Annotated in this window: 51 protein-coding genes, 1 tRNA gene and 1 pseudogene (2 of these 53 only partly in view); 18 read left to right on the forward strand and 35 right to left on the reverse strand. The window is 71.5% G+C overall.

All coding sequences use genetic code 11. The annotated features are described in order from the left end of the window. Window positions 1-32: the start of a S8/S53 family peptidase gene (locus tag EHO50_RS41255; RefSeq protein ID WP_128436998.1), read on the reverse strand. It extends 1405 nt beyond the left edge of the window; only the first 32 of its 1437 coding nucleotides appear in the window; its start codon is at window positions 30-32; its stop codon lies off the left edge, out of view. Window positions 33-180: 148 nt separating this feature from the next. Here EHO50_RS41255 and EHO50_RS41260 point away from each other — a divergent pair, with 148 nt between their 5' ends. Further along, on the forward strand, window positions 181-2748 hold the full coding sequence (locus EHO50_RS41260; RefSeq protein WP_128437053.1) for a CHAT domain-containing protein: 2568 nt from the start codon (window positions 181-183) through the stop codon (window positions 2746-2748). Window positions 2749-2772: 24 nt separating this feature from the next. Here the strand turns inward: EHO50_RS41260 and EHO50_RS41265 are convergent, their stop codons facing one another. Further along, window positions 2773-4620 carry a LuxR family transcriptional regulator AbsR2 gene (locus EHO50_RS41265; RefSeq protein ID WP_128436999.1) on the reverse strand — a complete coding sequence of 616 codons (1848 nt, stop codon included), beginning with the start codon at window positions 4618-4620 and terminating at the stop codon, window positions 2773-2775. 98 nt (window positions 4621-4718) lie between these two features. On the opposite strand from EHO50_RS41265, the gene absR1 reads away from it, so the two are divergent. Further along, window positions 4719-5804, forward strand: coding sequence for a beta-glucuronidase AbsR1 (gene absR1, locus EHO50_RS41270; protein WP_128437000.1), 1086 nt, complete (start codon window positions 4719-4721; stop codon window positions 5802-5804). Between the two features lie 114 nt (window positions 5805-5918). On the opposite strand, the gene EHO50_RS41275 is transcribed toward absR1, so the two are convergent. Further along, the gene (locus EHO50_RS41275) at window positions 5919-6881 is read right to left on the reverse strand and encodes a helix-turn-helix transcriptional regulator (RefSeq protein WP_128437001.1); all 963 of its coding nucleotides are present in this window, start codon (window positions 6879-6881) and stop codon (window positions 5919-5921) included. A gap of 107 nt (window positions 6882-6988) precedes the next feature. On the opposite strand from EHO50_RS41275, the gene EHO50_RS41280 reads away from it, so the two are divergent. Next, the gene (locus tag EHO50_RS41280; protein WP_128437002.1) at window positions 6989-7360 is read left to right on the forward strand and encodes a hypothetical protein; all 372 of its coding nucleotides are present in this window, start codon (window positions 6989-6991) and stop codon (window positions 7358-7360) included. A 7-nt stretch (window positions 7361-7367) separates the two neighbouring features. Here the strand turns inward: EHO50_RS41280 and EHO50_RS41285 are convergent, their stop codons facing one another. Further along, entirely contained in the window at window positions 7368-8969 is a 1602-nt protein-coding gene (locus tag EHO50_RS41285) for an FAD-binding oxidoreductase (RefSeq protein ID WP_128437003.1), read from the reverse strand. Between the two features lie 178 nt (window positions 8970-9147). Between EHO50_RS41285 and EHO50_RS41290 the strand changes: the two genes are divergently transcribed. Beyond that, on the forward strand, window positions 9148-9900 hold the full coding sequence (locus EHO50_RS41290) for a class I SAM-dependent DNA methyltransferase (protein WP_128437004.1): 753 nt from the start codon (window positions 9148-9150) through the stop codon (window positions 9898-9900). Here EHO50_RS41290 and EHO50_RS41295 read toward each other — a convergent pair. From EHO50_RS41295 to EHO50_RS46220, 10 genes are all read right to left on the reverse strand, one after another. Beyond that, window positions 9836-10744, reverse strand: coding sequence for a glutathione S-transferase C-terminal domain-containing protein (locus EHO50_RS41295; protein ID WP_128437005.1), 909 nt, complete (start codon window positions 10742-10744; stop codon window positions 9836-9838). The genes EHO50_RS41290 and EHO50_RS41295 overlap by 65 nt on opposite strands. A 99-nt stretch (window positions 10745-10843) precedes the next feature. Then, window positions 10844-10999, reverse strand: a complete 156-nt coding sequence (locus EHO50_RS44365) for a hypothetical protein (RefSeq protein ID WP_164905101.1) — start codon at window positions 10997-10999, stop codon at window positions 10844-10846. 119 nt (window positions 11000-11118) lie between these two features. Then, on the reverse strand, window positions 11119-11577 hold the full coding sequence (locus EHO50_RS41300) for an RrF2 family transcriptional regulator (RefSeq protein WP_128437054.1): 459 nt from the start codon (window positions 11575-11577) through the stop codon (window positions 11119-11121). Between the two features lie 52 nt (window positions 11578-11629). Further along, a complete protein-coding gene (locus EHO50_RS41305) occupies window positions 11630-12859 on the reverse strand; it encodes an acyl-CoA dehydrogenase family protein (RefSeq protein ID WP_128437006.1) in 1230 nt (409 codons plus the stop codon). Between the two features lie 149 nt (window positions 12860-13008). Then, window positions 13009-14160, reverse strand: coding sequence for an LLM class flavin-dependent oxidoreductase (locus EHO50_RS41310; RefSeq protein ID WP_128437007.1), 1152 nt, complete (start codon window positions 14158-14160; stop codon window positions 13009-13011). Window positions 14161-14218: 58 nt separating this feature from the next. Then, on the reverse strand, window positions 14219-15415 hold the full coding sequence (locus EHO50_RS41315) for an SfnB family sulfur acquisition oxidoreductase (protein WP_128437008.1): 1197 nt from the start codon (window positions 15413-15415) through the stop codon (window positions 14219-14221). After that, on the reverse strand, window positions 15412-15969 hold the full coding sequence (gene ssuE / locus EHO50_RS41320) for an NADPH-dependent FMN reductase (protein WP_128437009.1): 558 nt from the start codon (window positions 15967-15969) through the stop codon (window positions 15412-15414). Before ssuE ends, EHO50_RS41315 begins: the two co-directional genes overlap by 4 nt. 15 nt (window positions 15970-15984) lie before the next feature. Next, window positions 15985-17202 (reverse strand): acyl-CoA dehydrogenase family protein, encoded by a 1218-nt coding sequence (locus EHO50_RS41325; RefSeq protein ID WP_128437010.1) that lies wholly within the window; start codon window positions 17200-17202, stop codon window positions 15985-15987. A 37-nt stretch (window positions 17203-17239) separates the two neighbouring features. Then, a complete protein-coding gene (gene sfnG / locus EHO50_RS41330; protein ID WP_128437011.1) occupies window positions 17240-18370 on the reverse strand; it encodes a dimethylsulfone monooxygenase SfnG in 1131 nt (376 codons plus the stop codon). Window positions 18371-18569: 199 nt separating this feature from the next. Further along, on the reverse strand, window positions 18570-18650 hold the full coding sequence (locus tag EHO50_RS46220; RefSeq protein WP_383455484.1) for a putative leader peptide: 81 nt from the start codon (window positions 18648-18650) through the stop codon (window positions 18570-18572). 137 nt (window positions 18651-18787) lie between these two features. Here EHO50_RS46220 and EHO50_RS41335 point away from each other — a divergent pair, with 137 nt between their 5' ends. Further along, window positions 18788-19696 carry a LysR family transcriptional regulator gene (locus EHO50_RS41335; protein WP_128437012.1) on the forward strand — a complete coding sequence of 303 codons (909 nt, stop codon included), beginning with the start codon at window positions 18788-18790 and terminating at the stop codon, window positions 19694-19696. Window positions 19697-19722: 26 nt separating this feature from the next. Here the strand turns inward: EHO50_RS41335 and EHO50_RS41340 are convergent, their stop codons facing one another. The 9 genes from EHO50_RS41340 to EHO50_RS41380 are packed head-to-tail and all read right to left on the reverse strand — an operon-like array spanning window position 19723 to window position 28065. Next, a complete protein-coding gene (locus EHO50_RS41340) occupies window positions 19723-20226 on the reverse strand; it encodes a P-loop nucleotide/nucleoside kinase family protein (protein ID WP_128437013.1) in 504 nt (167 codons plus the stop codon). A 3-nt stretch (window positions 20227-20229) separates the two neighbouring features. Then, complete coding sequence (locus EHO50_RS41345; protein WP_246101828.1) at window positions 20230-21576, reverse strand: NtaA/DmoA family FMN-dependent monooxygenase; 1347 nt, start codon at window positions 21574-21576, stop codon at window positions 20230-20232. 47 nt (window positions 21577-21623) lie between these two features. After that, complete coding sequence (locus EHO50_RS41350; protein WP_128437015.1) at window positions 21624-22703, reverse strand: LLM class flavin-dependent oxidoreductase; 1080 nt, start codon at window positions 22701-22703, stop codon at window positions 21624-21626. A 27-nt stretch (window positions 22704-22730) separates the two neighbouring features. Beyond that, on the reverse strand, window positions 22731-23717 hold the full coding sequence (locus tag EHO50_RS41355; RefSeq protein ID WP_128437016.1) for an ABC transporter substrate-binding protein: 987 nt from the start codon (window positions 23715-23717) through the stop codon (window positions 22731-22733). Window positions 23718-23769: 52 nt separating this feature from the next. Continuing rightward, the gene (locus tag EHO50_RS41360) at window positions 23770-24534 is read right to left on the reverse strand and encodes an amino acid ABC transporter ATP-binding protein (protein WP_128437017.1); all 765 of its coding nucleotides are present in this window, start codon (window positions 24532-24534) and stop codon (window positions 23770-23772) included. Further along, window positions 24531-25466 (reverse strand): amino acid ABC transporter permease, encoded by a 936-nt coding sequence (locus tag EHO50_RS41365; protein WP_128437018.1) that lies wholly within the window; start codon window positions 25464-25466, stop codon window positions 24531-24533. Before EHO50_RS41365 ends, EHO50_RS41360 begins: the two co-directional genes overlap by 4 nt. A 3-nt stretch (window positions 25467-25469) precedes the next feature. Beyond that, window positions 25470-26417, reverse strand: coding sequence for an ABC transporter substrate-binding protein (locus tag EHO50_RS41370; protein WP_128437019.1), 948 nt, complete (start codon window positions 26415-26417; stop codon window positions 25470-25472). 8 nt (window positions 26418-26425) lie between these two features. After that, the gene (locus EHO50_RS41375) at window positions 26426-26941 is read right to left on the reverse strand and encodes a GNAT family N-acetyltransferase (RefSeq protein ID WP_128437020.1); all 516 of its coding nucleotides are present in this window, start codon (window positions 26939-26941) and stop codon (window positions 26426-26428) included. After that, window positions 26938-28065 carry an LLM class flavin-dependent oxidoreductase gene (locus EHO50_RS41380; RefSeq protein WP_128437021.1) on the reverse strand — a complete coding sequence of 376 codons (1128 nt, stop codon included), beginning with the start codon at window positions 28063-28065 and terminating at the stop codon, window positions 26938-26940. The genes EHO50_RS41375 and EHO50_RS41380 overlap by 4 nt, the downstream gene beginning before the upstream one ends. A 575-nt stretch (window positions 28066-28640) precedes the next feature. Here EHO50_RS41380 and EHO50_RS41385 point away from each other — a divergent pair. The 6 genes from EHO50_RS41385 (at window position 28641) to EHO50_RS41405 (ending at window position 34839) form a co-directional block, all read left to right on the forward strand. Continuing rightward, on the forward strand, window positions 28641-29639 hold the full coding sequence (locus tag EHO50_RS41385) for an amino acid ABC transporter permease (protein WP_128437022.1): 999 nt from the start codon (window positions 28641-28643) through the stop codon (window positions 29637-29639). Then, window positions 29636-31612 (forward strand): FAD/NAD(P)-binding protein, encoded by a 1977-nt coding sequence (locus EHO50_RS41390; RefSeq protein WP_128437023.1) that lies wholly within the window; start codon window positions 29636-29638, stop codon window positions 31610-31612. The genes EHO50_RS41385 and EHO50_RS41390 overlap by 4 nt, the downstream gene beginning before the upstream one ends. Before the next feature lie 86 nt (window positions 31613-31698). Further along, window positions 31699-31800 (forward strand): putative leader peptide, encoded by a 102-nt coding sequence (locus tag EHO50_RS45940; protein ID WP_342787057.1) that lies wholly within the window; start codon window positions 31699-31701, stop codon window positions 31798-31800. 161 nt (window positions 31801-31961) lie between these two features. Further along, the gene (locus tag EHO50_RS41395) at window positions 31962-33068 is read left to right on the forward strand and encodes an ABC transporter substrate-binding protein (RefSeq protein WP_128437024.1); all 1107 of its coding nucleotides are present in this window, start codon (window positions 31962-31964) and stop codon (window positions 33066-33068) included. Between the two features lie 15 nt (window positions 33069-33083). Further along, window positions 33084-33914 carry an ABC transporter ATP-binding protein gene (locus EHO50_RS41400; protein WP_164905102.1) on the forward strand — a complete coding sequence of 277 codons (831 nt, stop codon included), beginning with the start codon at window positions 33084-33086 and terminating at the stop codon, window positions 33912-33914. Continuing rightward, window positions 33901-34839, forward strand: coding sequence for an ABC transporter permease (locus EHO50_RS41405; RefSeq protein ID WP_128437025.1), 939 nt, complete (start codon window positions 33901-33903; stop codon window positions 34837-34839). Before EHO50_RS41400 ends, EHO50_RS41405 begins: the two co-directional genes overlap by 14 nt. An 858-nt stretch (window positions 34840-35697) precedes the next feature. Here the strand turns inward: EHO50_RS41405 and EHO50_RS41410 are convergent. Continuing rightward, complete coding sequence (locus tag EHO50_RS41410) at window positions 35698-36480, reverse strand: polysaccharide lyase family 7 protein (protein ID WP_128437026.1); 783 nt, start codon at window positions 36478-36480, stop codon at window positions 35698-35700. A 234-nt stretch (window positions 36481-36714) separates the two neighbouring features. Between EHO50_RS41410 and EHO50_RS41415 the strand changes: the two genes are divergently transcribed. Beyond that, complete coding sequence (locus EHO50_RS41415) at window positions 36715-38646, forward strand: serine/threonine-protein kinase (protein WP_128437027.1); 1932 nt, start codon at window positions 36715-36717, stop codon at window positions 38644-38646. 36 nt (window positions 38647-38682) lie between these two features. Here the strand turns inward: EHO50_RS41415 and EHO50_RS41420 are convergent, their stop codons facing one another. Continuing rightward, window positions 38683-39471, reverse strand: a complete 789-nt coding sequence (locus tag EHO50_RS41420) for an FHA domain-containing protein (RefSeq protein WP_128437028.1) — start codon at window positions 39469-39471, stop codon at window positions 38683-38685. Window positions 39472-39869: 398 nt separating this feature from the next. Here EHO50_RS41420 and EHO50_RS41425 point away from each other — a divergent pair, with 398 nt between their 5' ends. Both EHO50_RS41425 and EHO50_RS41430 read left to right on the forward strand, forming a co-directional pair. Next, window positions 39870-41060 (forward strand): P-loop NTPase family protein, encoded by a 1191-nt coding sequence (locus tag EHO50_RS41425; RefSeq protein WP_246101829.1) that lies wholly within the window; start codon window positions 39870-39872, stop codon window positions 41058-41060. Then, window positions 41057-42790, forward strand: a complete 1734-nt coding sequence (locus EHO50_RS41430; protein ID WP_128437029.1) for an ATP-binding cassette domain-containing protein — start codon at window positions 41057-41059, stop codon at window positions 42788-42790. The genes EHO50_RS41425 and EHO50_RS41430 overlap by 4 nt, the downstream gene beginning before the upstream one ends. 56 nt (window positions 42791-42846) lie before the next feature. Here EHO50_RS41430 and EHO50_RS41435 read toward each other — a convergent pair. Further along, window positions 42847-42920: transfer RNA gene (locus EHO50_RS41435), tRNA-Pro, on the reverse strand. Window positions 42921-43092: 172 nt separating this feature from the next. On the opposite strand from EHO50_RS41435, the gene EHO50_RS41440 reads away from it, so the two are divergent. Next, entirely contained in the window at window positions 43093-44034 is a 942-nt protein-coding gene (locus EHO50_RS41440) for an alpha/beta hydrolase (protein WP_128437030.1), read from the forward strand. 625 nt (window positions 44035-44659) lie between these two features. On the opposite strand, the gene EHO50_RS41445 is transcribed toward EHO50_RS41440, so the two are convergent. From EHO50_RS41445 to EHO50_RS41470, 6 genes are all read right to left on the reverse strand, one after another. After that, a complete protein-coding gene (locus tag EHO50_RS41445; RefSeq protein WP_128437031.1) occupies window positions 44660-45988 on the reverse strand; it encodes an MFS transporter in 1329 nt (442 codons plus the stop codon). 154 nt (window positions 45989-46142) lie between these two features. Next, window positions 46143-47093 carry a catechol 2,3-dioxygenase gene (locus tag EHO50_RS41450; protein ID WP_128437032.1) on the reverse strand — a complete coding sequence of 317 codons (951 nt, stop codon included), beginning with the start codon at window positions 47091-47093 and terminating at the stop codon, window positions 46143-46145. Further along, complete coding sequence (locus EHO50_RS41455; RefSeq protein WP_128437033.1) at window positions 47090-48199, reverse strand: 4-oxalomesaconate tautomerase; 1110 nt, start codon at window positions 48197-48199, stop codon at window positions 47090-47092. Before EHO50_RS41455 ends, EHO50_RS41450 begins: the two co-directional genes overlap by 4 nt. Beyond that, window positions 48196-48906: a 4-carboxy-4-hydroxy-2-oxoadipate aldolase/oxaloacetate decarboxylase gene (locus EHO50_RS41460; RefSeq protein ID WP_128437034.1), complete on the reverse strand. Its 711-nt coding sequence runs from the start codon at window positions 48904-48906 to the stop codon at window positions 48196-48198. The genes EHO50_RS41455 and EHO50_RS41460 overlap by 4 nt, the downstream gene beginning before the upstream one ends. Then, complete coding sequence (locus EHO50_RS41465) at window positions 48903-49691, reverse strand: PIG-L deacetylase family protein (RefSeq protein ID WP_128437035.1); 789 nt, start codon at window positions 49689-49691, stop codon at window positions 48903-48905. Before EHO50_RS41465 ends, EHO50_RS41460 begins: the two co-directional genes overlap by 4 nt. Window positions 49692-49741: 50 nt before the next feature. Next, the gene (locus tag EHO50_RS41470) at window positions 49742-50392 is read right to left on the reverse strand and encodes a GntR family transcriptional regulator (protein WP_128437036.1); all 651 of its coding nucleotides are present in this window, start codon (window positions 50390-50392) and stop codon (window positions 49742-49744) included. A gap of 113 nt (window positions 50393-50505) precedes the next feature. Here EHO50_RS41470 and EHO50_RS45505 point away from each other — a divergent pair. Then, window positions 50506-50660 (forward strand): annotated as a pseudogene (locus EHO50_RS45505) (cupin domain-containing protein); the annotation flags it as partial. On the opposite strand, the gene EHO50_RS41480 reads toward EHO50_RS45505, so the two are convergent. Then, window positions 50650-51654 carry a LacI family DNA-binding transcriptional regulator gene (locus tag EHO50_RS41480; protein ID WP_128437037.1) on the reverse strand — a complete coding sequence of 335 codons (1005 nt, stop codon included), beginning with the start codon at window positions 51652-51654 and terminating at the stop codon, window positions 50650-50652. The pseudogene EHO50_RS45505 and the gene EHO50_RS41480 sit on opposite strands and share 11 nt — an antisense overlap. 112 nt (window positions 51655-51766) lie before the next feature. Here EHO50_RS41480 and EHO50_RS41485 point away from each other — a divergent pair, with 112 nt between their 5' ends. Then, the gene (locus tag EHO50_RS41485) at window positions 51767-52930 is read left to right on the forward strand and encodes a Gfo/Idh/MocA family protein (protein ID WP_128437038.1); all 1164 of its coding nucleotides are present in this window, start codon (window positions 51767-51769) and stop codon (window positions 52928-52930) included. A gap of 9 nt (window positions 52931-52939) precedes the next feature. On the opposite strand, the gene EHO50_RS41490 is transcribed toward EHO50_RS41485, so the two are convergent. Beyond that, window positions 52940-53551, reverse strand: a complete 612-nt coding sequence (locus tag EHO50_RS41490) for a TMEM175 family protein (RefSeq protein WP_181449794.1) — start codon at window positions 53549-53551, stop codon at window positions 52940-52942. Between the two features lie 66 nt (window positions 53552-53617). Next, window positions 53618-54646, reverse strand: coding sequence for a LacI family DNA-binding transcriptional regulator (locus EHO50_RS41495; RefSeq protein ID WP_128437039.1), 1029 nt, complete (start codon window positions 54644-54646; stop codon window positions 53618-53620). A 107-nt stretch (window positions 54647-54753) separates the two neighbouring features. On the opposite strand from EHO50_RS41495, the gene EHO50_RS41500 reads away from it, so the two are divergent. Next, window positions 54754-55681, forward strand: partial view of a phytanoyl-CoA dioxygenase family protein gene (locus EHO50_RS41500; protein WP_128437040.1) — the 5' portion only. It continues 239 nt past the right edge of the window; the window shows 928 of its 1167 coding nt (coding positions 1-928); it begins with the start codon at window positions 54754-54756; its stop codon lies beyond the right edge, outside the window.

Raw genomic sequence — 55681 nt, forward strand, 5'->3', positions numbered from 1 at the left:
TCGAACTGCTCGTGGAATCGCTGTGGTGCCATGGCGGGTCCTCCCCCTGAGGCGACGTTCGTCAGTCAGAGCCTGACGGTCGCTCATTGATACAGCGCCAAACCGGTGTGGCACGGTTCCGTGGCAACTACCATCCGTGGAGTGACAGCGGGAAGCGACTCGGTTCTCGAACTGCTGCCGATGGTGTTCGCCGCCCCGAACGACGCGCTGGCGAGGGCGGAAGGGGTGCTCGACGCCGATCCGTCGCCGTGGCACGCCTCCGTCGCCCACCAGGTGATCGGCATCTGGCAGCGGGACTGGGGCGACATGCGCATCGCCCTGTACCACCTGCGGCGTGCCCGGGATCTCGCGGCACGCGCGGATTCGGCCGACCGGGAGGCGGACGCCCTGGCGGCGCTCGGGGTCGCGTTGGTGCATGCGGGGCGCACTCAGCAGGGGCTGGCCGCGCTGGAGCGCGGGGTCGCGCGCGGCAGCGGACACACACGCGCGCGCGTGCTGTTCCGTCGGGCCTACGCACGCTGGGTCCTGGGTCATCACCGGGAGGCACTGGAGGACGTACGCAAGGCGATCCCCGTGCTGCGGCAGGCGGAGGACGTCATCTGGACGGCGCGGGCGCTGACCCTGCGCGCGACCGTGCATCTGGCGCTCGGCGCGATGGACCGTGCGGATGCCGACTTCACGGCGGCCGAGGCGCTGTGGGACACCACGGGCCAGGAGCACGACAAGGCCGACGCGGTGGAGAGCCGGGGTCTCGCGGCGTTCCGGTCGGGCGACATCCCGGCGGCGCTGCGGCTGCTCGACGAGGCGGAGGAGCGGTACGCCAAGCTAGGCACGCCGACGTTCATGCTGAACATCCGCCGCTGCGAGGTGCTGATGGCGGCCGGGCTGGCCCCGGAGGCGCTGGCCGAGGCGGACGCGGCGATCTCCGTGCTCGACGGGATAGGCGGCCAGTCCACCCGCAAGGCGGAGCTGCTGCTGGCCGCCGCGCGTGCCGCCCGGCTGGCGGGCGAGGCGCACACGGCGATCGCGCGCGCCGACATGGCCGTACGGCTGTTCGCCGGGCAGCGGCGCATGTGGTGGGAGACGCACGCCCGGCTGGTGCTGATCGAGGCGCGGGTGGCCGCCGGGCGCAGCTCGGGCCGACTGGTGGCCGACACGGCGGCGGTCGCCGAACGGCTGGCCTCCTTCGGCGCGCCGGCCGCGCCGGAGGCGTCGCTGCTCGCGGGCCGGATGGCGCTCGCCCTGGGCTGGCGGGCCGACGCCGAGCAGCATCTGGCCGTCGCCGCCCGCAGCAGGCGCAGCGGGCCGCCGCTGGCGCGGATGACGGGCTGGGCGGCGCAGGCGCTGCGGGCGCAGGCGGCCGGGTCGGGGCGCGGCGTCCTGGAGGCCTGCCGGCGTGGCCTGGACGTGCTCGACGCCCACCGGATGACGCTGGGCGCCTCGGAGCTCAGGGCCCGGGCCACCGCGCAGGGCGCCGAGCTCGCCGCGCTGGCCCAGCAGGCCAGCCTCGACTCCGGCAGCCCGCGCCGGCTGTTGGTGTGGAGCGAGCGCTGGCGGGCCACCGCGCTGTCGACGCCGCCGACCCGGCCGCCGGCCGATCCGGAGCTGCAGAGCGACCTGACGGCGTTCCGGGAGATCGCGGCGCGCGCCGAGGAGGCCCGCAGTGAGGCCCGTCCCCTTCCGGTGCTGGAGCGTGAACAGCGGCGTCTGGAGCGGGAGATACGTGCCCGGACGCTGCACATGCGCGGCGACACGCCCGGCGACGGCTACCGCTTCGACCCGGGCCGGCTGCTTCAGCGGCTAGGCGACGAGGTGCGGCTGGTCGAACTCGCCGTGCTGGACGGGCGGGTTCAGGTGCTGTTGTGCGGGCGGGGGCGGGTGCGCCGGTACAAGGGCGGGCTGCTGGCCGAGGCGGAGACCGAGGCCGAGCACGTCCAGGCCGGGCTGCGGCGGCTGGCGCACCCGGGTGCGGAGGGTCGGCTGCCGGTGGTGGAGGCGGCGGGGCGGCGACTGGAGGAGCTGCTGCTCGGTCCGGCCGTGGCGCATCTGGGCGAGGGCCCCGTCGTGGTCGTACCGCCGGCCCGGCTGCACCGTGTGCCGTGGGCGCTGCTGCCGTCGCTGCGGGACCGGGTGCTCAGTGTGTCGCCGTCGGCGAGCAGTTGGCTGCGTGCCCGGGAGACCGAGCCGCCGCCGGGCGGCCGCCCTGTGCTGGTGCGCGGGCCTGGGCTGGCGACCGGCGGCGCGGAGGTGCCGCACCTGGCCGGCCGGTACGGCGGTGCGGTCGTCCTGGAGCACGCCGACGCGCGCGTGCCGCGCGTACTGGAGGAGCTCGACGGGGCCGCGCTGGCCCACATCGCCGCCCATGGCGCGTTCCGTACGGACAGCCCCCTGTTCTCGTCGCTGCGGATGGCCGACGGGCCACTCATCGTGCACGACTTCGAGCGCCTGGACCGCAGCCCGTACCGGATCATCCTCTCCTGCTGCGACACCGCCCGGTTCGCCTCCGTCGGCGCCGACGAACTGCTCGGCCTGGTCACCGCGCTGCTGCCGCTGGGCACGGCCGGGGTGGTGGCGTGCACGGCCCCCGTCAACGACGCCGCGGTGGTGCCGCTGATGCTCGCGCTGCACAAGGGACTCAGCGAGGGGCTCTCTCTGGCGGAGGCCCTGCGCGACGCCCGGGCGGCACTCCCGGGCGACGCGCTGCACCAGGCGACCGGGTGGGCGTTCTCGGCGTTCGGTGCGGCCTGATCGACGGAGGAGGTACCGACTCCCCTACGCCGGCTGCGCGTCCGGCAGTTCCACCAGCCACGGCAGTGCGCCGCGGTCGCTGGCACCGAGGCGGGCGTAGGCGCTGTAGAGGTGGTTGCCGACGGTGCGGACGGACAGGGTGAGCTTCTCGGCGATCTGCCGGTTGCTCATCCCCGTGGCCGCCAGGGTGACGATCTGCCGTTGCCGGGCGGTCAGTTCGCCGAGGACGAGGCCGGACAGTGCCGGGGTGCGGGCGCCCTGGCAGCGGCGGGCCAGGGCGACGGCACGCGTGCGTGCGGTGCGGGCGGCGCGCGGGTCGCGGTGGGCCCGTACGGCCTGGGCGTGCGCCTCGGCCGCGAACAGCAGGAAGCCGCGCTCCGCCAGCTCTTCGGCCACCTGGTCGAGCGCGAGGCCGTCGCCGCGGGCGAGCGCGTCGGCGTGTGCGGCGAAGACCCCGGTCAGGCGGCCCACGGCACGCTCGGGGGCGCCGAGGCGGACGGCGTCGTACGCATCGCCGGCGAGCGCCTCGACACTCCCGTCGGCGTCGCCGGCGAGCGCCTCGACAGGCCCGTCGGCATCGCCGCGGGCCGTTGCCGGCCGGGTGACCGCCCCACCCCCGTGGGGGCGGCCACCCAGGATCTTGTGCGCGGCCGGGGCGTCGCCCGACTGCGCTGCGGCGAGGGCGAGTTCGAGGCGGCAGGACGGATCGTCAGCGCCGTGCCGCAGCCCCTCCCGCGCCCATGCCGCGGCCTCGCGCAGCTCCCCGCGCAGCCGCGCGAACCGGGCGCGTACGGCCGCGTACCCGGCCGGCACCGGCGCGCCCTCCGCGACCAGCCACTCCCCCACGGGCGTCGGCATCGCCCGTACGTCCGTCCGCTCGATGCGGCCGGTCAGCGCGGCCCGCTCGACGTCGAGGGCGGCGCCGCACTGCTCGGGCGTACGGGACAGCCGCCTCGCCCGCAGCCGGCCGGCCGCGGCCCGCAGCACCGGGCCGTGCAGGGGGTGGGCGAGGCGGACGGCGCCCTGGTCGTCGACGTGGACCAGGGAGTCGGCCTCAAGGTGTTCCAGGGCAAGGAGGTGGAGTTCGTCCAGGTCCAAGGGCAACGGCTCGGCGAAGGCGAGGCGTTCGAGGGTCTCGCGCTCTTCGGGGCAGGTGCGGTCGAGGACGTGCGCGGTACGTTCCCGTACGGTCGCGGTGACCGGCAGCGGGCCGCGCCACGCCCACTCGTCCGAGTCGGCGACCCGGCTGAGCAGCCCGCGTTCGCGGACCGCGCCCACCAGGTCGCGCAGCAGCCGCAGGTCCCCCTGGCACAGGCGGTGCAGCCGGTTCACGGTGAGCGGCTCCAGGCGACCGCCCCCGGCTCCGCCCGCCAGCAGTTCGGCGGTCTCCTCGCGGGGCAGCGGCTCCAGGGTGAGACGGGGCAGGAGTTCACCGGTCCACAGCCGGGAGATCGCGCCCGGGGCCGGGGCGCCGTCGGTGGTGACGACCAGGAGACGGGTGCGTCCGTGCACGGCCAGCTGGTGGACGAGGGCGGCCGAGGCGTCGTCGAGCAGGTGCGCATCGTCGACCAGGAGCTGTCGTACGCCGGACAGGTGCTGGAACGCGCCGTGCAGGGAGGCCGTCTCGGGCACGAGGTGTGCGAACGCGGCCAAGCGGATGCGGCGGGTCTCGGGGGTGCCGGCCACCCTGACGCAGTCGGTGCCGCGGACGGCCTCGGTGACCAGCCGGGTCTTGCCGCAGCCCGCCGGGCCGGTGATCACGATGCCGTGCCGACCGGCGGTCAAGGACCCTCGGACCAGTTCGAGTTCGTTCTCCCGGCCGGTGAACGGCCAGGGCAGTTCCAGGGTCTTCGCGTCTCGTTCGAAAGTCATCACGGCAATAGGAGCGCGGTGACTCACATCTGATACACGGGGACTTGAGTAGCCCTCGACTCAGGCGATTGCGGCGGGTCGACGGCAACCTGTTCGGCATGACCGCTCGCTACTGCTCCCTCGCGCAAGCGTCGGCCCCCGCCTTCGCCCCGGGGCTGGCCGCCGAGCGGCTCAGTGCGCTCATCAGCGGGCGTCGCATGTGGGTCAACGGCACCGTGCTGCACTACTACTTCTTCGACCGGGACTCCGACGGATCCGTGATCCCCGACCCGGAGACCGGCAAGGCCCAGCGCGTGTCGTGGGTGGGCGGCAAGGAACAGCGGGATGTCGTGCGCGAGTGCTTCCAGGAGTGGCAGGGCCTCGGCATCGGGCTGTCGTTCGTGGAGGTGCGAGACCGGTCGGAGGCCGAGCTGCGCATCGGGTTCCAGTCGGGGGACGGCTCCTGGTCGAACGTGGGCAGGGACGCGCTCCGCGTAGGCCTCAACGACCGCACGATGAACTTCGGCTGGGACCTGACCGTGCCCGGGGAGCGCGCGACGGCCCTGCACGAGATCGGGCACGCGCTCGGCATGCTGCACGAGCACCAGAGCCCGTTCGCCGGCATCCACTGGGACGACGAGGCCGTGTTCGCCGATCTGGCGGGCCCGCCGAACTTCTGGAGCCGTGACAAGACGTTCTTCAACATCCTGCGCAAGCTCGACCCGAACGAGGTCAACGGCTCCGTCTGGGACCCGCACTCGATCATGGAGTACCCCTTCTCGGCCGGGCTGATCCTGGAGCCGGAGCAGTTCCGCGCGGGCCTGAACCCGGCGGGCGTGCTGTCCAGGACCGACAAGGAGTTCGTCCGGCGCTGGTACCCGCCGGCCGAAACGCCGGGGCCGCAGGAGCTGGTGCCGTTCCGCTCGGTACCGCTGCGGCTCGGGCCGGCCGAGCAGGCCGACTTCGTCGTCGAGCCGCCGGAGACCCGCGAGTACACCGTGGGCACCTTCGGCGACAGCGACACGGTGGTGGTGCTCTTCGAGGAACGGGACGGCGAGCCCCGTTACCTCTCCGCCCAGGACGACGGGGGCACGCCGCACAACGCCACCGTCAAGGCCCGCCTGGTCAAGGGCCGCCGCTATGTCGTCCGGGTGCGTCTGTATGCCAACTGGGGTTCGGGCGAGACGGCGGTCATGTGCTGGTGACAGCACGGATCCGCTGACGCGCACGGACGCGACAAGTCCACTGTCCGGTGCCGGGGGAAGCGGCCGGGAGTACGCCGCCTTCGGGGGAGGGCGACGTACTCCCGGCCATGCCTTTCAGTGACCGTAACGGTCGGCGATGCGGCGGGCCGTCTCCGCCAAGTCCGCCCGCACATCTGCCGGTTCGAGCACTTCCAGCTCCGGTCCGAAGCCGAGGAGTCGACGCCGGGCCGCGAGCGGCGAGTCGAAGTGCAGGGTGAGCCGGTGCCAGCCGTCCTCCGGGTCCGGGGTCGCGTTTGCGGCGGATCTGGTGTCGCCGAGGATCGCGGGCAGGGCGGCGAGGGCGTAGGTCGTCAGGCGTACGGCGACGGGGAGTTGGTCCAGGCTCGCCTCGAACTCCGTCGTCCAGCGCGACCAGAACTCCGCGAGGTCGAAGTCGCCGGGACGGGCGAAGGTGCCGGTCAGCCGCTCCACGCCGGTGATCCGGGCGGCGCGGTGAGCACGGATTCCGTCCCGGGAGCGCGCGACCAGGTACCACACGCCCGCCTTGGCGACCAGTCCCAGCGGATCGACGGTCTTCTTGGTCGTACGGCCGTCAGGGCGCCGGTGTGTGAGCCGCAACCGCCCATCGCCCCGCACGGCGTCGACCAACTCGGCGAGATGTGGGACGAGTTCGGGCGGCCTGAACCAGGCCTGGGTGTCGATGTGGAAACGTGCGGCGGCGGCCTGCGTATCGGCCCGGCCCGCCGCGGGCAGTGACGCCACCAGCTTCAGTCGCGCCTGGGACAGCGCGTCGCCGAGCCCGAGCCTCTCCAGGGGGCCGCCCGCGGAGACGGCGAGCAGGGCCGTGGCCTCCTCGGCGCTGATCCCGAGCAGCGGGCTGCGCCAGCCGTCCATCAGGCGGCAGCCCCCGCCCGGGCCACCGCTTGCCACGACCGGCACACCGGCGGCGGCGAGCGCCTCCAGGTCCCGGTAGACGGTACGGACCGACACCTCCAGCTCGTCGGCGAGTTGACGAGCCGTCATCCGCCCGCGCGACTGCAGGCACAGCAGCAGCGACAGCAGCCGGTCCGCTCGCATCGGGCGCTCACTTCCTCACCGTATGGCTGACACAGGATGTCAGCCATACGGTCGTAGCGTCGCCCGCAGGCATCCCACACATCCCCACGACCCCAGGGAGACAGCACGTGATCACCGGATACCTCATCGGCGAGAGCCTCCGCCCCGGCGCCGACTTCCAGCCGCGGGGCCTGCGGCTGCGCAAGGTCAGCCGGGTCGACGTCTCGGCGAGCGCGGCCGAGGGCCAGCCCGGGCTGTGGACGCTCGTCGAGTGGGAGAGCGACGGCGACGACGTCACGACGCTCGCGGAAGCGTTCGCGGCGGTGCTGGAGCCCGAGAACGGCTGGTACGTCGACTTCATCGCCGGGGACGATCGTGTGGTCGTCTTCGCCGGGAAGGTGTTCCGCTACCGGCGCGGCGACGAGGATGGGCGGGCCGAGGCGGTCGCGTACGGGAGGTCTGCGGGGACGCCCGAGCATCAGCTGGACTGGGAGGAGTGAACGGCCCTCAGGCCGCGCGTACCGACAGGGCGTGGTGGAAGACGTTGCGGGGGTCCCACTTCGCCTTGATGCGTTGGAGCCGGCGGTAGTTGTCGCCGAAGTAGAGGGCGTGCCAGGGTGCGCCGGTGTTCCGGGCGGGGTCGGCGAGGTCGGTGTCCGGGTAGTTGATGAACGCGCCGTCGGCGGCAGCGGGGGCGCCGCCGGTGTCGGCGTACAGGTCCTCGTAGAGCTCGCGCAGCCAGCCGATGTGCCGGGCGTCGTCGCGGGGGTCCTCCCAGCCGTTGGCGTAGAACATCTTGATGCTCGCGTCGCGGTGGGGGGTCGCGGTCGCGTCCGGGGCCACGGTGTTGACCTTGCCGCCGTGGGTGTAGAGGCTCAGGCTGCCGCCGGGGTGGTCGTAGTCGGAGCGGGTGAGGTGGTGGTGCAGGGCCTCGATCTGTCGGTCGGTGAAACGTCGGCGCAGGTAGCCCGACTTGACCTTCAGTCGGTAGACGGGGCCGGGGTCGCCCGGTGAGCCGGCCAGGGCGGCGGCCAGCCAGGCCTGGTTCCGCACGGTGCGGACCGGCTGGACGGGCACGCCCCGGTTGATCGCGGCGATGTGCTCGTCCAGCATCCGTTCGGCGCCGGAGTCGGCGGCCACCTGGCCGATCATGAAGACCGTGCCCGACGGGCGGCGGGTGAGGGCCAGTTCGCTGTAGAGGGCGAGGTACGGGGAGTCGGGGGCGCTGTGCCGTTCGGCCCATGCGCCGTGGTTGCGGACCAGCCGGGCGAACGACGTCTTGTCGAGCTGCTGCCAGTCCCAGGAGACCGAGAAGCTCAGCACACCGGACGGCGGCGCGGGCAGCAGGCCGGACGGGTCGTCGCCCTCGGCGCCGGGCGTCCGGAACCAGTAGCGGGTGACGATGCCGAAGCTGCCGCCTCCGCCGCCGGTGTGGGCCCACCACAAGTCCCGGTTGGGATCGGCGAGTTCACGTGTGGCCACCACGCTGCGGGCCTTCCCCGCCCGGTCCACGACGACCACTTCGACCGCGTACAGATGGTCCACGGACAGGCCCATCAGCCGGGACAGCGGCCCATAGCCACCGCCCAGGACATGCCCGCCGACGCCCACACCGGAGCACCAGCCGGCCGGGACCGTCACTCCCCAGCCCAGGTACAGCCTCCGGTAGACGTCGCCCAGCAGAGCACCGGCCTCCACGGCGAAGGCACGGCGGCCCGGGTCGTACGAGACGCCCGCCATGGCAGACATGTCGACGACCACCTCCACGGCCGGGTCGCCGACGAAGTTCTCGAAGCCGTGGCCGCCGCTACGGACCGTGATGCGCCGGCCGCTGTCCACCGCCTGCTGCACGGCCCGTACGACGTGCGCGGTCGTGCCGACCACCCAGACGTGCTCCGGCTCGCCCACGAACCGACGGTTGTAGCCCCGGGACGCCAGGGACCGGTACCGCGGCTCGCCGCGGCCGACCATGGCCGCTCCGGGCGGCGCCGGGCAGGACGTCCCGTCCGCCGCCGCGACCGCGCCCGTGCCCAGCCCGGGCACCACGACCCCCGCCGTCGTGGCGACCAGGCCCCCGCGCAACACGTTCCGCCTGCTCAATGCACTCATGACGTCTCCTAGGACTGCCTTGGGCCAACTCCTTGCTTCCTTCAGGCACGAAGCTAGGTGGCGAAGTCGGCGAAGGCAGTCGTCCCAGCCCCCCGCTCACGGTGGTGCCGGCACCCCGATCGACAGCCCTGCCGAAAATCGCGTGCCCAGGGACGGCGGCCGACTGTACGGTCCCGACGTGATCGACGACGACGGCTACTTCGGAGAGAACATCGCTGCCGACTACGACGACTCGGCGGCCGACATGTTCCGCCCTGGCGTGGTGGACCCGGCGGTCGACCTGCTGGCCGACCTCGCCGGCGACGGCCCGGCGCTGGAACTCGGCATCGGCACCGGCCGGATCGCACTGCCGCTGTCCGGCCGCGGGGTCCCGGTGCACGGCATCGACCTGTCCCGCGCGATGGTGGAGCGACTGCGGGCCAAGCCCGGCGGCGAGGCGATCGACGTGACAATCGGGGACTTCGCGACGACGCGGGTGGCGGGCGAGTTCTCGCTCGCCTACCTCGTCTTCAACACGATCGCCAATCTGACGACCCAGGACGCCCAGGTCGACTGCTTCCGCAACGCCGCAGCCCATCTGCGGCCCGGCGGCTGCTTCGTCGTCGAGGTGGGCGTACCCGACCTGCGCCGGCTGCCGCCCGGGCAGAACGCCGTACCGTTCCACATCAGCGACACACGCTGGGCGTTCGACACCTACGACGTCGCCACCCAGGCGATGAGCTCCAACTACGTCACCATCACCGACGGCCGCGCCGAGCACTGGTCCATCCCGTTCCGGTACGTCTGGCCGGCCGAGCTGGACCTGATGGCCCGGCTGGCCGGCCTACGGCTGCGCGACCGCTGGGAGGACTGGACGCGCGAGCCGTTCACGAGCGAGAGCGGCAAGCACGTGTCGGTGTGGGAGAAACCGGCCGACCGACCGGCTGACTGACCTCGCGTGCGGCGGCCGCCCAGTCCACGATCTGTACCGCCGCGCCCGCCGCCTCCTCGCCCCGGCAGTGGGCGTGGTGCCTGCGGGCGATGCCGTCCAGGTCGAGGTGGGCGCCGAAGGCGGGGTGGGCCGCGAGGCGTCGTGCGTAGGTCCACAGATGCGGGTGGTCGGTGATGCGGGTGACCGCGGCGGCGTCCAGGTGATGGCGGTGCACGGTGTCCAGTTGCACCAGCGTCACCCACAACTCGACGTCCGCGAGGGTCGGTTCGTCGCCGTGTACGTACTCCTGGCAGGCCAGCCGCCGCTCCAGCGCGTCCAGGGTGTGCAGCAGGGTGGCGAGCGCGGTGTCGCGTGCCGCCGGGTCGACGTCGGGCTGTCCGGCGCGCTGCGCGGCCTCGGTGATGCCCTGCTCGCAGAGTCGGCCGATGTTCTCGACGGCCTCCTCGGCGCCGTACGGGAAGAGGTCCGGGCCGTGGCCGCCGAACCGCCGGGCCAGGTCCCGCAGGATGTCGGGGGCGTGGGTGCTCACGATCGTGCCGGTCCAGGTGTCGCTGAGCACCGGCGCCGCGGCCGGTCCGGGGTGCTGGTGCGAACTGGCCTCGTACAGCGGGCGCAGCTCCTGGTGCCCTCCGTCCGGGGCGTCGGGCACGGCGGGCAGCAGCGTCACCGGGAGGACGTCGTCGAGGCCGAGGAGGCTGTGCGTGACGGCGATCCGCAGGCAGCGCGGACATGAGAGCGACAGGTGGAGCCGGTAGCGGCGGGGCGCGGCGTAGTAACCGCTGCGCGCGTCACAGCCGATCCTGCTCCGGAAGGACGGCACGGCGGTCGGGGAAGGGGCGGACATGGGTCTCCCTGGGGTGCTCGGTCACGGGCATACGACGGCGAGGGCGCGCGGCGGCTTCGGCGCGGCCGGGATGCGGTAGATGAGCGTGGGGGGTGGGGTTCAGGCGCGGGCGGGTACGACGCCCTCGCCCTGCGGGGAACTTGCCGCACTGCACACACGCACGAGGTCGATGTGGCGGCGGGACGTCAGCAGGGGCAGCGGCCGGACGGCGACACGGACCGTGTCACTGCCGAGGTCCAGCGCGGAGCGGCCCATGTTTCCCTACCAATTCACTAGGATTCCCGTAGTGGAGTCTCGGGCCACATCCCGGCCGCGTCAAGAGGGCCGCCGAGCAGTGAGACGTGGGGCAGGGATTCGTCGTGACGAGACGTCGGTCAGGGATTCGTCCAGGCCTCGGGGTCGTCCGCGAGGCTCAGGACGTCGTCGGGCAGCTTGGCCGCGGCCACATCGGCGAGGGTGACCTCGCCGAGGATCTTGCGGACGTTGGCGCGTACGGCGATCCACAGCGGGAGCAGGGACTCCGCCGGGCCGATGTAGGAGAGGTCGGGCGGGCGTACGCCGCGCACCGAGACCAGGGGGCCGTCCGCCACGCGGATCACGTCCGCGATGGGGATCGAGTCGGCGGGGCGGGCGAGCCGGTAGCCGCCCTTGCCGCCGCGCTGGCTGACCACGAGGCCGCCCCGGCGCAGGTCGCCGAGGATGCCCTCCAGGAACTTGTGCGGGATGCCCTGTGCCTCGGCGATCGCTTCGGCCTTGAGCGAGGTGTCGTCACCGGCCGCGGCCAGCTCCAACGCCGCCCGCACCGCATAGTCCGCTCTCGCCGAGATCCGCATGCTGAGATTATCCATCACCGCCGTGCCCGATCCTCGCCCGCCGTCCCCTCCGTCAGGCGGGGAGGCTGAACGGGGGGTGTGCGCCGTTGAGGAAGTAGTCCCCGACCTCGCGCAGTCGGTGGGCGACCGGCTCGCGCAGGGTGTGCGTGCGGGTGTCGCGCCAGAAGCGGTCCAGGCCGTGCCGCGTAAAGGCGGCGGGCACACCGACGGCGTCCATGGCATGGGTGGTGATCTCCTGCGCGGCCCTGGAGGCGGCCGCCTCGGCCGCGCTCGCGAGGACGGCGATCTCCGCGCACTCCTCGTCGTCGAGGTCGTCGCCCCGTGCGAGGCCGCGGGTCAGGGCGGTCACCGCCTGGTCGGCGAGGGCGGACGCGGCACGTGCGGCGACGGCGAGCTCGCCGTACGCGGTGAGCACGTACGGGTCCTGCGGCGGGCTGCCCGGCCAGGGCTGGGGTGAGAACGGCTGCCAGGCGGACTGCGCCGCCCTTCCGTGCTCGCGCACCTCACCGAGCAGCCCCTCGGCGACGCCGAGACAGAACTGGGCGGAGACCAGCCGGGCGGTCGGCGCGGCGAGGCCGGCGAAGGGCGACAGGGCGCCGTCGTCCGCGGAGAGGGAGCCGAGCACGTCGTCGGCCCCGACCGGCACGGAGTCGAACCCCACGCCGCCGGCGGCCGCCAGCCGCTGGCCGAAGGTGTCGCCGCCGCTGCCGTTCACGAGGCCCGGGTGGGCGGGGTCGACGAGGACGGCGAGGGGCTCGCCGGTGCCGGGCACGGCGGCACGGACCACCAGCCGGTCGGCGACCCCGACTCCGGAGCCGTACCTCTGATGGCCGTCCAGTACATAGCCGTTGGCCGTCGGGGTCAGCATCAGGGGCGGTTCCTGCGAGGCGATGCCGCCTCCCCAGTACCACTGCCCGGCCGTGAACGCCCGCTCCACGCGCGCGGCACGGTCGGGGCCGGCGAAGAACCGGGCGCAGTAGGACAGGAAGTAGTGGCTGCCCAGCAGGTGGCCGACGGATCCGTCGGCCGCGGAGAGGATCCGTACGGCCGTGTAGGCGGTGCGCCAGTCCGCGCCCCCGCCGCCGTGCGCGGCCGGCACCAGCAGCGTCAGCAGCCCCGATTCACGCAGCCGCGCAATCTCGTCGAGCGGCGGCTTGCCGGCCTGCTCGCGCTCGACCGCGTCCGTGGCCAGGTCGTCCGCCAGCTCACGGGCTGTGTGCAGCCAGTCGGCCGGCTCGGTTCCCGCTGCGGTCGCCGTGTCGGCCGGGGGTGCGCTTGTCATGGCTGACTTCCTTCAAGGCAGAAGAGAACGCGATTCCGGGTTGCCCGGCCGACCCGGTCAACGTCATCCTCACTCGCTCACCCGAGGGGGGTCAACACTTCCCTAGTAATTCGATAGGAAATCTAGGGAATACCCGCCGATCTGGCTGATTACCGCTCTGCGAAGGGGATCTGAGCCACGGGCTGTGCGGCCGTCGCGCTACGGAACGGGTGGTTCCACAGCCCCTGCGCCTCCAGCCGCGGCAGGACGCCCTCGCCGAACCAGTACGCCTCCTCCAGGTGCGGGTAGCCGGAGAGCACGAACTCGTCGATGCCCAGGCGGTGGTACTCGGCGATCCGCTCGGCGACCTCGTCGTGGCTGCCGACCAGCGCAGTCCCGGCGCCGCCCCGCACCAGCCCGATACCGGCCCAGAGGTTCGGGTGGATCTCCAGGTCGTCCCGTCCGCCCCCGTGCAGGGCGAGCATGCGCTGCTGCCCCTCGGACTCGCTGCGGGCGAGCCCGGCCTGTACGGCCCGTACCGTCTCCGCGTCGAAGCCGTCCAGCAGCCGCCGGGCCTCCGCCCACGCCTGCTCGCCGGTGTCCCGGGTGATGACGTGCAGGCGGATGCCGAAGCGGACGCTCCGGCCCTCCTTCTCGGCCAGCGCCCGGATCCAGGCGATCTTCTCGGCGACGGCGGCCGGCGGCTCGCCCCAGGTGAGATAGACGTCGACGTGCCGGGCGGCGATCTCACCGGCGATGGGCGAGGAGCCGCCGAAGTACACCTCCGGTATCGGGTCGGGCACACGGGCCAGCTTCGCGTCCTCGACCTGGAGGTGCTCACCGGCGAGATCGACGGTCTTGCCCTCCCACAACTGCCGTACGACCTCCAGGAATTCACCGGTACGGCGGTAACGGTCGTCCTTGTCGAGGAAGTCGCCGTAGGCGCGCTGCTCGTGGCTCTCGCCGCCCGTGACCACGTTGAGCAGGAGCCGTCCGCCGGTCTGCCGCTGGAAGGTGGACGCCATCTGCGCGGCGAGCGTCGGCGAGACGAAGCCGGGCCGGAAGGCGACCAGGAACTTAAGGCGTTCGGTGTTCTGACTGACCATGGCGGTCGTCAGCCATGCGTCCTCGCACCAGGCGCCGGTCGGCGTGAGCGCGCCGACGAAGCCCAGGTCCTCGGCGGCGCGGGCGATCTGGCTGAGGTAGGCGACCGTCGGCGGCCGGTCGCGGCCGGACGCCGTGGCGGGGGTGCCGTGGCCGCCGCCGACGACGTGGCGGCTGTCGCCGTTGGTGGGCAGGAACCAGTGGAAGGTGAGGGACACGTCGGGTCTCCGATCAGAAAGGCCGGGCAGGAAGGTCAGGAGCGTGCGGGGTCGCTCGTCACAGCAGGCCGTGCCGGGGCGGCCTGGTGCCGCTGAGCACATGGCGGCCGATGTGCTGGACCTTCCAGCGGGCCGGGTCGTGCAGGGTGTGGGTGCGGGCGTCGCGCCAATGGCGGTGCAGCCCCAGGGAGTCGAGCGCCGCGCGGGTGCCGGCCACCTCGAACAGGGCGCTGCCGACCTCCACGGCGGCCTCCGCCGCGGTCACCTTGGCCGCGGCCACCGCGATCGAGGCCTCGGCCGCCGAGTCGTCGGTCAGGTCGGCGCGGGCGGCGTCCACGGACCTGGCCGCGGTGGCGAGCAGCGCGTCGGCGGCCCGCACCCGGATGGCCAGTTCCCCGAACCGCTGGATGAGCAAGGGGTCCTCGGCGGCCGTCGCATGCCCCTCGCCGACGCTCTCGAACCAGGGGCGGCTCTTCGTACGGACGAACTCCACGGCCTCGGCCAGTGCTCCGGAGGCGATCCCGGCGTCGATGGCGGCATGCAGCAACTGGGCGACGGCACCGTGGAGTTGGGGCCCTTGGAAGGTGAGGTGGTGCGGCACCACCCGGTCGGCGGGCACGGGCACCGACTCCAGGCGGACGGTTCCGCTGGCGGTGGTGCGCTGTCCCATGCCGTCCCAGTCGTCCACGACCGTGAGGCCGGGCGCGCCCCGCGGTACGTACGCCACGTGCAGGTTGTCGTCGTCGGCTCGGGCGAGGACGGGGATCCAGTCGGCGAACAGGGCGCCGGTGGAGTAGTGCTTGACGCCGTCGAGGACGTACGACCCGTCCGGGCGCCGCCTGAGCCGCGTACGGATGTCCTGTACGTGGCTGGTGCCCGCCTCGGACTGGGCGTTGCCGAAGCGCTTCCCCGCCAGCACCTCGCCGAGGAAGAACGCCTGTTGCTCCCGCGTCCCTTGCCGACGCAGCACGCCCACGTACACGAAGTGGCTCTGCGGGATCTGCGCGAGGCTGGCGTCGGCCGAGGCCAGCAGCCGGAAGATCTCGGCGAGGGTCTCGGCACTGACGTCCGCGCCGCCCAGCTCCGCGGGCACTGTCACCCCGAGCAGTCCGGAGGCGGACAGCCGCTCCACCTCCGCGTGCGGAAGCCGGCGGCGCGCGTCCCGTTCGGCTGCGTCCTTGCGGAAGTCCGCGGCCAGTTCGGCGGCGACCGCGAGGGCCTCGGCGTCGTCGGCGATCACGGTCGCGGCGCTCATCCGGTGGCCGCCAGCAGGGTCGGGCGGCCACCGAGGGCGAGCGAGAACTGGTCGGTGACCTGGGCCAGGGCCTCGGCGGCGCCCGGTGAGACCGTCAGGGTGCCGTCGTCGCCCACGGTGATGTCCTTGTCGAGGGTGAACCAGCCCGGCGTGATGTGGGCGGGGCCCATGGAGTTCAGCACGGGGCGCAGGGCGTAGTCGATGGCCAGGACGTGGGCGGTGGTGCCGCCGGTGGCCAGCGGCAGGACGGTCTTGCCCGCGAGCGCGTACTGCGGGAGCAGGTCCAGCAGCGACTTCAGCAGGCCGGAGTAGGCGGCCTTGTAGACGGGGGTGCCGATCACGATGCCGTCCGCGCGCTCGAAGAGGGCGGTGGCCTCGACGATCGCGGTATGCCGGAAGTCGGCGTGCAGCAGGGCCTCGGGCGGGAGGGTGCGGACGTCGAACGGGATCACGTCGTGCCCGTGGGCCCGGAGCCGGTCGTCCAGGTGGCGCAGCAGCCGGGCGGTGCGGGAGGTGGCGGAGGGGCTGCCGGAGACAGAGAGGATGGTGGCCATGGGAGGACCGACCTTTCAGGAGTACCAGGTGGGCTGCGGCAGTTCGCCGGTGAGGACGTGGCGGCCGATCTCGCGGCGCTTGTAGGCCACCGGGTCGTGGAGCGTGTGCGTGCGGACGTTGCGCCAGAAGCGGTCGAGGCCCTCGGTGGAGGCGGTGGCGCGGGCGCCGGTCACCTCGAAGATCCGGTTGGTGATCTCCAGGGCCACGTCGGTGGCGCGGGCCTTCACGGCGGCCACCCGTACCTCGAACTCGCCGCGGGCCTGTTCGGTGACCGCGTCCGGGTCGTCGTGCAGCTTCTGGCCCTCGGCGGCGACGGCGTCGGCCAGCGCTTCGGCGGCCCACAGCTTGGCGGTGAGGTCGCCGTAGGTGTCGATGACGTACGGCTCGTCGACGGCGCGCTCGTGGCCGCCGTGCAGCCAGGCGCGGGACTTGGTCCGGGTGTAGGTGGCGGCGGTCTCCAGGGCGCCGGCGGCGATGCCGAGGTAGAAGTTGACGAAGACGAGCTGGATGGTGGGCACATTGAGGGTGTTGTAGATGCGCGGCCGGAACTGCTTGTCCACGTAGCCCGCCGCGGCCGACCAGGGGACGCGTACGGCGTCGAGGGTGACGCCGCCGCTCTCGGTGAGGCGCTGGCCGATGTTGTCCCAGTCGTCGTGGAAGGTCAGACCCTCGCTGTCGGACGGGACGATGGCGAAGACGTGGTCGTCGGTGCCCTCCAGGACGCCTTCGAGCACGGTGACGTCGGAGACCTTGCTGCCGGTGGAGAAGGACTTGCGGCCGGTGAAGGTGAGCGTGTCGCCCTCGTCCTTCACCGCCACGTCCTCGTCGCGCGGGTTGACCGCGCCGCCGAAGAACCACCGGTTGCGGGCGGCCTCGGCCTCGACCTGCTCCCACTGTTCGCGGGTGCCGACCAGTCGGGCGGCCCAGTTCCACAGGTAGTGGTAGCCGAGCAGCTGGCCGATGGAGCCGTCGGCCTTGGCGACCTCGCGGACGACGCGGTAGGCGGTGGGCCAGTCCTGGCCCGCGCCGCCGTGCTCGACGGGGCCGAGGAGGGTGACCAGGCCTGCGTCCTTCAGCAGCTGGACCTCGGCGTACGGGGTGGCGGCGGCCTTGTCGCGGGCGGCGGCGTCGGTGGCGAGGACGGCGGCGACCTCGGTGGCGCGGGTGATCCAGCCCTGGGCGTCCTTCGGGGCGGGGGCGGTCTTCCAGTCGGCCGGTGCGGCGGTGCTCATGGGGATCCCCTTCTCAGCTGTGGGTACGGGTGACGGTTCAGGCGCGGGCGGCGGCGACGGGCTCCGACTCGGCTTGCTGGGCCTCCAGTTCGCGCACGAGGGGCAGCACCCGCTTGCCGAAGTACTCGACCTCCTCCAGGTAGTGCAGGAAGCCGAGGAGGAAGAGGTCGACGCCGAGCCGCTTGTAGGCGACGATCCGCTCGGCGATCTGCTCAGGCGTGCCGATCAGGCCGGTGCGGAAGCCGTCGTTGTACTGGACGAGGTCCTCGAAGCTGGAGTCCTGCCACATGCCCTTGCCGTCGGCGGTGGACGGACCGGCCTGCTGGACGGCGTCGCGGAAGCCGTGGACGGCCTCGGTGTTGGCCTTGGCGACGATCTCGCGGAGCGTGTCGCGGGCCTCGGCCTCGGTGTCGCGGGCGATGAGGAAGCCGTTGAGGCCGAACTTCGGAGCCCTGCGGCCCACTTGGGCGGCGGCGGCACGGACGTCGTTGATCTGCTCGGTGACGCCGTCGAAGTCCTTGCCGTTGCTGAAGTACCAGTCGGAGACCCGGCCCGCCATCGCGCGGGCGGCGCTGGAGTTGCCGCCCTGGAAGATCTCCGGGTGCGGCCGCTCGGCGGTGTTCAGTGGCTTGGGCTTGAGGGAGAAGTCACGCAACCGGTAGAAGTCACCGGCGAGTTCGGTGTGGTCCTCGGTCCAGATCTTGCGCAGCGCGGTGATGAACTCCTCGGAGCGGCGGTAGCGCTCGTCGTGCTCCAGCCACGGCTCGCCCAGCGCGGTGAACTCGCCCTTGAACCAGCCGCTGACGACGTTGACCGCGAAGCGGCCGTTCGACAGGTGGTCGGCGGTGGCGCCGAGTTTGGCGAGGACGCCGGGGTGCCACAGGCCGGGGTGGACGGCGGCGATGACCTTCAGGCGCTGGGTGGCGAGGAGCAGGGCGAGGCTGAAGCTGGTCGACTCGTGCTGGAACTCGGCGCCGTAGCTGGCCATGTAGCGGACCTGGCTGAGGGCGTAGTCGAAGCCGTTGTTCTCGGCGAGGACGGCCAGTTCGCGGTTGTAGTCGTAGCCCCAGTCGGTGCGCTGCTCGATGGTGCTGGTGACCAGGCCGCCGCTGACGTTCGGCACCCAGTAGGCGAAGCGGGCGGGGTCGGATCCGGGCGGTACGGGCATGGGGAACTCCTGGCATGACTGCGCACGCGAAAACGGCGCGTGCGTGACAGGGAAATGTGTTCAGTGATCGGGATTCAGGCGTGCGGGAACGCCGGCCCGGGGAAAGCCGAAATCAGCACGGAAATCGGCCGGCAGTGAAATGCGCGAAGGGAGATCGGCGCGAGTGCGAGGGTTTCCCTCGGAGGCCGAGCTGGTGGGATCAGACCCGACAGCGACAGCAGGAGCTGGAGACACGCGCGAGGTCGACGTGGCGTCGCCGCGTGAGATCCGGTCGCTTCATGCCATCGATCAAAGCAGTGGGGAGTCCGGCGGGTCAAGAATGCCCGGAGGTGATTCCACATGCTGAGAGTCGGTATTCACGAGGTTGTGACAGGGATTCCCTTGAACGCGGCGCGCGGCAGGCGGCACGCTCCTGTGGTGCGTATCGAACAGCTGGAATACATCGCCGCCGTCACGCGATCGGGGTCGCTTCGGCGCGCCGCCGAGGAACTGCACCTGTCCCAGCCGGCGCTCAGCGAGACCGTGCGCAATCTGGAACGGGAGCTCGGCGTGGACCTGCTGGAGCGCAAGCGGTCAGGGGCGAAGATCAGCGACGAGGGCCGGGAGCTGCTGCCGCACATCATGAGTGTGCTGGACGCGGTCGACCGGCTGCGCGGGGCGGCCGGCGACCAGCACCGCATCAGCCGCATGGTCCGCCTCGGCACGGTGAACACGGCCACCGTGCCGCTGGTCATCCCGACGGTGCGGGAGTTCCGGGCCTCGCACCCGCTCACCCAGGTCGAGTTGGTCGGCGCACAGCAGTCGGAGATCCAACGCGGGCTCCTGGAGGGCGCGTTCGATCTGGGGCTGGTCAACTACCTCGGGGGCGACGACATGCCGCCCGGCTTCGAGACCACGGAACTGCTGCGCGGCCGACCGGTGGTGTGTGTGCGTCCGGACAGTCCGTTGGCCGCCCTGGAGGCGGTGGACGCGGACAGCCTCCTGGCCGAGCCGCTGGTGGTGATGCGGTCCGGCTATGTGATGCACCGTTTCCTGCACCGGCTGCTCGACGGCCGTACGCCATCCTTCTCCTACTCCACCGACGGCGCCGAGATGGGCAAGCTGATGGTCGCCGAGGGGCTGGGGGCGACGGTCCTGCCCGACTTCAGCGTCATCGGCGACCCCCTGGAGCGGCGCGGCGCGATCACCGTACGACCGCTCGCGGGCGACGCGACCGACGTGCTGCTGGTGCTGCAGAGCCGTCCTTCCGGCTCGGTACCCCGGGCGGTCCGCGATCTGCACGAGCTGTTCGTGCGCAACGCCCGCGCGTACAGCGACTCTTCGTGAAACCGACATCGCGGTACGGGGACGGCTCAGCGTGCGTCTACATGCCGGGCCAGCCGGGCGAAGGACTCCTGCGGGGTCTGCCCCGCAGTGTCGATCACCAGGTGCTCTCGCTCCCACGGCTCGTAAGCGCGGGCAAGGACCTGCCGCCAGTCGGGCAGGGGCAGTCCGGGGATGTCGGACGACCGCGCCGTCACGCGCCGCCTGTGCTCGGCGGGATCCGAGCAGACCACCTCCACCTCGATGGTCGCGGCACCGGCTCCCACACCGACATCACGCCACGCGTCGCGTGTGACGGCCAGCGGATTCACCGACTCCGCGATCACGGTCAGCCCCTGCCGGAGATGCTCGTCGGCCAGGGCGTATCCGACGACGTAGCCGACGGGTCCGACCGGGTGCTGTGCCAGGCCGGAGCGGACGATCGCCTGCTCGATCGTGTCGACTCGCAGATGGACCGCTCCCGTCCGTGCAGCCAGCAGTCGCGCCAGTGTGGTCTTGCCGGTGCCGGGCAGTCCGCCGATGCTGACGAGCATCCCTCAACCTGCCGGAGTCGACGCGGCCCGCTCGTGTCGTCCCTCGCCGCCGGGACGAGCAAGGCCCAGGTGGTCGCGCAGGGTGGGGCCCTCGTACTCGGTGCGGAAGGTGCCGCGTTCCTGGAGCAGTGGGATCACGCGGTCGACGAACTCGTCCAGGCCGCCCGGGGTGAGGTGCGGTACGAGGATGAAGCCGTCGGCGGCGTCGGTCTGTACGTACTCGTCGATGGTGGCGGCGACCGTGGCCGGGGTGCCGATGAAGGACTGCCGGGCGGTCTGTTCGATGGCCAGCTCGCGGATGGACAGGTGCTTCTCCTCCGCCAGGGCCCGCCACTTGGCCGCGATGCCGAAGCGGTCGCCCGCGTGCGCCCAGCCCTGGACGACGTCGCTGTCCGGCACCGGGTCGAGGTCGGGCAGCGGGCCGTCGGGGTCGTACGCGGACAGGTCGCGGCCCCAGACGTTCTCCACGAACGCGATCGCGGTCTGCGGGCTCACCTGCTGCCGGCGGAGGTGTGCGGCACGCTCCTGCGCCTCCGCCTCGCTGTCCCCGAGCACGAAGGTGACGCCGGGCATGATCTTCAGCTCGTCGGGCTGGCGGCCGTACCGCGCCAGGCGCCGTTTGACGTCGGCGTGGAAGGCGCGGCCCGCCTCCAGGGTGCCGTGGCGGCTGAAGACGACGTCGGCGGTGCGGGCGGCGAACTCGCGTCCCTCGTCGGAGTCGCCGGCCTGGATCAGCACCGGGTGCCGTTGCGGCGAGTGCGGCACGGTGGCGCGGGCCGTGATGCCGAACTGGGGCCCGGTGTGGCGCACGGTGCGCGGGGCGCCGTCGGCCGGCCAGGAGTCCCACAGGGCGCGGGCCACCTCGACGAACTCCTCGGCACGCAGGTACCGGTCCGCGCGGTCCAGATAGCCGCCGCGGCGGAAGTTGGCGCCGGTGAACGTGTCGGAGGTGGTGACGACGTTCCAGGCGGCGCGCCCGCCGGAGAGGTGGTCCAGCGAGGCGAAGCGGCGGGCGAGTTCGTACGGCTCGTTGAAGGTCGCGTTGACCGTGGCGGCCAGGCCCAGGTGCTCGGTGACGGCGGCGAGGGCGTTCAGCACGGTCAGGGACTCGGGGCGGCCGACGACGTCGAGGTCGTGGATCAGGCCCTTGCGTTCGCGCAGCCGCAGGCCCTCGGCGAGGAAGAAGAAGTCGAACCTGCCGCGCTCCGCCGTGCGCGCGAGATGCCGGAAGGACGAGAAGTCGATCTGGCTGCCGGAGTCCGGGTCCTGCCACACGGTGGTGTTGTTGACGCCGGGGAAGTGCGCGGCGAGGTGAATCTGCTTGCGGCGGCCGCCCGTTGTCGTGGTCACTCGTGTACCCGTTGTCGTTCGTGTACCCGTTGTCGTTGTCGTCCGTGTCATCGGGCTGCCTCCGTCTGTCGGGCGTAGCGGCCGGCCGGGCGGGGCAGGCCGAGGTGGTCGCGGAGGGTGGTGCCGGTGTAGGCGGTGCGGAAGAGGCCGCGCTCGCGCAGCGCCGGTACGAGGTCGTGGACCACTGTGGGCAGGTCGGCGGGGGTCGAGGCGGGCCGGAGGTGGAAGCCGTCGACGCCGGTGGCCGTGTGCCGGTCGGCGAGCAGGTCGGCGAGGTCCGCGGCGGTTCCGGTGAAGCGGGCCGTGTCTGCGGGCGGGAGGGATCCGGTGCGCCCGCCGAGGTCGACCGCGACGCGGAGCAGCACCCGCAGCGTTCCCGGGGGCCGTCCGGCCTCTGCCGCCCGGCGCTGCAGCGCCGTTCGGGCAAGCCGTGCCGTGGCCGGTTCGCCGGCGTCGAGCAGGACGACGTCGGCATGGCCGGCGGCCAGCGCCCACCGACCGTCGGAGTCGTGCACGTCGAGGGCGACGGCGATGGGCGGCCTGCCCTGCGGTGGGCGGGGGACGATGGACGGGCCGCGGACGGAGAAGTGCGGGCCCTCGAAGTCGATGTAGTGCAGCCGGTCGCGGTCGATGAAGCGTCCGGTGGCCGCGTCCCGTATCTCCGCGTCGTCCTCCCAGCTGTCCCAGAGTCGGACGGCGACCTCGGCCGCGTCGACCGCCTCGGCCCACAGCTCGGGCGTCGGTGCGGGTTCACGGCGCCCCACGGCGCGGGCTTCGGCCTCGCCGGCGGAGACGTCCACGAGCCAGCCCGCCCGCCCCTCGCTGACGAAGTCGAGGGTGGCCAGGGCGGTGGAGGTGTGGAAGGGCTCGGTGTGGGTGGTGGTCACCGTCGGGACGAGGCCGATGCGGCTGGTCAGGGGTGCGACGCGGGCGAGGACGGCCACCGCGTCAAGTCGGCCGCCGCTGTCGTCGGGCGGTGGCGCGAGGGAGTCCTCGAGGGTGACGAAGTCCAGGGCGCCCTGCTCGGCGAGACCGATCAGGTCCGTCCAGTGGGCGGCGGTCAGGGCCGCGGCGGAGGGGTGGCCGGCGCGGCCCAGTTCGACGGAGAGGTGGAGTTCGCGGGGCATGACCTCGTGTCCTGTAGGCGGTGTCGGCTACTTGTCGGTCTTGGGCAGGCCGGGCGGGTTGATCTCCGACTTGGTCACGGCCTCGTCGGACAGGCCCCAGCGCTGCAGCACCTTCGCGTACGTCCCGTTCTCGATGACGTGGTTGAGGGCGTCGGCGAGCGGCTCGACCAGGCCGCTGTCCTTCTTGGTGGTGGCCGCGATGAGGCCCTGAAGGGTGGCGCCGGCGCCGGAGTAGGTGCCGACGACCTCCGTCTTCCCGGTGGTGGCCGCGTGGTAGGCGGCGGTCGGGTTGGGACCGAGGTAGAGGTCGATGCGGCCGGACTGGAGGGCCAGGTAAGTGTCGCTGTCGTTCTGGTAGTACTTGATGTCCACCGGCTTGCGGCCGGCCTTCTCGTTCTCCTTGCTCCACTCGATCAGCAGCTTCTCCTGGTTGGTGCCGCTGCCCACGGCGACCGTCCGGCCCGACACGTCCGCGGGGCCGGTGACCTTCAGGCCGCTGCCCTTCTTCGCCTCGAAGGCCAGGTTGTCCTCGCGGTAGGTGGCGAAGTCGTACTTCTCCTTGCGCTCCTCGGTGACGGTGATGTTGCTGAAACCGGCGTCGTACTTGGCGCTGTCGAGGCCGACGAAGATGTTCTCCCAGGACACCGTGTTGATGTGCGGCTTGAGACCGAGGACGTCGGCGACCAGGTACGCGAGGTCCGGCTCGACGCCGATGACGGTCTTGTTGTCGGTGGCGTAGAAGGTCAGCGGCGCGGCGGAGCCGGACGAGGCGACGAGTTCCAGGGTGCCTCTCTTGCGGATCTTCTCCGGGACCTCGGCGGCTATGGACTCGACCTTGCCCGTGGTGATGCGGTCCTGGTCGGGGCTGAGGTTGATCTTCGTCTTGGCGCCCGATGTGGCGGCGACCTCGGTGGTGCCGCCGTCGGTGGGGTTGGCGCAGGCGGCGAGGATGAGGGCGGAGGCGAGTCCGAGCGCGGCTACGGTGGTGCGGCGGCGGGCGAGGCTGGGGGTCACGGTCGTTCTCCTTGCATGCGAAACAGGGCTGTGAAACTGGGTTGTGGGCTGGTCAGAGGACCTTGGAGAGGAAGGCGCGGGTGCGTTCCTGGCGCGGGTTGTCCAGGACGGCCGAGGGCGGCCCCTGCTCCACGACGACTCCGCCGTCCATGAACACCACGGTGTCGGCGACCTCGCGGGCGAAGCCGATCTCATGGGTCACGACGATCATGGTGGTCCCGGATTCGGCCAAGTCCTTGATGACGTCGAGGACTTCACCGACGAGCTCCGGGTCCAGCGCCGAGGTGGGCTCGTCGAAGAGCAGCACCTTCGGTTCGAGGGCGAGCGCGCGGGCGATGGCCACGCGCTGCTGCTGGCCGCCGGAGAGCTGCCGCGGATAGGTGTCGGCCTTGTCGGCGAGGCCGACCCGGTCGAGGAGCCGGCGGGCCGTCTCCTCCGCCTCCCTGCGCGGGCGGCGCAGCGCGGAGACGGGAGCCTCGACGAGGTTGTCCAGGACGGTCAGATGCGGGAAGAGGTTGAAGTTCTGGAAGACGAACCCGATGTTCGTCCGCTGCCTCAGAACGTCCTTCTCCTTCAGCTCGTGCAGCTTGTTCCCCGAACGGCGGTAGCCGATGAGTTCGCCGTCGATGCTGATCCAGCCGCGGTTGACCTTCTCCAGGTGGTTGATGGTGCGCAGCAGTGTGGACTTCCCGGAGCCGGACGGGCCGAGGATCACGGTCACCTCGCCGGCGCGGACCAACAGGTCGACACCGCGCAGCACCTCCAGGGGGCCGAAGCTCTTGTGGACGCCGTGGACGTCGACCATGACGGCACTCATGAGATCTCCTTCGTCACGAACCGTCGCCGGAGGCGCTGGAGCGGGGTGGGTGGCGGGGTGCGGTCGGCGCCGCGGGCGTAGCGGCGTTCCACGTAGTACTGGGCGACCGAGAGCAGGGAGGTGAGAACGACGTACCAGGCGGTGGCGACCAGCAGCAGCGGGATCACCCGGCCGTTGCGTCCGTAGATCACCTGCACCTGGTAGAAGAGCTCGCCGATGGACATCACGTAGACCACCGAGGTGCCCTTGAGCAGGCCGATGATCTCGTTGCCGGCCGTGGGCAGGATGGCGCGCATGGCCTGCGGCAGCACGATCCGGCGGATCTGCCGCAGCCGGGGGATGCCCAGCGCCGCGGCCGCCTCCAGCTGTCCGTGGTCGACGGAGAGGACGCCGCCGCGGACAATCTCGGCGGCGTACGCCGCCTGGTGCAGGGTCAGGCCGATGACGGCGGCGCCGATGGTGCCGATGAGGGCGTTGCTGTCGACGGACCAGAACACCGGGCCGAAGGGGATGCCGACGCCCAACTCCTCGTACAGCGCGCTGAGGTTGAACCAGAACACCAGCTGGACGATCATCGGGATCGACCGGAAGATCCAGATATAGGTCCGGGCTACGGTCGAGAGCACCGGGCTGCGCGACAGGCGCATGAAGGCGAGCACGGTGCCGAGGAGGAAGCCGAGGACGGTGGCGTAGGCGGTGAGCTGGAGGGTCACCCACACTGCCTGGACGATCGTCTCGGAGAGGAAGTAGTCACGGAAGACGTTCCACTCCCAGACGGGGTTGGTGGCCAGGCCGTGGATGAACTGGGCGACCAGCACGATCACGATGCCGCCGGCGGCCCAGCGGGCGTAGTGGCGGGCCGGCACTACCTTCAACTCGGCTGGTGCTTCGGCCAGTTGCGGGACGGGTTCAGTGATGGTGTCGCTGCTCATGGGTCACCTGTGCTCGGGCGGGTTGATCCGCGACGCGTCGATCGCGGAGGCGGAGGTACCCCACTTGGCGAGGATCCGGGCGTAGGTGCCGTCCTTGATCAGTTCGTTGACGGCCGCCTGGAAGGCCTTGGTGAGCGGGGAGCCCTTCTTGAAGGCGAAGCCGACGTCGAGGCGGTGGAACTCGCCCAGGAACGTGGTCTGTGACGCGGGCTGGGCCGCCTGGTAACGCAGACCGTTGATCGTCGACATGATCACGTCGATACGGCCCTGCTGGAGCGCGGTCAGCGTCGCCGCGTTCTCCGAGTAGACCTTCACGTCGTACGGCTTCTTGCCCGCCTCGGCGCACACGCCCTTCTGCGCGGTCAGGGTCGCCTCGAAGGTGGTACCGGCGCCGGTGCCGATGGTCAGCCCGCACAGCTGGGTGAGGTCGGTGATCTTCGACTTGAGGGCGGTATTGCCCTTCTTCACCGCGAAGCCCTGGCCGTCGTTGATGTAGGTGACGAAGTCGATGGTCTTCAGGCGCTCGCTGGTGACGCCGAAGTTGCCGGTGCCGAAGTCGTACTTGCCGCTGCCGAGGGCGGGCAGGATCGTCTCGAAGGAGGCGTCCTGGCGCTCCAGCTTCACGCCGAGCACCTTGGCCACCGCGTCGGCTAGGTCGATGTCCTGGCCCGCGGGGGCCTTGTCCGTGCCGTTCGGGTAGTACGCCCCGGGCGGGAACCCGATCGAGCTGCCGACCCGCAGCGTGCCCGCCTTGCGTACGTCGGCGGGCAGCAGGGCCGCGACGGAGTCCACCTCGCGTACGGCGGCGACCGGGTCGTCGGTCGGTGCGGGAGAACCCTGGGCACCCACCGCCGCCGTACCGCCGGTGCCGGTGCCGGAGCCGCAGGCGGTCAGCGCGAGCAGGGGCAGCAGGGCGAGGGCGGCGGCGCCGTGCAGACGGGTTCTGATCATGCGGAGGTTCACTGGTCGAGGGCCCTTCCCGTGCGTTCCCGGGCTGCGAGGTGCTTCTCGAACGGCAGCGGGCCGATGGTCTCCGGGTCGGCCTCCGTGTCGAACAGCGGTGTGTAGCCGGTGGCCAGGTACAGGCCGCGGGCCTCGGGCTGGCGGGGGCCGGTGGTCAGATAGATCCGCCGGTAGCCGCGTGCGCTCGCCTCCCGCTCCAACTCGGCGACGACGCGCCGGGCGAGGCCGCGTCTGCGGTGCGCGGAGTGCGTCCAGATGCGCTTCAGCTCGGCCGTGTTCGTGTCGTACCGGCGGAAGGCGCCGCCCGCGACGGGTTCGCCCCGTTCCAGCAGCAACAGGAGCAGACCGCCGTACGGTTCGGTGAACTCCTCGTCCGGGTAGCGGGAGATCTCGGCGTGCGCGTCCTTGCCGTAGCGGGTGGAGTACTCGTGGCCGAGTTCACGCAGCAGGGGCTCGACCCGGGGGTCGGAGACAGGCACCTGTATGACCGTCAACTCCGGTGCGGAGGTCATCCGTTCACCGCCGCGAGGGTCTGCGTCCCGCGTGCCGCCCGCTCGGCGTCGCGCTTGGCGACCTCCTCGCGGACGATCGGGATCACGTACCGGCCGAAGTCGATGGCATCGCCCAGCAGGTCGTAGCCGCGCGCGGAGAGGATGTCGACGCCGAGGTCGTAGTAGTCGAGCAGCGCCCGGGCGACCGTCTCCGGGGTGCCGACCAGGGCGTTGGAGTTGCCCGCGCCACCGGTCGCGGCGGCGGTCGGGGTCCACAGGGCGCGGTCGTAGCGCTCCCCCGCCTCGGCGATGGCGATCAGCCGCTGCGACCCGGCGTTCTCGGGTGCGCCGCTGCGGTGGTGCCGTACGAGTCCCGTCTCGCGCCGCTCCCGGATGGCGCCGACCGTGCGGTGGGCCTTCTCCCAGGCCAGTTCCTCGGTCGGGGCGATGATCGGGCGGAAGGCGACCTGGATGCGCGGCACGTCGGTACGGCCCGCGGCCTTCGCGGCGGCCTTCACGTTCTCGATCTGCTCGGCGGTCTTCGCCAGGGGCTCGCCCCACAGGCAGTAGATGTCGGCCTCGGCGCCTCCGGCGGCGTACGCGGCGGCCGACGAGCCGCCGAACGACACGCCCGGGCGGGGCTGTTGGACCGGGAAGACGTCGCTGACGAAGTCGTGGAAGCGGTAGTGCTCGCCCTCGTGGTCGAAGGGCTCGCGGGTGGTCCAGATCTTCTTGACGATCCGGATGTACTCGCGGGTGCGGGCGTAGCGCTCGTCCTTGGTGAGCGTGTCGCCCTCGCGGCCCTGTTCGTGGTCGTTGCCGCCGGTGATGAAGTGCACGGTCAGCCGGCCCTCGCTGATCTGGTCGAGGGTGGCGAAGGTCTTGGCGGCGAAGGTGGGGTACGAGACGTTGGGCCGGTGGGCGAGCAGGATCTGCAGGCGCTCCAGCCGGCTCGCGATGTACGCGGCGGCCGGGGCGGGGTCCGGCGATCCGGAGCCGTAGGCGAACAGCACCCGGTCCCAGCCGTGGTCCTCGTGCGCCCGGGCGAGCCGGAGTGTGTACTCCTTGTCGAACGCGGCGCCGGAGCGCGGCGTGGTTTCGGAGCCGTCGTTGGTGGCGGCGATGCCGAGGAACTCCACGGGCATGGGTATGACCTTTCGGGAATGCCGCACGCGAGCAGGCAGACATGACGCAACTGCCTTGTGTGCAGGCATGGGTGACGACCCGTCAGTCGACAGCTGACGGTTTCGGTACGGGCGTGACGACGCCGGGCGTCGGTGAGGACGCAAGGCAGTGGTGCGGCAGCGCGCGAAAGGAGAACTCGGCCCGCGACGGGGTCACCGAGGGAGGGAAGGGCCGGTCAGAGGGCCCGCTGCCGAGTCAGGCGCAACACGCCGCGGACCACACCCGACCGAAGTCGATGTGATCGCGCGTGACCAAGCGCTGCTGGGCAGTCATGCGACCAATTGAGCAGGACATCGTGCTCCCCGTCAAGCGGCTCCCGGATGCCGGAACGCCTGGACAGCCGTTCCGTCGGCGTGCTGTTGACACATCGATGGCATGGGCACATACGATCGACGGCGGATCGGCTCCGCGTTGCGCGGCAGCCTCTCCGGCCGCGTTGAGGGACGCGGCGAGCGTGACGACACCGAGCCCCGGCCGCACCGAGTGCCACCGGGGTCACCCACGCCCGCCTCCCCTCCCCCGGAGAGCCTCCCCCATGGTCACGTCGCCCGATCTCACGTCCGGTCCCGCAACGAAGAGCCCCCCGCTGGTCGGCGTCGACCCGCCCCGGATCGTGCCGCGCCGGCACGCCGGCCGGTGGCTGACCGCCGTCTTCGCTCTGCTGCTCTTCGCGATGGTGCTCAACTCCGTGGTCCGCAACGAGGCCTTCCAGTGGGCCGTGGTGGGCCGGTACTTCACCACCACCGCCGTGCTCGACGGGTTGCTGCTCTCCCTGTGGCTGACCGCCGTGGTGATGGTCCTCGGCTTCCTGCTCGGTACCGTACTCGCGGTCATGCGCCTGTCCGCCAACCCCGTGCTGCGCACGCTGAGTTGGGGCTATGTGTGGATCTTCCGGTCCACACCGCTGCTGGTGCAGCTGCTGTTCTGGTTCAACATCGGCGCCCTGTACCCGACGCTGGGCCTCGGCATCCCGTTCGGCCCGCAGTTCCTCACCGTCAAGACGGTCAATCTGCTCGGTCCCACCCTCACCGCCGTCATCGGCCTGACCCTGCACGAGACCGCCTACGCCGCCGAGGTGGTGCGCGGCGGCATCCTCTCCGTGGACGCCGGGCAGACCGAGGCCGCTCAGGCACTCGGCCTGAGCAGACGCCGCACCCTGCGCCGGGTCGTCGTCCCGCAGGCGATGCGCTCCATCGTGCCGACCGCCGGGAACATGCTGATCGGCACCCTCAAGGGCACCAGCATCGTCAGCGTGCTGGCCGTGCACGACCTGCTCTATTCGGTGCAGCTGATCTACAACCAGACCTACCAGGTCATCCCGCTGCTGATGGTCGCCACCCTCTGGTACATCGCGGTCACCACGGTGCTGAGCGCGGGTCAGTTCTACGTCGAGCGGTACTACGCGCGCGGCGACGCCCGCACCCTGCCGCCCACTCCGCTGCAGCGGCTGCGCGGCCGACTGAACGCAGTACGCCACCGGTTGAGCGCGGCGACAGCCGCCGACGCCCGCCCGGCGATCGGCGGTCACCGGTGAGCGGCACCCTCTCCCCGGCCGTGCTGGTCGTCGTCGGCGCGGGGCCGCGTGCCACAGGGCTGCTGGAGCGCATCGCCGCCAACGCGCCCGAACTGTGGGACAAGGCATGGGAGTTGCGCATCCATCTGGTGGACCCGCACCCGCCGGGGCCGGGGCGGGTCTGGCGGCACGAACAGTCCGCGCTGCTGCGGATGAACTCCATGGCCGAGGACGTCACCATGTTCACGGACGAGTCGTCGACCATCGAGGGTCCGGTACGGCCGGGCCCCTCGCTCGCCGAATGGGCCGCCCAGTTCTCCGGCCGGGGCCCACGTCATGCCCCGTACGCCGAGCCCTCCGACCCGGAGGTGCTGGCCGAGCTGCGGACGCTCGCCGGGGCCGACTTCCCCACGCGCCGCGCCCAGAGCGCCTACCTGGACTGGGTGTTCCGCAGGGCCCTGGCCCAGTTGCCGCCCGGTGTCACCGTGGAGTGGCACCGCACCACCGCGACCGCGGTCACCGGCCCCCCGGACGGCCCGCAGCAGGTGCACCTGGCCGACCGCGCCACCCCGCTCACCGCCGACCTGGTGGTCCTCGCCCAGGGACACATCGGCTCCACCCCCGCCGCCGAGCACCGTGACCACGCCGCCTTCGCCCGCCGCCACGGCCGTTTCCACCTCCCGCCGGAGTTCTCCGCCGACGCCGATCTGTCCGCGCTGCATCCCGGCGAGCATGTCGTCCTGCGCGGTTTCGGGCTCGCCTTCATCGACCTGATGGCCATGCTCACCGAGGGCCGCGGCGGCACCTACCGCACCGAAGCCGACGGCACCCTCACCTACCTCCCGTCCGGCCGCGAGCCCGTCCTGCACGTCGGATCGCGGCGGGGTGTGCCGTACCACTCCAAGACCCGCTACCAGCTCCGGGGCCCCCGGCCACCGCTGCCCCGGTACTTCGGCCCGGAAGCCCTCGACGCGCTGCTCGCCGAGGGCCGCCCACTGGACCTGCGGCGCGACGTGTGGCCGCTGATGGCCAAGGAGATCGGCTTCGGCCACTACCACGAGCTCTTCCACGCCCACCCCGAGCGCACATCGCTGCCCTGGCCGGACTTCGTAGCCGCGTACGACCGCCTCGGCTGGTACGCCGACGAGATGGCCGCCCTCGTCGCCACGGCCGTGCCCGACCCGGCGGACCGACTGGACTTCGAGGCCCTGGACCACCCCCTGGACGGCCTCGCCTTCACCACCCCGGACGACTTCCAGGACCACCTGCGCGATCACATCGCCCGGGACGTCGCCCGTCGCGAGGATCCGGAGTTCAGTGCCGACCTCGGGGCGTTCCTCGCCCTGCTCTCCCTCTACGGGCAACTGCCCCGCCTCGTCGCCGCGGGGCGGCTGACGGCACGGTCCGTCGCCGAGCAGCTCGACGGCTGGTGGCACGGCTTCTTCAGCTTCCTGGCCTCCGGCCCGCCCGGCTTCCGCCTGCGTCAGCTCCTCGCCCTGTCCCGGGCCGGGATCGTCCGCTTCGTGGGCGCCGGCGTCCGGATCGGCACCGACGAGACCGCCGGCACCTTCACCGCGACCAGCCCCACCGTCCCCGGCCACACGGTCCACGCCACCGCGCTGATCGAGGCATACCTTCCCGGGCCCTCGCTCGACCGCACCGAGGACCCCCTCCTGCGCGAGCTGCACCGGGCCGGCGCCCTCACCGAGGAGGTCATCACCGACCCCACCCACACCCACCGCTCCGGTCTGCTCGCCGTCTCCCCCGCGAACGCCCACGTCGTCGACCCGTCCCTCGGCGACACGCACCCCCGCCGCATCGCTCTGGGCGCCCCCACCAACAGCCGTGCCGTCGCCGCTTTCGCCCGTCCCCGCACCGACGCGCCCGCCTTCCGCCAGAATGACGCGGTGGCGCGCGCGCTTTTGCGCGCCCTTGGCGCCGGGCCTCTGACCTGGGACTTCTCAAATGGAGAGAAGGAAGCGTCCATTATATGAACAACCACTTGGGATAGCCGCAAGCTTCTGCCACGATCCCCATCAACCAGGTAGGAAAACTAGGAATCTGTGGGGGTGGGGTCGCCATGAGCACGCGCAACCGCACGGACCTGTTGCCGTCCCTCCTGACCTCGCGTCGCCACATCGACTTCGGCCGTACGTCCAGCGCCATCTGTCGGCTCGTCTGAGACTCCCCGCAACGCGCACCCACCCCCCACGCACACCACTGCGCCCCCTGCCGTCCCGCCGGGACTGCGGGCAACTGGTGTGCCGGTGCGCGTGAAGCGGCTCCGCGCCTCCCCTGCCGTACCTGCCTGAACTCCCTTCCTTCCCTTGAGAGGACACCCCTGTGTCTGCCGCAAGACCGCTCACCGCCCTGCGTACCCTCGCCGTCATAGCGGCGCTCCCTCTGCTGCTGACCGCCTGCGGCTACGGCGCCGAGTCCACCGACAGCGACAAGCAGACCCAGGTCGCGGCGGACGCCAAGAAGCTCTCCGTCGATGAGGTGAACATCGGCTACTTCCCGAACCTGACGCACGCCACCGCTCTGGTGGGCATCCAGGAGGGCCTGCTCCAGAAGGAGCTCGGCGGCACCGTGATCAAGCCGTCGACGTTCAACGCCGGTCCGTCGGAGATCGAGGCGCTGAACTCCGGCGACCTCGACATCGGCTGGATCGGTCCCTCCCCGGCCATCAACGGCTACACCAAGGCGGCGGGCAAGAACCTGCGCATCATCTCCGGTTCGGCGTCGGGCGGCGTGAAGCTCGTCGTCAACCCGGAGAAGATCAAGTCCCTCAAGGACGTCAAGGGCAAGAAGATCGCCACGCCGCAGCTCGGCAACACCCAGGACGTCGCGCTGCTCAACTGGATCTCCGAGCAGGGCTGGAAGGTCGACGCGGAGAGCGGCAAGGGTGACGTCTCCGTGGTCCGCACGGACAACAAGATCACGCCGGACGCCTACAAGTCCGGTTCGATCGACGGTGCCTGGGTGCCGGAGCCGACCGCGTCGAAGCTGGTCGCCGAGGGCGGCAAGGTGCTGCTCGACGAGGGCGACCTGTGGCCGGACAAGAAGTTCGTGATCACGAACATCATCGTGCGGCAGGACTTCCTGAAGGAGCACCCGGACGTCGTCGAGGCCGTGCTGCGCGGCTCGGTGAAGACCAACGAGTGGATCAACGCCAACCCGGACAAGGCCAAGGCCGCGGCCAACGAGGCGCTGAAGGCGGAGTCCGGCAAGGCCCTGCCCGCCGAGGTCATCGACCCGGCCTGGAAGTCGATCACCTTCCTCGACGACCCGCTGGCCGCCACGCTCGACACCGAGGCCGAGCACGCGGTCAAGGCCGGTCTGCTGGAGAAGCCCGATCTCAAGGGCATCTACGACCTCGCGCCGCTCAACAAGGTCCTCAAGGCCGCCGGCAAGGACGAGGTCGACGACGCCGGTCTCGGCGTCAAGTAAGGACCACCGCATCCGATGAGTTCCCAGGAGGTGACGACCATGGCCACTCCCACGGCCACGACCGCCGAGGTCGCCGAGGACGCCACGGCGGTGACCTACGCCGCCCGAATCGAGCACGTCTCGAAGTCCTTCCCGGTGCCGGGCACACGCGGCGGGCAACAGCTCGTGCTGGACGACATCACGCTCGATGTCGCACCCGGCGAGTTCGTCACCCTCCTGGGGGCCTCCGGCTGCGGCAAGTCCACGCTGCTCAACCTGGTCGCGGGGCTGGACCGGCCGTCCGCCGGCTCGATCGGCACGGACGGCCGGCCCGCCCTGATGTTCCAGGAGCACGCCCTGTTCCCGTGGCTGACCGCGGGCAAGAACATCGAGCTCGCGCTGAAGCTGCGCGGGGTCGCCAAGGCGGAGCGCCGGCCGGAGGCGGAACGGCTGCTCGAACTCGTGCGGCTGCAGGGCGCGTACGGCAAGCGGGTGCACGAGCTGTCCGGCGGTATGCGCCAGCGCGTGGCGCTGGCCCGTGCCCTGGCCCAGGACAGCAAGCTGCTGCTGATGGACGAGCCGTTCGCCGCGCTGGACGCGATCACCCGTGACGTACTGCACGACGAACTGACCCGCATCTGGCGCGAGACGGGGGTGTCGGTGCTGTTCGTCACGCACAACGTGCGCGAGGCGGTGCGGCTCGCTCAGCGCGTCGTCCTGCTGTCCTCCCGCCCCGGCCGTATCGCCCGGGAGTGGACGGTCGGCATTCCGCAGCCGCGCCGCATCGAGGACAGCGCGGTCGCCGAGCTGTCCGTCGAGATCACCGAAGAACTGCGTGGGGAGATCCGCCGCCATGGCCAGCACTGACAACGGCGTCGACATCAAGGTCGATGTCACCAAGGACGGCTCCACGGCGGCCGGTGAGCCGCAGGACCCGAACGATCTGGCGGGACTTGAGGCCGGACTCGACGCCCTGGACTCGGTGCAGGTAGGGCGTACGCCGCTGCGCGAGACCCTGACCCGCAAGGTGCTGCCGCCCGTCACCGCGATCGTGCTGGTGCTGGTGGTGTGGCAACTGCTGGTGTGGGCCGAGGCCGCCCCCGCCTACAAGCTGCCCTCGCCGTCCGACGTCTGGGGCGAGGTCCGCGAGTCCTGGCTGCAGGGCACCCTCTTCGACTACATCTGGACATCCGTCTCACGCGGCCTGCTCGGCTTCCTCATGGCCCTCGCCATCGGCACCCCACTCGGCCTGCTCGTCGCCCGGGTGAAGTTCGTCCGGGCCGCCATCGGCCCCATCCTGTCCGGCCTGCAGTCCTTGCCGTCCGTGGCCTGGGTGGCACCCGCGGTCCTCTGGCTGGGCCTGAACAACTCGATGATGTACGCCGTGATCCTCCTCGGCGCCGTCCCCTCCATCGCCAACGGCCTCGTCGCGGGCATCGACCAGATCCCCCCGCTGTTCCTGCGCGCCGGACGGACCCTGGGCGCGACCGGGCTGCGCGAGGCCCGGCACATCGTGATGCCGGCCGCGCTGCCCGGCTATCTGGCGGGCCTGAAGCAGGGCTGGGCCTTCTCCTGGCGCTCGCTGATGGCGGCGGAGATCATCGCCTCCCACCCCGACCTGGGCGTGGGCCTGGGCCAACTCCTGGAGAACGGCCGCAACAACAGCAGCATGTCGCAGGTGTTCCTGGCCATCTTCCTGATCCTGCTCGTCGGCATCGCCATCGAGCTGCTGATCTTCAGCCCGCTGGAGCGGCGCGTACTGCGCGGGCGGGGGCTGCTGGTCACCCGCTGAGCCAGTTCGCCTGCTGAGCAAGGTCCCACGGCCCGGGTGAGCGAGGATCGCCCACCCGGGCCTGATCGTGCCCGCGCCCCTCGGGTCCTTCGCGGCAATCGGGTACGGCAGCCGTGGTGAAGGCGGTGAGGGGGCATGCCACTGGCGGCGCTCCGCTCCCGGGCGGCGATGGGTGCACGCCACAGGGAGAGGACGGAGCGGCTGCTTCGCGGGGCGCGCACAGCCAGCCGCTCGGCGCCGATCGGAGTCAGCTCGGCGCCCTCGGAGGAGAGCCCGTCGGCGAGGGCGACCTCCACGGAACTCCCTTGCACCGCCGGTCGTATGCCGAGTGCCCGCAGTGCGCGGGTCGGCCCCGCGGCCGCCTCCGCTCGGCGGACCCCCTCACGGGCGCGCTCCCGTGCCTGCTGCGTCCGGCGTCGAGTCGCCGGGCGCGACTGCCCCGCCAGGTCGGCCTGCGAGGGGCCCGGCCGACCTGGCGGGGCCGTCCGTGAGGGCGACCGCGCCCGCCGTGATCGCGGCCACCGCACAGACCGCGACGGCCAGTGCCGTACGACCACGGTGCCGGGCGAGCGCCGCCCGTGGGCCGCGTCGGCCGAGCAGGTCGATCCTCGCCGGCCCGACCAAGGCGGCCGGACCCCCCGGGTCCCGCTCCTGGATCCTCCGCCGGCACGCCGCCGCCTGGGCCGGCCCCCCTCGCTGGGCGTGGGCCGACACCCGCCGACATTCGGAATGAAGCCACCGTCAACTCTCCCGATCTGGCGGCAAGTTGATGCCATAGGGCATTCGCTCGACGCACGTCCCGGGCCCTCCCGGAAACCGGCACGGTCCGGCCGCCGTCCGCCGTCCGCCGTCCGCCGGTCAGGAGTGGGTGACCTTGATGCGGGAGATGCGGACCTCGCCGTAGTTGTCGGCGGTGCACGGCTCGGAGTTGTTGCAGTTGGCCTGCGTGTAGGCCCCGGCCTTGAAGTAGTTGGTGTCGCCGTCGTGGGAGATCGTGGTCTGCAGCCTGCCGTTGTAGTACGCGTCGATCTCCCCGTCCTTCGCCACGAACTTGGCCTCGAACTCGGTGCCCAGCTCGTAGTCGTCGGTGACGAGGTGGTGGTGGCGGTCGTCGCCGTCGGTGATGTAGAGGCTGCTGCCTTCGAGGCGGAAGACGGTGACGTCGTCGTCCCCGCCGTGGACCTGGGCGCCGACCACCCACGGCCGTTCGGCGGGCAGTGCCGTGAACGCCTCCCTGACCACGAGGGTGTGCGTGCCGTCCGTGGTGGACCAGGCGGCTTCGTCCTCGCCGCCGTCGGTCATCTCCCGCAGCTCGGCGCGCGGATAGCTGGAACCTCCCGTCGTCACACCGTTGACGGCGGCCCGGAAGCCGACCGCGGCGCAGCCGGCTTCGGCCCGGAACCAGGGATCGGCGGAGAAGGTCGCCAGCTCGGGTTGGGTGATCTCGGTGGGGTCCTCGTCCTCGCCGGTGGGCAGCGTCAGCTTCCAGTTCGTCAGGTCGAGCACGTCGGAGGGGTACGTACACCGGGCGGCCGACTGCCCGTGCGGCGTCGGTGTGCCGGCGTGGGCGGAGAGCGTGAGCGTGGCGGTCGAGACAGTCGCGGTGATGCCGGCGAGCACGAGGGTCCGGGTGCTGCGCATGGAGTCGGTCTCCTCCGTAGGGGGTGTTCGGTACGGGCCGAGGCGTACCGTAGACGCCCCTCCCGGGACCCCTCCCGTGCCCCGTGGTGCCGCCCGCGTCTACGCATGCGTGCGACTGATGAAGGCTCTGGGTAGACACTGCGTACGGCCCTCCGTACGCAGTAAGTTCGATCCATGCGCGCGGCCCTGGACCGTGGCCGTGTGCGTTCCGGAGTCGACCGAGGGGGAAGATCCGTGCGTTCCGGGGACGAGTTCGCCGACCGCTATGTCCTCAGGGAAGTCATCGGCGCGGGGCGGGGCGGCGACGTGTGGCTGGCCCACGACAGGGTGGTGGGCCAGGACGTCGCGCTGAAGCCGGAGCGGCCGCAGGGCGAGGGCGAGACCGCGGTGCGGCGGCTGCTGGGCGAACCGCGTGCCATGGCCAAGTTCCGCGACCATCCCCACGTGGTGACCCTGTTCGACGTCGTGACCGTACGGCAGGACGACGCCGGGCCGGAGACCTATTGGTTCGTCATGGAGTACGTGCCCGGCGGCGGCCTGGACCGGCAGCCGACGGTCTCTCCGGCGCGGGCGGCCCGCATCGGTGCCGAGCTCGCCGACGCACTGGCCGCCCTGCACGAAGCGGGCATCGTCCACTGCGACGTCAAGCCCGCCAACATCGGCCTCACCCGGCACGGGGCCGCGAAGTTACTCGACTTCGGTGCCGCCTATCGGGTCGGCGGCACCGAGACCATCACCGTCAACGGCCCGTTCAGCTTCACCCCCGACTACGCCGCCCCCGAGCTGGCCCGGGGCAACGTCCCGCGGCCTGCGTCGGACGTGTTCTGCCTGGCCGCCACCCTCCACGCCCTGGTCACCGGCGTGCCACCGCGCGGTGACGTCCCCGAGGAGCACGCCGACCCCGCCGGGACGGGGCACGACGGCGAGGAAGCCGAGCGGCTGAGGTACTGGAAGGCCGAGCAGGGCGTCGTCGAGCTGGACGCCGCCGCCGTGGGACCGCTCTACCCCGTGCTCACCGCCATGCTGCAACGCGATCCGCGGCAACGCCCCGACGCCGCCGAGGTCGGGCGGCTGCTGACGGAAGTCGCCGGATCCGACCGGGAAACCTCCCGGGACACGGCCACCACCGTCACCGGGCGCCGACGCCGGCGTCTGCCACTGATCGCGGCCGCTCTCGGCATCAGTGCCGTACTGGCCCTGGGACTCGTCGTCCTCCCTGACCGCGGCGACGACGACGCGAAGACCGGCCCCGAGCCCGGCCAGAGCCGAGTGGAGAAGAACGCCTCGGACGGCGAACCACAGGCCCTGATCGGCGATCCGCACACGGCCGACGTGTGCGCCCTGGCCGACCCCGCCGCTCTCGACCAGTTCGGCGACGGGGACGTCCGCGTGGACGTGGACTACGGGAACTTCGACCGCTGCGACATGCTCGTAAGCGTCGACGCCAGGACCCGGATCGATGTGTCGGTCGGTCTCCTTCGGGGCTCGCCGCCGGAGGGGTCGAAGCCCTCCCGCACCATCGGCCGGATCGGCATCCGTGCGGAGCAGGCCGAGAGCGACGAGTGCAAGCTGCTGCTGACGTCCGACGGCGACACCGAGGACACCCTGGTCGGGGTCCGCGTCAACATGGGCAAGGGTTCCGTGGTCGGCGGCAACGCCACCTTGTGCACGGTCGCCGACAAGGCCGCCACGAGCGCGGCCGAGATCCTCAACCGGGGTCCGGTACCCCGCCGTTCACCGGCCTACCCGCGCAACTCACTGGCCTGGGCCGACGCCTGCGAACTGCTCGATGCCAAGGCACTGTCCGCCGTTCCCGGCCTCAAGGTCGACGTGCCGGAGGTCGGCGTCGCGAACTGGAGCTGCGAGTGGCAGAGCGACGTCGACGAGCTGGATGCGGAAGTGAGCTTCTTCCGCGACCAGCCCAAGTCCGCCGAGGACGGCGCCACGGCCGTCACACTCAGCGGATACCGCACGATCGTCGAACAGAACGACGACGGCGACACCTGTACGGCCTACGTCGAGTACCGCAGGTACAGCGGGCAGGACGCCGAGACCGCCGCCGAGATGGTGCGCCTGGAGGTCGGCGGGCGACAGTCCACGGACAAGCTCTGCACGATGGCCAGGGACCTCGCGACCTCAGCCGCGGCCGAACTCCGCGCGCGCTGACGCGGGCGGTGTCGATGCGGGGGCTTTGATGCCTCCTCAGAGCCCGGAGTCCGGCCAGGCCTCGTCGTCCTCCATCAGCTCCAGGTCCGGCGGCACGAGGGTCGTCGACTCCACGAGCCCCCTGATCAGGTTGTGCAGCAGACTGTTGTCGGCGGGGCGGCCCTCGGACTTGTCGTGCAGCAGCGGGTACTTGAAGCCGGTGCCGTGCAGCCGACGGCGTACGGCCTCGATGCGGAACTCGATCCTGCGCTCGTTCCACTTGGCGTCCGGGCGGAGATAGCCGAGCCGCTCGGCGGCCTGACGGTATGTCAGTGGGCGGGGGTCCTCCTCGTACAGCAGGTACCGCTGGCCGAGGACCACCAGCAACAGCCGCTCGTCGTCGTCCAGCGACCAGGTTTCCGGTCGTACGGTCTCGGCTCGCCTGCGCGACACCGGCCCCTGGTCGTCGTGGCCCGCGACGTACAGCTCGACCAGGTGCTCACGGTAGCCGGAGCCCTTCACGAACAGCGGGGTGTAGCCGGTGGCGAGCGGGATCGGCTCGGTGGCGAGATGCATCATCCGGCCGCGGGGCAGCCGGACCAGTTGCTGCCCGGTGTTGCGCAGCCACCACAGCCCTTGACGGTACGTCAGCTCGCCGTGCCGTCGGCTCACCCGCAGGTCGTCCACGCCGACCCCCAGGTCCACGTCCGGCTTCTCACCGCGCCCGAAGCGAACCGTCAGCCCCTGGCGGGGCGGTGCGCTGAGCTCACCGGTGACCGTACGGGCGTGCAGAGTCCCGGGCGCGGTGGGCGCGACACCACGCGCGAGGCTGGTGGAGAGGGGCATCGCTGGTCTCCTCGGCTTGTGAGCTTCTCGGTCAGCAGATTCTCGGTTCAACAGCTGCTCGGTTCGACAGCTTCTCGGCAGGCGCCCGACGCACTGACCAGTTTCGGCCCCCGTCGCGGGACCCCTCCCGTACGAGGTGAGGGCTTCCCGAATCAGTAGGCGGAATCAGTACGCGGACTTCAGGGCTCCCCCGGCGCCAGGAAGCCCAGGGTGGCGACGACCGTCCCACTCCGGGCGACCCGGGTGTTGCGGGGCCACAGCGAGATGCCGTGGTCCGTGAGCAGGGGGACTCGTCCATAAGGAGTTCGGATTGCCGCAGATGACGTCGGCCGGAGTGCGCACTCTGCGAGCGCGGCGGATGCTGGTGCTCCGCGGGACGAAGGGGTAAGGAGAAATCGATGCAGAGCGTGCGGTTCAATTCTTCCGGCAACGAGGTGGCGAAGGTTTCCTACACCGCTCGCCGCCTTGTCGAGCTGGGCTACGGAAGCACCAGAACCCTGGGACTGAGCGTGGAGGATCGGCCTCCACGGGCGGGCGATCTGGTGCTGTGCCGGGTGACCGAAATCGGCCAGCACAGATTCCTCGGGCAAGTACACGGAAAGCGGAATCGGCTCTTCGTCGGCGACACGGTCGTGGTCGCCTACGGCGCGCGCTACGCCCCGGATCAATTCGAGGCGGAGGTGCCCGGCGACCTCGGGCCCTGTGACCTGGTCGCCGGAGGCGGCATAGCGGGGCGGGTCGTGTCCTCCCACTCCAAAATGAAGTCCCCCACCCGAGTGGAGCCCCTCGGCCTGGTGACCGACGAGCACGGCGAAGTCATCAACCTGGCCCGGCTGGCCCGGCCCGTGGTGCCGGTCCTCGCCGCGCGCCCGCGCACCATCGCCGTACTCGGCACATCGATGAACTCGGGCAAGACGACCGTGGCCGCCGCCCTCATCCGCGGCCTCGGCCTGGCCGGCCGTCGGGTCGGCGCGGCAAAGGTGACCGGCACCGGCGCTCCCGGGGACCCGACGCTGATGGCCGACGCGGGCGCGTCGCGGGTCATCGACTTCACCGACCTGGGTTTCCCCACCACCTACCAACTGCCGATGCCGCAGGTGATCCGTATTCTGCGCAGCGCGATCACGGACCTCACGAGTCACCAGGCAGACGCCATCGTGCTGGAGGTCGCGGACGGGCTCCTGCAACGGGAGACGGCAGCGCTGATGCGGACGCCGGAATTCCGTGCGGGCGTGGACGGCATCGTGTTCGCGGCCGGTGAGTCGGTCAGCGCAGTGGCAGGGGTACGGATGCTGCGTGAAGAGGGACTTCCCGTCGTGGCCCTGAGCGGGGTACTGACGTCCTCTCCGCTGGCCGTGGCCGAAGCGGTGGCCTGCGTGGACGTCCCGGTGTACGCAACGGCCGCCCTGTCCGACCCGTCCGTCACCGATCAGTTGCTCGCGGGTGCCGTCCCGGGCAGGGGCGTCGTAGGCGACGGCAGCGTGCTGTCGGACGACGGCGGTCGACTGGCGGACCACGGCGGACTGCCGCAGGAACGCAGTCGGCTGACGGAGTACAGCGCTCCCCTGACGGCCGAAACAGTGGCGTGACCACGGCAGGACGGCAGCGCGTCCGGATGCCGCACACCCTCGGCGGTGCGCGGCGCCGGCTGATGCTCCTTCTGGTGCTCGCGGGTTTTGCGCAGGCGGTCTGCGTGGTCGGCTTCGCTCTCCTGGTGCATGGTGCGGCCTACCGCATCACGCACGGCCGGGAGATCGCGTCCGGCCACGACCGCAGCGCCCTCTACACGCACGTCGCCGGTTACTCGCCCACCACACTGGCCGTCGGGCTGGTCACGTCGGCCTGCGCGACCGTACTGCTGAAGGCGGCGGGCGAACCGCTCGCGGAACGGCTGGCGCAGAGCTACGTACACAGCGTCAGAATGCGTCTCTTCGACCACGTCGCCGCAAGCGAGGCGGGGGGACCCTTCCGGCGCACGGTCGGTGTGACCGTGCTCCGCTTCACCGGTGACGCCTCCGCCCTGCGGCTGTGGATCAGCAAGGGTGTGGCACCGATCCTGGTGGACGGGGTGTTCGTGACGTGCGCGCTCGTCGTCCTGGCCGTCATCGCGCCGGGCATCGGCGCGCTGTCGGCGGCGCTGATCCTCCTCGCCGCGGCCGCCGTCGCGCTCTTCGGGCGGCGGCTGCGCGAACGCGTACGTGAGACCAGGCGGCACAACGGCAAGCTCGCCGCCTTCGTCAACGAGCGGGTCACGCACACGGCCGTCATGCAGTCCCTCGGACGGGTCGAGCAGGAGCGCCGGGTCATGCGGCGGCGCAGTCGTGATTACGGTCGCGCCATGGTGCGCCAAGCCCGTCTCACCGGAGCGATGTCGGCGACGGCCGAGGCGTGCGGGATCGGGATCCTGCTGGTCGTGGTCACGGTGGGCCTGGTGGCGGGCACCACCTGGGAGGTACTCGCCTCGCTGCTGACGGTGGCGAACTTCCTCGGTGGCCCCCTGTCGTCGCTGGTCCGTGTGCAGGAGCACTGGCAGCATTCGCGCGTCGCGCGGCGGCGCATCGCCGAGGTCCTCTCGGCGCGGACGCCGCTGGCCGGACTGCGCGGAGCCGAGCCGCTCGCGCACGGGCCCGGGCGGCTGGAACTCGAAGGACTGCGCGTGGACGGTGTCCTGGACGCGTCGGCCGTCGCGTTGCCCGGGCAGCGGATCGTGCTGCAGGGGCCGCCGAGCGCGGGGAAGTCGCTGTTGCTTCGCCTCATCGCGCGACTGCAGGAGCCGGACGCCGGCGCGGTGCTGCTCGACGGCCAGGACCTCGCCCGGCACGACCCCGAATCGGTGCGGCGGATGATCAGGCTGACCAGCCCCGAACTGCCCTTGCTGCGCGGCAGCGTCGACAAGAACCTGCGGTACGGCGAACCGCCGGACGCGGCCAAAAGGGCGGACGAGGAACACATCGAGGCCCTGGCCGCCCTGCTGCCCGACGGTCTGCGCACCCGGGTGGGCGAAAACGGCCACGGTCTTTCCATGGCCGTGCGTTACCAGGTCGCGATGGTACGGGCGCTGCGCAGCGGGCCCCGGGTTCTGCTGCTGGACGAGGTCAGATCGGAAGAAGCGTTCGGTTCCGACCTGATGGAACGTCTGCTCGAGCGGTATCCGGGCACGGTCATCTACGTCACCGACGAGCCCAAGCTCGCCGCGCGCGCGGATGTGCTCTGGCGAATCGACGAAGGCAAGCTGACGGTGCATGAGCCGGTGCGGCAGATCGATGAGCCCGTGCGGGCCGGCATGGAGCCGGAAATGGGTCGCGGTCTCCAAAAATGACCAAAAGGCCGCTTCGGATTGCTCCGAAACGACCTCTGACCTGCGACTTCGCAAAGTCGGGACGACAGGATTTGAACCTGCGACCCCTTGACCCCCAGTCAAGTGCGCTACCAAGCTGCGCCACGTCCCGGCGTATGTCGCGCGGCGAACCGCGTGATCACGCAGGTCAACCCTACCCCATACGCGCCCGACCTCCTCGATTCGACCCCTTGACCCATAATTGTTGTCACCTATAATTGCCTAAATCAAGCAGCCTCGTCCATCACCGGGCCGGCCCACGGGCCGCGACCGATCGGAGCCTCATGTCCCTCCTGGCCCGGCCCGCGGTGGCCGCCCTCGTCGCCAAGGCGATGCAACGCGTGACCGTGATGGCGGACCGCCGTTCCGGTGGCCGCGGCTCCGCCGCTGCCTCGCATGCGCGATTCCCCGAATATCCGCGCAAGGTACGCGAGTTGACGATTCCGACGTCGATCGCCGCTGCCCGGGCCACCGTGTATCTGCCCGCGAACGCCGAACCCGCTCCCCCGGTGCACATCAACTTCCACGGCGGCGGCTATGTGATGACGCTGACCGAGCTGGACGACCCGCTGTGCCGCACCCTCGCCGCGGAGGCGGGGGCGGTCGTGATCAACGTGGACTACGTCGTCGCACCGCAGCATCCGTTCCCGGCGCCACCCCGGCAGGCGTACGACGTGGTCCGGTGGGTCGCCGAGCACGGCGCGGAGGAGGGCTGGGACGGTGGCCGGCTCACCGTGGGCGGACAGAGCGCCGGCGGCGGACTCGCGGCGGCCGTGGCGCGGCAGGCTCTTGAAGAGGGCGGGCCCTCGATCGCGCTGCAGGTGTTGCACTATCCCCCACTCGACCTGGCGACCAGTTCCAGAAAGAAGCGCGCCGCCATCGCCAAGCCGATGCTGCGGCCCTGGATGGCCGATGTCTTCGACACGTCGTACGTACCGGACGTACGGCGGCGCGACGACCGGCTCGTGTCGCCGGCGCATCCGTCGGACACCGCGGACCTGAAGGGCATCGCCCCGGCCCTGGTGATCACCGCCGAGTACGACCTGCTGCGGGCCGAGGGCGAGCGTTATGCCGAGCGGCTGCGGCGGGCCGGTGCGCTGGTCGAGCACCACGAAGTGGCCGGGGCCGACCACGGGTACGACGGGAACGACGACCAGAAGGCGCGGGAGGTCTACGCGATGATCGCCCGGCATGTGCGGGAGGCCACCGGAAGCCGCACCGTCTGAGGGTTCGGGGCGCCCCGCCGTTGACCGCTGCGCGCCCCGGTCACTCTTCCGGGCACGCGGCACCTGCGTTCACCGCGACCGGCGGGGCGGTCGACCAGGCGTCGGCCGAGGACCGGACGGGCTCACCCACCGGGCCGGTCGCCGGGGCGATTCCGGCACCCTCGCACGGACTCGAGGGCGCCGGGATGCACCTGGCGTCCCTGTCCCAACCTCCGGGGGTCGCAGTGCTCCTGGCGTCCCTGTCCCAACCTCCGGGGGTCGCAGTGCTTCTGGCGCCCCTGTCCCAACTCCCGGGCGCCGTAGTGCTTTTGGCGCCCTTGCCCGGGCTCCCGGACCTCCCCGCGGCGAACCCCGCCATCAGCAGGGCCACGGCCACCACCACCCACCACGGCAGACCGGCGGTGGCCATGTACCCGACGACGGCCACCAACGCGAGAAGTCCCGTCATGTCCCCGTTCCCCCTTAACAATTCACTCATCCGCACCCGACGCACCGAAAGCCGCCCTGCGTCACAGCGGGCATATGACGCAACAATACGCGAGACAGTCGTATATCCCAGTTCGGCTCATCGGTACATATGACGGACGCCAATCAGTGCCCCATCAATGGGCCCCTCGATGGGCCGTCAGTGCGCGCCGATCAGCTCCTGCTCACTGCCGGACCGGGTCGTCCGCTTCGAGCCGCGCAGTGCGGCGATGCCGATGAAGACCATGGACGACAGGCCCGCGAGGGCGAACGCGGTGAACCCCCAGTCGCCCTTGTTCGCGGCGAGCAACTGGCCGCCCAGCCATGGCCCGAAGACGGCACCGAAGCGACCCATGCCGGAGGTCCAGCCGACGGCGGTGGCGCGGTTCTCGGGGCTGGAGCGGATGGAGACCGTCGCGTAGATCATGGTCTGCGCGCTGTTGAGGAACACTCCGGTCAGGAACACCACCGTGAAGGTGAGCGCCAGCGGCATGTGGACGCTGAGCAGGAAGACTCCGGCGGCGGTCAGCGCGAACCAGATCGCCGAGATCCGTGGGGCGCCGAAGCGGTCGGAGGCGCGTCCGGCGACCAGCATGCCGACGATGCCGCCGAGGTTGAACAGGACCACGAAGGTCAGCGCGGAGCCGAGGTTGTAGCCCTCGCCGCGCATCAGGGTGGGCAGCCAGGTGGCGACGCCGTAGACGAGGAGCAGACCGCCGAAGGAGGCCAGCCAGTACAGCAGGGTCTGGGTCCATTCGCCGTCCCGGAAGAGGTTGGCCAGGGAGTGCCGGCGGTCGGCGGCGGGCCGCTTGTCGGCCGGGGCGGTGGGCAGCTCGACCTCGTAGCGCCGGGCCAGCTCGCCGGCTTCCTCGCCGCGGCCCTTGGCGAGAAGGAAGCTCAGCGACTCGGGCAGGAACCTGGCGAGCACCGGCACGAAGAGCAGCGGGAGCACGCAGAACCAGAACGCGGCCCGCCAGCCCAGGGGTTCGACGACCCACAGGGCGACGTAGGCAGAGAGGATGCCGCCCGCGTGATGGGCGGTCATCAGCATGCCGACGGTGAGGGCGCCGCGGCCGCGCGGGGCGTAGTCGGAGACCATGCTGATCGCGGTCGGCAGCAGACCACCGAGGCCGATACCGGCGAGCGTGCGGCCGAGGCCGAACACCGCGACGCTGCCCGCCATCGCACAAAGCCCGGAGGCCAGCGAAAAGAGCGCGACGCAGGCGACCATCAGCTTCTTGCGGCCGATCCGGTCGGCGACCGTGCCCGCGGTCAGCGCGCCGATCAGCATGCCGAAGGTGGCGTAACTGCCCAGGTCACCGGCCTGGTCGGGGGTCAGGCCCAGGGCCTTCTCCGCCAGCATGTGGGGCAGCACCGAGCCGTAGATGAACATGTCCAGGCCGTCGAAGAGGACGGCCAGCCAGCACAGGCCGACGGCGAGTACGGCCAGTCTGCCGACGCGAGCGGTTGGGGAGGGGGAGGAGGACATCCTTGTTTTCCTCTCGTGCGTTGTGCGCCAGACGCTAAGGAGCCGGGACAATGTAGTCAACGTTTTTGTCAACAATCTCAGCGACAATCCAGCAACGCCTGGAAAGAAGGGCTGAACAAGTGCGGCGCGGGCGCCGACGGTGCCTACCGGCGCATCAGGCGACCGGCGGGGTCCCGTGCGTGTGGAAGGACTCGATCGTCTTCAGGCCCCACGCCTGCCCCTTGGCCCGCTCGGCCTCGGTCCAGGTGATCAGCGGCCAGTCGGGGGCCAGCACGAGTCGCGTGAGCGGGTTGCACAGCTCGATGCGGTTGCCGCCGGGCTCGTAGACGTACAGGAAGAACGTCTGCTGGATGGCGTGCTTGTGCGGACCCGTCTCGATGAACACGCCGCTGTCGATGGCGAGGTCGGCGGCGCGCAGGATCTCCTCGCGGGTGTCGGTCGCGAAGGCGATGTGGTGCAGCCGACCGGCGGAGCCGGTCCAGTCCGAGGTGTAGACGACGTCGTACGACTTGTTGGTGAAGGTGAGCCAACGGGCGGCGATCTTCCCGGAGTTGAGCTGGATCTGCTCGGTGGGCCGGGCGCCCAGCACCTGTTCCTGGAACTCGGCGTTGGCGAGCACGTCGGCGGCGAGGAAGTTGACATGGTCGAGCCGTCGTACGCCGACGCCCCTGTTGGGCTTGGCCTGCGGCTGGTTCTTCAGCGCGGGCTTCAGCTCCTGCGGCGCCTGGTAGTACTCGCTCTCCCAGTACAGGGCGTGCTCGTGTCCGTCGGGGTCGGTGGTGAGGTAGAGCTTGCCGATGCCGGGCTCGTCCTCGACCCACTTGCCCGAGCCGCCGGCGGCCTCAACTGCCTTGATACGGCGGTGCAGTGCCTCCTCACTGGAGGTGCGCAAGGCGAGGCGGCCGAGTCCTGGCTGCTCGCGGGCGGTGAGGACCAGGCTGTGGTGCTCGTAGTCGTCGAAGGTCCGCAGATAGACCGTGTCGCCGTCCTGGCCGTTGACGGTGAGGCCCAGGTAGTCGGTGAAGAAGGCGACGCTGGCGGCCAGGTCGGGGGTGAACAGCTGGGCGTGGCCGATGTGGGCGATGTCGCCGAGCGGCGGGGTCATCGGGGGCCTCCGGGGGTGGGCGCGGGGAGTGGGGCCGTCTCGGCGGACCGGGGGAAGACGGTGCCGTCGAAGATCTTGCGGGCCGTACGGACGACGGCGGTGCGGCGGGCGGTGGGCAGGCCTGCGGAGTCGGTGGCGAGGCTGCTCTCGATGTCCAGGAAGCCCGTGGGGTGTTCGATGCGGACGCGGTCGCCGTCGGCGGGCAGCTCCGCGAGGTCCGCGGCGACGCCGCCTTCGACGCGCAGACCAGCGGCGACGCCGGCGGCGCCGAGTACGCCGATCGACGTATGGCAGCGGACCGGGATGAAGGTGCGGGTGGTGATCGTGCCGCCGTCCCGGGGCGGGGCGAGGAGTGTGAGCTTGGGGACGGTGGTGTCCGAGACGTCGCCGAGTCCCATCAACTTGCCCGCCGCCAGCCGGAGTTCACGAAGCCGCTCGGCGAGGGCGAGGTTCTCCTCCAGGTCCCTGGGCGCCTCGTAGCCGGTGACGTCGAGTGCGGCGGCCTGGATGAGGACGGTCGGCATGCCGTTGTCCACGCAGGTCACCGGGATGCCGTCGATCAGATCGCGGACGTTGCCGGTGGGCAGCAACTGCGCGGTGCCGGGCGGGAATTCGATCAGCACGGGGGCGGCCGAGCCGGGCACGCCCGAGATCTCCGCCTCGCCCGTGTAGTCGACGTGGCCGCCCGGCGTCGGGAAGGTCGCGGTGGCGAGGTCGCCGGTGTTGACCATGCGGATGCGGACGGAGGTCCGCTCCTCCCCCGCCGGGACCAGGCCGCGCTCCACGGCGAACGGCCCTATACCCGCGAGGATGTTCCCGCAGTTCTGACGGTTGCTCACTTCGGGCTGCTCGACGGCCACTTGGAGGAAGAGATAGTCGACATCGGCGCCCGGACCCGGCGAGGGCGAGACCACCGCGACCTTGCTGGTGAGCGGGTGCCCGCCGCCCAGGCCGTCGATCTGCCGCTCGTCCGGGCTACCCATGACGCGCAGCAACAGCTCGTCGCGCAGGGCGGGTTCGGCGGGGAGGTCCTCGGCGAGGAAGTACGCGCCCTTGGAGGTGCCGCCGCGCATGAGCATGCAGCGGACCTCCACGGGCCCGCTCACGGCTGTGCCTCCTCGCGGACGTACTCGTCGTAGGACTTGTATGTCACGCCGAGCCGTACGAGCGTCTCCCGCAACCCGTAGCGATCCAGGCCGAGTTGGCCGTCGAGGAACGCGGCGCGTGTCGCGGCCTCCTTGGCCTCGCGGGCCTCGGCCTTCTCCACCGTCGCCCGGGCACGCTCGCGGGGGACGACCACCACCCCGTCGTCGTCGGCGAGGATCACGTCGCCGGGGCGGATGACCTGGCCGTCCATGGCGACCGGCACGTTCACCGAGCCGCCGGTGGCCTTGACGGTGCCCTGCGCGCTGACCACCCGGGACCAGGCGGCGAAGCGCATGTCCCGCAGTTCCTGGGTGTCGCGGATGCCGGTGTTGATGACGACACCGCGTACGCCGCGTTGCTTCAGGGCGGTCGCGAACAGCTCGCCGAACAGGCCGTCGGTGGACGGGGAGGTGGTGGTGACGACGAGGATGTCGCCCTCGCCGCACTGCTCCACGGCAGCGTGGATCATGAGGTTGTCGCCGGGCCAGCTGAGCACCGTCACGGCGGTGCCGGCGATCCGTACGCCCTGCTGCACGGGGCGAATCCCCGGGCCCAGCAGGCCGGTTCGGCCCATCGCCTCGCTCACCGTCGCCACGCCGAAGCCGGCCAGCGCGTCGACGTCCTTCAGCTCCGCCTTCGGCGGGTTGGTGACGATCACGCCGCTCATGCCAGCTCCTTCGCGATCTGCGGGTAGGGGCGCATGTACGCCTCGGCCATGGTCTTGTGGGCCAGGCCCAGGTTGGGTCCGGCGTTGCGCTTGAGCTGGACGCCGCGGCGGACGGCGAGGTCGGTGTAGTAGTCCCACAGGTGCTGCTGGGCGCCGAGACACTCCATGGCCCCCCGCTTGGTGTCCCACACCTCGGTGATGTCGAGGAGGACTTCGGGCTTGAAGCCGCTCATCTCGGGCTGGTGCGGCTCGAAGTAGAAGACGGGCGGCGCGCCGATGATGTCTCCGTCGCCCGGGTAGCCGATGGCCTGGGCGAGGATGCGGGCTTCCAGGGCCATGCGGTTGGCGGCCGGATGGTCGCCGTTGTACGGGTCCTCGGTGGGGTGGGTGAGGACGACGTCGGGCTGGGTCTCGCGGTAGACCGCGACGAGCTGGTCGGTCAGCTCGGCGGTGGCGACCAGCGGGTAGTCGCCGGCGTCGAAGAAGCGGACCTCGGCGCCGAGGGTGGCGGCGGCACGCTCGGCCTCGTCGCGGCGTATCGCCTTGATCTCGTCGAGCTTCCTGCCCTCGCGCCAGGCCTTGGCGGACTCGCCGCGCTCACCGAAGGTCAGGCAGGCGATGGTGACCTGCTCACCCCGGGAGGCGGCCAGGGCGACGGCACCGCCCGCCCGCCACACGAAGTCCCCGGCGTGCGCGGTGATGACGAGGGTCGAGCGCGGTGGCGACGGGGGTCCCCCGGCGCGAGGTTGTTCGAGCGTGGGGGAGGGCGCATCGGCATGCGTCATTGCTGGTTCTCCTCGAGTGACAGGTGCGCGCCCGCCCCACACCGCCGTGATCAGTCGCGCAGTGCCTCGATCACGCTGGTGAGGTGGGCGCGGACGGCCGCCTCGGCCGCCTGCGGGTCCCTGGCCCTGATCGTCTCGATCATGGCCAGATGCTCGTTCAGGGAGTGCTGCGGGCGTCCCGGCCTGAGCGCCAACTGGAAGCGGTGGCGCACCAGTTGTGCGTTGAGCCGCTCCAGCAGTTCCACGGCCGTGCGCTGGCCGGAGAACTCCCGGATCCTGGCGTGCAGTTCCTGGTTGAGCTCGGAGTACGTCATCGGCTCGCCGTCGGCCACGGCCTTGGTCATCGCCGCGCCCAGGTCCGCCAGCAGGGTCAACTGCTCGTCGCTGGCGGCGACGGCGGCCTTGGCCGCGCAGAGCCCCTCCAGGGCCATCCGGCACTCGGTGATGGCGACCGCTTCCTCGACGGTCACCACCCGCACCCGCGAGCCGCGGTTGCGGATCCGCTCGACCAGTCCCTGAGCCTCCAGATCGATGAGTGCCGCGCGGATGCTGGCCCGTGTCACCCCGAACTGCTCGGCGAGCTCGTTCTCCACCAGCCGCTGCGCCGGTGCCATCTCGCCGTGCAGGATCGCCTGCCGCAACTGCGCGAACGCATGCTGCTTGGCCTGCTCTCCGGTGCTCGGACGGGCTTCCTTCGGCATGTGCCCTCCCTGAGTGAGTGCCTGTCGAACGTAAATCTAGCCAAACATAATTGTCAACAATTTTGTCTGCCGTATTGAGCACAAGGCTGTGCTGAAACCGAGCGCGGCACGCGTTGTTCGTCGTGATCAGCGGGTCGGCCACCATCGAGGTCGAGGACGGGCCGACGCTGAAGGGGGGCCCGGGGACATGGCCGTCCTGCGCGAGGGCGACCGTACGACGTGGACGGTGCACGAGACGCTGCGCGAGGCGTACGCGATCAATCTGTGAGCGGGGGCGCCGTGGAGCCCCGGATCTCCAGGGTGGGTGTGGCGAGTTGGACCCGTCCCTGCCCCCCGGTGCCCTCGAAGCGCTCCAGGAGGCAGCGGGCCGCGCGCCGCCCGACCTCGTGGCTGGTGTTGTCGACCGTGGTGAGCCATACGTGGCGCAGGCGGGCGATGCTCGTGTTGTCGTAGCCGACGATCGACAGGTCGCGCGGCACGCGCAGCCCCAGTTCCTCGGCCGCGGAGAGCGCGCCGACGGCGGCGATGTCGTTGACGGCGAAGACGGCCGTGGGTCGCTCGGGGCGGCTGAGCAGGCGGACGGTGGTGCGATAACCGCCCTCCTCTGTCATGTCGCTGGGCTCGACGACCGCCTCGTCCCCGAGGCCGTGCTCCCGCATCGCCGCCTCGAAGCTCCGCCGGCGCAGCTCGCCCACCGCGCCGTACCCCGCGATGTGCGCGATGCGCCGGTGCCCGAGGCCGATGAGGTGCTCGGCGACCAGGCGGGCGCCCCGCTCGTCGTCGCCCGCCACCACGTCGACGCCGGACGGCACCGGCTCACGGGCACCGGCCACCACGACAGGGATGCGCGCGGCCACCGCTTCGAGCGCGGCCGGGTCGGGGAGCGTGCCGACCACGACCAGGCCGTCGACCCGCAGATCGAGGAAGGGGCCGGTCGGATCCTGGCCGGTGCGGCGGTTGAGGCGGGCGTCGGCGAGCAGCATGTGCAGGCCGTTGTCGTGCAGGAGCGAGTTGAGGCCGTCGAGCATGTCGACGAACCACGGGTTGCGCAGGTCGTTCAGGAGGACGCCGACCGTGCGGGTGCGCTGCTCGCTGAGGCTGCGCGCGGCGGCGTTGGGGCGGTAGCCGAGTTCGCGTACGGCGCGCAGGACGGCGTCCCGTTTCTCCGGCCGTACCTGGTCGGAGCCGCGCAGCACCAGCGAGACCAGCGACTTGGAGACGCCGGCCCGGTCGGCCACGTCGCGGATCGTCGGCGGTCTCATGGCATGGACCGTTCCATGACCCTGTGGGGCTTGTCAAAGGGTTGACACCCAGGGGAAACGGCACCCAAGGTGGCCTGGACAGGAAAATGGACCGTTCCAAAATGAGGCTGTCATGGTGGATTCGCTCGGTGTCGCCGTCATCGGGTTCGGCTGGATGGGCCGGGTGCACACCCAGGCGTACGCCCGCGTCCCGCACCACTATCCGCAGCTGGCCCTGCGTCCGCGGCTGGTGACGGTGGCCGAGGAGGTGCCGGGCCGGGCCGAGGAGGCCGCCGCACAGTTCGGGTTCGCCTCGACCACCCGCGACTGGCGCGAGGTGGCCGCCGACCCGAGCGTGCGGGCCGTGAGCATCACCGCCCCGAACTTCCTGCACCGCGAGATCGGTGTGGCGATGGCCGAGGCCGGCAAGCACATCTGGATCGAGAAGCCGGTGGGCCTGACACTCGCGGACGCCCAGACGGTGGCCGAGGCGGTCGCCAAGGCCGGTGTCCAGGGCGCGGTCGGCTTCAACTACCGCAACGCCCCCGCCGTCGAGGCGGCCCGCGATCTGATCGCCGCCGGCGAGATCGGCACGGTCACCCACGTCCGCATCCGCCTCTTCAGCGACTACGCGGCTCACCCCGAGGGGGCTCTGACCTGGCGTTACGAGAAGGAGCGCGGAGGCAGCGGGGTACTGGGCGACCTCGCCTCGCACGGCGCGGACCTGGCCCGGTACCTGCTCGGTGACATCACGTCGCTGACCGCCGACACGGCCGTCTTCATCCCGGAACGGGCCCGCCCCACCCGCGCCACCGCCGGTCACACCCGCGCCACCGGCGGCGAGCTCGGCCCCGTCGAGAACGAGGACTACGTCAACTGCCTGCTGCGCTTCGCCTCGGGCGCGCGCGGCGTCCTGGAGGCCTGCCGGGTCTCGGTCGGGGAGCAGAACAACTACGGCTTCGAGGTGCACGGCACCAAGGGCGCGGTCTTCTGGGACTTCCGCCGGATGAACGAGCTGGGCGTCAGCCGCGGCACGACCTACCAGGACCAGCCGGTCAGCACGGTGTACGTCGGCCCGGGCGACGGCGAGTTCGGCGCCTTCCAGCCGGGCGCGGCGAACGCCATGGGCTACGACGACCTGAAGGTAGTGGAGGCGTACCGCTTCCTGCGCTCGGTCGCCGAGGGCACACCGCACGGGGCCACGCCGGCCGACGCCGTGCGCAGTGCGGCCGTACTGGACGCGATGGTGCGGTCGGCGCGCAGTGGCGCGTGGGTGGACGTGGCCACGGGGGCGTGAGGGCCGGCGTCAGCGTGCCCGGGCCGCACGCAGGCCGATGGCCAGTTTCACCGGGGCCAGGGCGAGCCACAGCCACATGGCGGCGGAGCCGACGGCCAGGGCGAGCGGGACGCTGAGGGAGAACACCAGCACCGTCACCGCGAGGTCGAGCGCGAACAGGCGGAAGCCCTCCGGCGGCGCCGCCCCGTCGCGCAGCCAGGGGCGCCCGGCCAGGAGGAGAAGCAGGGCGAGGTGGGCGGCGCCGAGGGCGGCGACCGCCCCCGCGTAGGCGGCGACCGAGGTGGGCTCCTGGCCGTACTCGGCGATGAGCTTGGTGGGGAAGGGCAGCAGGGCCGCGACGCCCAGGCCCAGGATGGACAGCGAGATCACCTGTCCGTCGATCTGCCTCACGAGGCGGAAGATGCGGCGGTGTTCACGCCAGAAGGCGCCGAGCACCAGCACGGTGAGCGCGTAGGCGCCGAGGTTCGGGATCAGTTCGTGCAGGGCGTCGTCGTACTCCGCGCCGTCGAGTCCCCGTGGCACGTAGAAGTCCAGGACGAGCAGCGTGATGGCGATGGCGAACACGCCGTCGGCGAGCGCCACCAGCCGCTCGGGCCCGCCGTCCGGGTTCGATTTCCACATGCGCACGACGGTAGGGAGCCGGGACCTGTCGAGCGGGGATACACGCCAGGGCGACGGCCCCGACCGTCACCGGATGGGCGTGGGCATGTTGTACGGCGTCACCACCTGGATCGCCGACGGCAGCGTGGGCCCCGCGGGCGGCAGCGCGCCGTGCGCCCGCATCACGATGTGGCAGGCCTCGCGCATGTCCTGGCGCAGATCGTGGTGGAGTACGGCGGACAGGCGGTGTTCGCGCAGCAGACGGGTGTTGTCGTGGTCGAGGTCGTGGGCGACGAACACCGCGCAGTCGCGGCCCAGTTCCTCGAAGGCGCGCAGGGTGGCGATGTTGCCGCCGCCGATCGAGTAGACGGCACGGATGTCCGGGTCGCGTTCCAGCGCGGCCCTGACCAGGTCGTACTGGGTGGCGTCCAGGCCCTGCCCCTCGGCGATCTCGACGAGCGTGCGGTCGGGGTGCAGGGCGCGCATGGCGCCGCGGAAGCCCATCTCGCGCTCCTCCTCGTTGCGGAAGAAGCCGCTGCTGAGGCTGGTCAGCACATTGCCGGGCCGCTCCCCCAGCCACTGACCCATCAGGTACGCGGCGGTGGCGCCGGCGGCCCGGTTGTCGATGCCGACGTAGGCGAGGCGGGCGGTGGAGGGCAGGTCGGTCACCAGGGTCACGACCGGGATGCCCGCCTCCACGAGCCGGCTGACGGCGGCCGTGACCTCGGGGACGTCCGGGGCCTTGAGGATCACGCCCTGCGAGCCGCGCCGGGCGATGCGGTCCAGTGTGCGGCACAGCTCCGGCACCGGCCCGGTCTCACGGAAGTGGAAGCGTGAGCGCACGACGGCCGGGTGCAGGGACGGCAGCTCGGCCTCCAGGGCGGCGCGCACGGCGGTGGTGAACCGCTCGGGCGCCTGCACCACCATGTCGATCATGAAGGTCCGGCCCAGCAGCCGAACCTGGGTGCGCTGGCGGTCCAGGTCGGCTATGGCCTGCTGGACCTCCCGCGCGGTGCTCTCCCGCACCCCTCCCCGGCCGTTCAGGACCCGGTCCACCGTGGCCTCGCTCAGACCCGCCTGACGTGCGATCTCCCGGATCGGGAAGGGGTGGCCCATGCGACGGCTCCTTGAGGGGTTTTTGATGGTCGCCTGCTGGTTGTTCGAGGGGATTGTCATGACAAGAATGACAGCGCTGAGTCGCCCCTGTCACCGAGAGGACACCGATGTCCTTCACCTCCGTACACCGCCGCTCCTGGCTGTCCGAGCAGGACTGCGACCTCGACAGCTTCCGCGCCCTCGTCGAGCGGACGACCGACCTCGCCGACTACCCGTACGCCGCCTCCGTGGAGCGCAATGTCCTGCTCTACGACAGTGAGCGGCTGCGCCGGGCCGAGAACCGCCGGGAGGTCCAGGCCGAGCTGGTGCGCGCCCTCAGCGACGGCCCCGGCATCGTGGTCTTCCAGGGCGCGTTCTCGGACCCGAGCGTCGTCGACCGGCTCACCGAGGTGTTCGACGCCCTGATCGCCGAGCAGCGCGCGTCCGGCGCCGAGGCGGGCGACCACTTCGCCAAGCCCGGCGCGAACGACCGGGTGTGGAACGCGCTGGAGAAGGCGGCGCTGTACGACGCCGAGGCGTTCGCCGACTACTACGCCAACGACATCCTGGCTCTGGTCTCCACCGCCTGGCTCGGCCCCGGCTACCAGGTCACCTCGCAGGTCAACGTGGTCAACCCGGGCGGCGTGGCCCAAACCGTGCACCGTGACTACCATCTGGGGTTCCTGCCGAACGACGTGGCGGCCGCGTACCCGGCCCACGTCCACCGCCTCTCCCCCGTGCTCACCCTCCAGGGCGCCGTCGCGCACTGCGACATGCCCGTCGAGTCCGGACCCACGCTGTACCTGCCGTACTCGCAGACGTACGAGCCGGGCTACCTCGCGTGGCGACTGCCGGACTTCCAGGCCCACTTCGAGGCGCACCACGTCCAGCTCCCCCTCGCCAAGGGCGACGCGGCCTTCTTCAACCCGGCGCTGTTCCACGCGGCCGGCACCAACCGCTCGTCGGGCATCCGGCGCATGGCGAACCTGCTGCAGGTGTCCTCCGCGTTCGGGCGGGCGATGGAGACGGTGGACCGCGAGGCGGTCACGAACGCCG

This window comes from Streptomyces cyaneus (assembly GCF_004028635.1).
GTDB lineage: Bacteria > Actinomycetota > Actinomycetes > Streptomycetales > Streptomycetaceae > Streptomyces > Streptomyces cyaneus.

Bases quoted from the DNA above. Each gene is read 5' to 3' on its own strand.
- EHO50_RS41260 (WP_128437053.1), top strand. From the start codon at position 181: ATGGTGTTCGCCGCCCCGAACGACGCGCTGGCGAGGGCGGAAGGGGTG.
- EHO50_RS41265 (WP_128436999.1), bottom strand. From the start codon at position 4,620: ATGACTTTCGAACGAGACGCGAAGACCCTGGAACTGCCCTGGCCGTTC.
- absR1 (WP_128437000.1), top strand. From the start codon at position 4,719: ATGACCGCTCGCTACTGCTCCCTCGCGCAAGCGTCGGCCCCCGCCTTC.
- EHO50_RS41275 (WP_128437001.1), bottom strand. From the start codon at position 6,881: ATGCGAGCGGACCGGCTGCTGTCGCTGCTGCTGTGCCTGCAGTCGCGC.
- EHO50_RS41285 (WP_128437003.1), bottom strand. From the start codon at position 8,969: ATGAGTGCATTGAGCAGGCGGAACGTGTTGCGCGGGGGCCTGGTCGCC.
- EHO50_RS41295 (WP_128437005.1), bottom strand. From the start codon at position 10,744: ATGTCCGCCCCTTCCCCGACCGCCGTGCCGTCCTTCCGGAGCAGGATC.
- EHO50_RS44365 (WP_164905101.1), bottom strand. From the start codon at position 10,999: ATGGGCCGCTCCGCGCTGGACCTCGGCAGTGACACGGTCCGTGTCGCC.
- EHO50_RS41300 (WP_128437054.1), bottom strand. From the start codon at position 11,577: ATGCGGATCTCGGCGAGAGCGGACTATGCGGTGCGGGCGGCGTTGGAG.
- EHO50_RS41305 (WP_128437006.1), bottom strand. From the start codon at position 12,859: ATGACAAGCGCACCCCCGGCCGACACGGCGACCGCAGCGGGAACCGAG.
- EHO50_RS41315 (WP_128437008.1), bottom strand. From the start codon at position 15,415: ATGAGCGCCGCGACCGTGATCGCCGACGACGCCGAGGCCCTCGCGGTC.
- ssuE (WP_128437009.1), bottom strand. From the start codon at position 15,969: ATGGCCACCATCCTCTCTGTCTCCGGCAGCCCCTCCGCCACCTCCCGC.
- EHO50_RS41325 (WP_128437010.1), bottom strand. From the start codon at position 17,202: ATGAGCACCGCCGCACCGGCCGACTGGAAGACCGCCCCCGCCCCGAAG.
- sfnG (WP_128437011.1), bottom strand. From the start codon at position 18,370: ATGCCCGTACCGCCCGGATCCGACCCCGCCCGCTTCGCCTACTGGGTG.
- EHO50_RS46220 (WP_383455484.1), bottom strand. From the start codon at position 18,650: ATGAAGCGACCGGATCTCACGCGGCGACGCCACGTCGACCTCGCGCGT.
- EHO50_RS41340 (WP_128437013.1), bottom strand. From the start codon at position 20,226: ATGCTCGTCAGCATCGGCGGACTGCCCGGCACCGGCAAGACCACACTG.
- EHO50_RS41350 (WP_128437015.1), bottom strand. From the start codon at position 22,703: ATGCCCCGCGAACTCCACCTCTCCGTCGAACTGGGCCGCGCCGGCCAC.
- EHO50_RS41360 (WP_128437017.1), bottom strand. From the start codon at position 24,534: ATGAGTGCCGTCATGGTCGACGTCCACGGCGTCCACAAGAGCTTCGGC.
- EHO50_RS41365 (WP_128437018.1), bottom strand. From the start codon at position 25,466: ATGAGCAGCGACACCATCACTGAACCCGTCCCGCAACTGGCCGAAGCA.
- EHO50_RS41370 (WP_128437019.1), bottom strand. From the start codon at position 26,417: ATGATCAGAACCCGTCTGCACGGCGCCGCCGCCCTCGCCCTGCTGCCC.
- EHO50_RS41375 (WP_128437020.1), bottom strand. From the start codon at position 26,941: ATGACCTCCGCACCGGAGTTGACGGTCATACAGGTGCCTGTCTCCGAC.
- EHO50_RS41380 (WP_128437021.1), bottom strand. From the start codon at position 28,065: ATGCCCGTGGAGTTCCTCGGCATCGCCGCCACCAACGACGGCTCCGAA.
- EHO50_RS41385 (WP_128437022.1), top strand. From the start codon at position 28,641: ATGGTCACGTCGCCCGATCTCACGTCCGGTCCCGCAACGAAGAGCCCC.
- EHO50_RS45940 (WP_342787057.1), top strand. From the start codon at position 31,699: ATGAGCACGCGCAACCGCACGGACCTGTTGCCGTCCCTCCTGACCTCG.
- EHO50_RS41400 (WP_164905102.1), top strand. From the start codon at position 33,084: ATGAGTTCCCAGGAGGTGACGACCATGGCCACTCCCACGGCCACGACC.
- EHO50_RS41405 (WP_128437025.1), top strand. From the start codon at position 33,901: ATGGCCAGCACTGACAACGGCGTCGACATCAAGGTCGATGTCACCAAG.
- EHO50_RS41410 (WP_128437026.1), bottom strand. From the start codon at position 36,480: ATGCGCAGCACCCGGACCCTCGTGCTCGCCGGCATCACCGCGACTGTC.
- EHO50_RS41420 (WP_128437028.1), bottom strand. From the start codon at position 39,471: ATGCCCCTCTCCACCAGCCTCGCGCGTGGTGTCGCGCCCACCGCGCCC.
- EHO50_RS41425 (WP_246101829.1), top strand. From the start codon at position 39,870: ATGCAGAGCGTGCGGTTCAATTCTTCCGGCAACGAGGTGGCGAAGGTT.
- EHO50_RS41440 (WP_128437030.1), top strand. From the start codon at position 43,093: ATGTCCCTCCTGGCCCGGCCCGCGGTGGCCGCCCTCGTCGCCAAGGCG.
- EHO50_RS41445 (WP_128437031.1), bottom strand. From the start codon at position 45,988: ATGTCCTCCTCCCCCTCCCCAACCGCTCGCGTCGGCAGACTGGCCGTA.
- EHO50_RS41450 (WP_128437032.1), bottom strand. From the start codon at position 47,093: ATGACCCCGCCGCTCGGCGACATCGCCCACATCGGCCACGCCCAGCTG.
- EHO50_RS41460 (WP_128437034.1), bottom strand. From the start codon at position 48,906: ATGAGCGGCGTGATCGTCACCAACCCGCCGAAGGCGGAGCTGAAGGAC.
- EHO50_RS41465 (WP_128437035.1), bottom strand. From the start codon at position 49,691: ATGACGCATGCCGATGCGCCCTCCCCCACGCTCGAACAACCTCGCGCC.
- EHO50_RS41470 (WP_128437036.1), bottom strand. From the start codon at position 50,392: ATGCCGAAGGAAGCCCGTCCGAGCACCGGAGAGCAGGCCAAGCAGCAT.
- EHO50_RS41480 (WP_128437037.1), bottom strand. From the start codon at position 51,654: ATGAGACCGCCGACGATCCGCGACGTGGCCGACCGGGCCGGCGTCTCC.
- EHO50_RS41485 (WP_128437038.1), top strand. From the start codon at position 51,767: ATGGTGGATTCGCTCGGTGTCGCCGTCATCGGGTTCGGCTGGATGGGC.
- EHO50_RS41490 (WP_181449794.1), bottom strand. From the start codon at position 53,551: ATGTGGAAATCGAACCCGGACGGCGGGCCCGAGCGGCTGGTGGCGCTC.
- EHO50_RS41495 (WP_128437039.1), bottom strand. From the start codon at position 54,646: ATGGGCCACCCCTTCCCGATCCGGGAGATCGCACGTCAGGCGGGTCTG.